This window comes from Streptomyces sp. NPDC033845, assembly GCF_055576225.1.
On record NZ_JBVIRI010000002.1, the window covers coordinates 227,963 to 285,633 of the forward strand.

General features: G+C 74.1%; 46 protein-coding genes and 1 pseudogene (2 of these 47 running past the window's edge). 22 read left to right on the forward strand and 25 right to left on the reverse strand.

Features of this window, described 5'->3' with window-relative positions; all coding sequences use genetic code 11:
- The 12 genes from ACZ50K_RS05115 to ACZ50K_RS05170 all read right to left on the reverse strand — a co-directional run.
- On the reverse strand, window positions 1-295 hold the 5' portion of the coding sequence (locus ACZ50K_RS05115; RefSeq protein ID WP_468897657.1) for an SDR family oxidoreductase. 548 nt of this gene lie to the left of the window's left edge; only the first 295 of its 843 coding nucleotides appear in the window; it begins with the start codon at window positions 293-295; its stop codon lies off the left edge, out of view.
- 45 nt (window positions 296-340) lie between these two features.
- Window positions 341-895 carry a flavin reductase family protein gene (locus tag ACZ50K_RS05120; protein ID WP_468897659.1) on the reverse strand — a complete coding sequence of 185 codons (555 nt, stop codon included), beginning with the start codon at window positions 893-895 and terminating at the stop codon, window positions 341-343.
- Window positions 892-1,380, reverse strand: coding sequence for a type II toxin-antitoxin system RatA family toxin (locus tag ACZ50K_RS05125; protein WP_468897661.1), 489 nt, complete (start codon window positions 1,378-1,380; stop codon window positions 892-894). The genes ACZ50K_RS05120 and ACZ50K_RS05125 overlap by 4 nt, the downstream gene beginning before the upstream one ends.
- 1 nt (window position 1,381) lies before the next feature.
- A complete protein-coding gene (locus ACZ50K_RS05130) occupies window positions 1,382-2,665 on the reverse strand; it encodes an aspartate aminotransferase family protein (protein ID WP_468897663.1) in 1,284 nt (427 codons plus the stop codon).
- A complete protein-coding gene (locus tag ACZ50K_RS05135; protein ID WP_468897665.1) occupies window positions 2,662-3,738 on the reverse strand; it encodes an SDR family oxidoreductase in 1,077 nt (358 codons plus the stop codon). Before ACZ50K_RS05135 ends, ACZ50K_RS05130 begins: the two co-directional genes overlap by 4 nt.
- Window positions 3,739-3,806: 68 nt before the next feature.
- A complete protein-coding gene (locus ACZ50K_RS05140; RefSeq protein ID WP_468897668.1) occupies window positions 3,807-4,940 on the reverse strand; it encodes an acyl-CoA dehydrogenase family protein in 1,134 nt (377 codons plus the stop codon).
- Between the two features lie 280 nt (window positions 4,941-5,220).
- Entirely contained in the window at window positions 5,221-7,524 is a 2,304-nt protein-coding gene (locus tag ACZ50K_RS05145; RefSeq protein ID WP_468897670.1) for an MMPL family transporter, read from the reverse strand.
- Between the two features lie 138 nt (window positions 7,525-7,662).
- The gene (locus ACZ50K_RS05150; RefSeq protein WP_468897672.1) at window positions 7,663-9,069 is read right to left on the reverse strand and encodes a sensor histidine kinase; all 1,407 of its coding nucleotides are present in this window, start codon (window positions 9,067-9,069) and stop codon (window positions 7,663-7,665) included.
- Window positions 9,070-9,123: 54 nt separating this feature from the next.
- Window positions 9,124-9,819: a response regulator transcription factor gene (locus tag ACZ50K_RS05155; RefSeq protein WP_468897675.1), complete on the reverse strand. Its 696-nt coding sequence runs from the start codon at window positions 9,817-9,819 to the stop codon at window positions 9,124-9,126.
- Between the two features lie 313 nt (window positions 9,820-10,132).
- Complete coding sequence (locus tag ACZ50K_RS05160) at window positions 10,133-11,020, reverse strand: DUF4436 family protein (RefSeq protein WP_468897677.1); 888 nt, start codon at window positions 11,018-11,020, stop codon at window positions 10,133-10,135.
- A 104-nt stretch (window positions 11,021-11,124) separates the two neighbouring features.
- The gene (locus ACZ50K_RS05165) at window positions 11,125-12,285 is read right to left on the reverse strand and encodes an agmatine deiminase family protein (protein WP_468897679.1); all 1,161 of its coding nucleotides are present in this window, start codon (window positions 12,283-12,285) and stop codon (window positions 11,125-11,127) included.
- A gap of 176 nt (window positions 12,286-12,461) precedes the next feature.
- Window positions 12,462-13,064, reverse strand: coding sequence for a TetR/AcrR family transcriptional regulator (locus ACZ50K_RS05170; RefSeq protein ID WP_468897681.1), 603 nt, complete (start codon window positions 13,062-13,064; stop codon window positions 12,462-12,464).
- A 121-nt stretch (window positions 13,065-13,185) separates the two neighbouring features.
- Between ACZ50K_RS05170 and ACZ50K_RS05175 the strand changes: the two genes are divergently transcribed.
- From ACZ50K_RS05175 to ACZ50K_RS05210, 8 genes are all read left to right on the forward strand, one after another.
- A complete protein-coding gene (locus ACZ50K_RS05175) occupies window positions 13,186-14,772 on the forward strand; it encodes a serine/threonine-protein kinase (protein ID WP_468897683.1) in 1,587 nt (528 codons plus the stop codon).
- 68 nt (window positions 14,773-14,840) lie between these two features.
- Window positions 14,841-15,422 carry a TetR/AcrR family transcriptional regulator gene (locus tag ACZ50K_RS05180; RefSeq protein WP_468897685.1) on the forward strand — a complete coding sequence of 194 codons (582 nt, stop codon included), beginning with the start codon at window positions 14,841-14,843 and terminating at the stop codon, window positions 15,420-15,422.
- Window positions 15,423-15,658: 236 nt separating this feature from the next.
- Complete coding sequence (locus tag ACZ50K_RS05185) at window positions 15,659-16,702, forward strand: agmatine deiminase family protein (RefSeq protein WP_468897687.1); 1,044 nt, start codon at window positions 15,659-15,661, stop codon at window positions 16,700-16,702.
- Window positions 16,703-16,788: 86 nt separating this feature from the next.
- Window positions 16,789-18,456 carry an ABC transporter substrate-binding protein gene (locus tag ACZ50K_RS05190; RefSeq protein WP_468897689.1) on the forward strand — a complete coding sequence of 556 codons (1,668 nt, stop codon included), beginning with the start codon at window positions 16,789-16,791 and terminating at the stop codon, window positions 18,454-18,456.
- Window positions 18,453-19,412 (forward strand): ABC transporter permease, encoded by a 960-nt coding sequence (locus ACZ50K_RS05195; protein ID WP_468897691.1) that lies wholly within the window; start codon window positions 18,453-18,455, stop codon window positions 19,410-19,412. Before ACZ50K_RS05190 ends, ACZ50K_RS05195 begins: the two co-directional genes overlap by 4 nt.
- On the forward strand, window positions 19,409-20,269 hold the full coding sequence (locus ACZ50K_RS05200; protein ID WP_468897693.1) for an ABC transporter permease: 861 nt from the start codon (window positions 19,409-19,411) through the stop codon (window positions 20,267-20,269). The genes ACZ50K_RS05195 and ACZ50K_RS05200 overlap by 4 nt, the downstream gene beginning before the upstream one ends.
- Window positions 20,266-21,270 carry an ABC transporter ATP-binding protein gene (locus tag ACZ50K_RS05205; RefSeq protein WP_468897695.1) on the forward strand — a complete coding sequence of 335 codons (1,005 nt, stop codon included), beginning with the start codon at window positions 20,266-20,268 and terminating at the stop codon, window positions 21,268-21,270. The genes ACZ50K_RS05200 and ACZ50K_RS05205 overlap by 4 nt, the downstream gene beginning before the upstream one ends.
- Entirely contained in the window at window positions 21,254-22,087 is an 834-nt protein-coding gene (locus tag ACZ50K_RS05210) for an ABC transporter ATP-binding protein (protein ID WP_468897697.1), read from the forward strand. The genes ACZ50K_RS05205 and ACZ50K_RS05210 overlap by 17 nt, the downstream gene beginning before the upstream one ends.
- A 29-nt stretch (window positions 22,088-22,116) precedes the next feature.
- On the opposite strand, the gene ACZ50K_RS05215 is transcribed toward ACZ50K_RS05210, so the two are convergent.
- Window positions 22,117-22,764, reverse strand: coding sequence for a TetR/AcrR family transcriptional regulator (locus ACZ50K_RS05215; protein ID WP_468897699.1), 648 nt, complete (start codon window positions 22,762-22,764; stop codon window positions 22,117-22,119).
- A gap of 158 nt (window positions 22,765-22,922) precedes the next feature.
- On the opposite strand from ACZ50K_RS05215, the gene ACZ50K_RS05220 reads away from it, so the two are divergent.
- A complete protein-coding gene (locus ACZ50K_RS05220) occupies window positions 22,923-24,077 on the forward strand; it encodes an agmatine deiminase family protein (protein WP_468897701.1) in 1,155 nt (384 codons plus the stop codon).
- Window positions 24,078-24,122: 45 nt separating this feature from the next.
- On the opposite strand, the gene ACZ50K_RS05225 is transcribed toward ACZ50K_RS05220, so the two are convergent.
- Window positions 24,123-28,001, reverse strand: coding sequence for an nSTAND1 domain-containing NTPase (locus tag ACZ50K_RS05225; protein WP_468897703.1), 3,879 nt, complete (start codon window positions 27,999-28,001; stop codon window positions 24,123-24,125).
- Between the two features lie 203 nt (window positions 28,002-28,204).
- Between ACZ50K_RS05225 and ACZ50K_RS05230 the strand changes: the two genes are divergently transcribed.
- Both ACZ50K_RS05230 and ACZ50K_RS05235 read left to right on the forward strand, forming a co-directional pair.
- Entirely contained in the window at window positions 28,205-31,576 is a 3,372-nt protein-coding gene (locus ACZ50K_RS05230) for a S8 family peptidase (protein ID WP_468897705.1), read from the forward strand.
- Window positions 31,577-31,674: 98 nt separating this feature from the next.
- Window positions 31,675-32,109, forward strand: coding sequence for a VOC family protein (locus ACZ50K_RS05235; protein WP_468897707.1), 435 nt, complete (start codon window positions 31,675-31,677; stop codon window positions 32,107-32,109).
- A gap of 58 nt (window positions 32,110-32,167) precedes the next feature.
- Here ACZ50K_RS05235 and ACZ50K_RS05240 read toward each other — a convergent pair whose 3' ends face one another.
- Window positions 32,168-33,211 carry a LacI family DNA-binding transcriptional regulator gene (locus ACZ50K_RS05240; protein WP_468897709.1) on the reverse strand — a complete coding sequence of 348 codons (1,044 nt, stop codon included), beginning with the start codon at window positions 33,209-33,211 and terminating at the stop codon, window positions 32,168-32,170.
- Between the two features lie 147 nt (window positions 33,212-33,358).
- On the opposite strand from ACZ50K_RS05240, the gene ACZ50K_RS05245 reads away from it, so the two are divergent.
- Window positions 33,359-35,149 (forward strand): glycoside hydrolase family 35 protein, encoded by a 1,791-nt coding sequence (locus tag ACZ50K_RS05245; RefSeq protein ID WP_468897711.1) that lies wholly within the window; start codon window positions 33,359-33,361, stop codon window positions 35,147-35,149.
- Window positions 35,150-35,212: 63 nt separating this feature from the next.
- Window positions 35,213-37,705, forward strand: a complete 2,493-nt coding sequence (locus tag ACZ50K_RS05250) for an RICIN domain-containing protein (RefSeq protein WP_468897713.1) — start codon at window positions 35,213-35,215, stop codon at window positions 37,703-37,705.
- Between the two features lie 2 nt (window positions 37,706-37,707).
- On the opposite strand, the gene ACZ50K_RS05255 is transcribed toward ACZ50K_RS05250, so the two are convergent.
- Window positions 37,708-38,502: a DeoR/GlpR family DNA-binding transcription regulator gene (locus ACZ50K_RS05255; protein ID WP_468897714.1), complete on the reverse strand. Its 795-nt coding sequence runs from the start codon at window positions 38,500-38,502 to the stop codon at window positions 37,708-37,710.
- A 69-nt stretch (window positions 38,503-38,571) separates the two neighbouring features.
- On the opposite strand from ACZ50K_RS05255, the gene galT reads away from it, so the two are divergent.
- The 6 genes from galT to ACZ50K_RS05285 all read left to right on the forward strand — a co-directional run bounded on the left by galT (window position 38,572) and on the right by ACZ50K_RS05285 (window position 44,336).
- Entirely contained in the window at window positions 38,572-39,603 is a 1,032-nt protein-coding gene (galT, locus tag ACZ50K_RS05260) for a galactose-1-phosphate uridylyltransferase (protein WP_468897716.1), read from the forward strand.
- A complete protein-coding gene (galK, locus tag ACZ50K_RS05265) occupies window positions 39,600-40,781 on the forward strand; it encodes a galactokinase (RefSeq protein ID WP_468897718.1) in 1,182 nt (393 codons plus the stop codon). The genes galT and galK overlap by 4 nt, the downstream gene beginning before the upstream one ends.
- Window positions 40,782-41,011: 230 nt before the next feature.
- The gene (locus tag ACZ50K_RS05270; protein ID WP_468897720.1) at window positions 41,012-42,310 is read left to right on the forward strand and encodes an ArsB/NhaD family transporter; all 1,299 of its coding nucleotides are present in this window, start codon (window positions 41,012-41,014) and stop codon (window positions 42,308-42,310) included.
- 22 nt (window positions 42,311-42,332) lie between these two features.
- Complete coding sequence (locus ACZ50K_RS05275) at window positions 42,333-42,611, forward strand: hypothetical protein (RefSeq protein ID WP_468897722.1); 279 nt, start codon at window positions 42,333-42,335, stop codon at window positions 42,609-42,611.
- A gap of 34 nt (window positions 42,612-42,645) precedes the next feature.
- Window positions 42,646-43,614 carry a sensor histidine kinase gene (locus tag ACZ50K_RS05280; protein WP_468898464.1) on the forward strand — a complete coding sequence of 323 codons (969 nt, stop codon included), beginning with the start codon at window positions 42,646-42,648 and terminating at the stop codon, window positions 43,612-43,614.
- Window positions 43,611-44,336 (forward strand): response regulator transcription factor, encoded by a 726-nt coding sequence (locus ACZ50K_RS05285; RefSeq protein WP_468897724.1) that lies wholly within the window; start codon window positions 43,611-43,613, stop codon window positions 44,334-44,336. The genes ACZ50K_RS05280 and ACZ50K_RS05285 overlap by 4 nt, the downstream gene beginning before the upstream one ends.
- Before the next feature lie 30 nt (window positions 44,337-44,366).
- Here ACZ50K_RS05285 and ACZ50K_RS05290 read toward each other — a convergent pair whose 3' ends face one another.
- Both ACZ50K_RS05290 and ACZ50K_RS05295 read right to left on the reverse strand, forming a co-directional pair.
- Window positions 44,367-44,774: an FKBP-type peptidyl-prolyl cis-trans isomerase gene (locus tag ACZ50K_RS05290; protein ID WP_468897726.1), complete on the reverse strand. Its 408-nt coding sequence runs from the start codon at window positions 44,772-44,774 to the stop codon at window positions 44,367-44,369.
- Window positions 44,775-44,839: 65 nt separating this feature from the next.
- Window positions 44,840-44,995 carry a hypothetical protein gene (locus tag ACZ50K_RS05295; protein WP_468897728.1) on the reverse strand — a complete coding sequence of 52 codons (156 nt, stop codon included), beginning with the start codon at window positions 44,993-44,995 and terminating at the stop codon, window positions 44,840-44,842.
- 56 nt (window positions 44,996-45,051) lie between these two features.
- On the opposite strand from ACZ50K_RS05295, the gene ACZ50K_RS05300 reads away from it, so the two are divergent.
- From ACZ50K_RS05300 to ACZ50K_RS05310, 3 genes are read left to right on the forward strand one after another with little or no spacing between them, the layout of a single operon-like run.
- On the forward strand, window positions 45,052-45,315 hold the full coding sequence (locus ACZ50K_RS05300; protein WP_468897730.1) for a hypothetical protein: 264 nt from the start codon (window positions 45,052-45,054) through the stop codon (window positions 45,313-45,315).
- A 4-nt stretch (window positions 45,316-45,319) separates the two neighbouring features.
- Window positions 45,320-45,949 carry a hypothetical protein gene (locus tag ACZ50K_RS05305; protein WP_468897732.1) on the forward strand — a complete coding sequence of 210 codons (630 nt, stop codon included), beginning with the start codon at window positions 45,320-45,322 and terminating at the stop codon, window positions 45,947-45,949.
- A complete protein-coding gene (locus tag ACZ50K_RS05310; protein WP_468897734.1) occupies window positions 45,903-47,810 on the forward strand; it encodes an APC family permease in 1,908 nt (635 codons plus the stop codon). The genes ACZ50K_RS05305 and ACZ50K_RS05310 overlap by 47 nt, the downstream gene beginning before the upstream one ends.
- On the opposite strand, the gene ACZ50K_RS05315 is transcribed toward ACZ50K_RS05310, so the two are convergent.
- From ACZ50K_RS05315 to ACZ50K_RS05345, 7 genes and pseudogenes are all read right to left on the reverse strand, one after another.
- A complete protein-coding gene (locus ACZ50K_RS05315; protein ID WP_468897736.1) occupies window positions 47,789-48,739 on the reverse strand; it encodes an endo alpha-1,4 polygalactosaminidase in 951 nt (316 codons plus the stop codon). The two genes, ACZ50K_RS05310 and ACZ50K_RS05315, sit on opposite strands and share 22 nt — an antisense overlap.
- A 196-nt stretch (window positions 48,740-48,935) precedes the next feature.
- Window positions 48,936-50,264, reverse strand: coding sequence for a sensor histidine kinase (locus tag ACZ50K_RS05320; protein ID WP_468897738.1), 1,329 nt, complete (start codon window positions 50,262-50,264; stop codon window positions 48,936-48,938).
- Complete coding sequence (locus ACZ50K_RS05325; protein WP_468898465.1) at window positions 50,261-50,980, reverse strand: response regulator transcription factor; 720 nt, start codon at window positions 50,978-50,980, stop codon at window positions 50,261-50,263. The genes ACZ50K_RS05320 and ACZ50K_RS05325 overlap by 4 nt, the downstream gene beginning before the upstream one ends.
- Before the next feature lie 99 nt (window positions 50,981-51,079).
- Complete coding sequence (gene exaC, locus ACZ50K_RS05330) at window positions 51,080-52,603, reverse strand: acetaldehyde dehydrogenase ExaC (protein WP_468897740.1); 1,524 nt, start codon at window positions 52,601-52,603, stop codon at window positions 51,080-51,082.
- A gap of 300 nt (window positions 52,604-52,903) precedes the next feature.
- A pseudogene (locus ACZ50K_RS05335) lies at window positions 52,904-54,142 on the reverse strand (helix-turn-helix domain-containing protein); the annotation flags it as partial.
- Window positions 54,143-54,675: 533 nt separating this feature from the next.
- On the reverse strand, window positions 54,676-56,043 hold the full coding sequence (locus tag ACZ50K_RS05340) for an SWIM zinc finger family protein (protein ID WP_468897742.1): 1,368 nt from the start codon (window positions 56,041-56,043) through the stop codon (window positions 54,676-54,678).
- Window positions 56,040-57,671, reverse strand: partial view of a DEAD/DEAH box helicase gene (locus ACZ50K_RS05345; protein ID WP_468897744.1) — the 3' portion only. The gene runs 1,512 nt beyond the window's last position; only the last 1,632 of its 3,144 coding nucleotides appear in the window; its start codon lies beyond the right edge, outside the window — the gene reads right to left on this strand; it ends in the stop codon at window positions 56,040-56,042. The genes ACZ50K_RS05340 and ACZ50K_RS05345 overlap by 4 nt, the downstream gene beginning before the upstream one ends.

Below are 57,671 nucleotides of genomic sequence, written 5' to 3' on the forward strand. Positions count from 1 at the left end.
ACTCCTTCTCGAAGGGTCCGACGATCATCTCGCCGGCGTTGTTGACGAAGATGTCGATCGCCCCGAGGTCGGCCTCGACCGCGTTCCAGAAGGCCTGGACGCTGGCCGGGTCGGTGACGTCCAGCGGGTAGGCGGTGGCGCCGATGTCGGCGGCCACCTTGGCCGCGAGGTCGTGGTTGCGGGCGCCGATGGCGACCTTGGCCCCCGCGGCGATGAACTGCTCGGCGGTGGCGCGGCCGATGCCTCGGCTGCCGCCGGTGATGGCAACGATCTTGTTGTTGATGTCCCTGGGCACTGGGGAAGCCTCCAGAAGAGTCGCGGTCCGCTCGGGGCGGCGGGGTCAGGCGAGGATGCGGAAGGTGCGGTTGTGCCAGAGCAGCGGGTGACCGCCGCCCAGGCCGAGCCGGCGGACCTCGGCGGTGAGGATCGTGTGGTCCCCGCCGGGGTAGGCGGCCTGGACGGTGCAGGTCAGCCAGGCCAGCGCCTCGTCGAGGACGGGCAGACCGTCCACCAGGCGGTGCGGGCTGGCGTCGAACCGGGCCGGCTGGTCGAGGTCCGGGTCGGCGAACCGCCGGGCGAGATGGGCCTGGTCCTCGCGCAGCACGTTCACGGCCAGCACCCCGGTGGAGCGGATACGGGCCAGGGTGCGGCTGCTGTTGGCGGCGCAGGCCATGATCAGCGGCGGGTCCAGGGACAGCGAGCAGACGGCGCTGGCCGTCATGCCCGCCGGCCCGGTGCCGTCGGCCCCGACGGTGGTCAGCACGGTGACACCGGAGGGGAGTTGGGCGAGGACGTCCTTGAACTCCCCGGCCGTCACCGGGCCGGGCGCGGCGGCGGGCCCGGTGACGGGGGCCGGCCGCGCGTAGGCGGTGGCCGTGCGGAGCGCTCCGGTCACGGCGCGTCCGCTGCGACGCCGACCGGCTCCGCCTCGGGGGTGGTCAGGGTGATGTGCTCGCCCAGCAGGCCCCGCAGGATCAGGCCGATCGCCTCCACCAGGGCCTCGCAGGCGATCGGGTCGATGATCGCGGACAGGCTGGGCATCCCGAGGTCGAAACGGGCGTGGAACCGGACGGTGGCGGTGCCGTCCTCGTGCCCGTGCACGGTCCAGGCGCCGTCGAACCGGTCGAAGTCGCCCTCGGTCTGGACGAAGTCGATGGTCAGCCGTTCGGCGTCCACCCGGTCGCGCTCCGACCAGCACAGGATGCCGTTGCGGAAGTTCACCGACCAGTCGGAGTCCAGGGTGTCGCCGCCGGTGTCGGTGACGTTCACCTCGCGGACCGCGTCGGTGTACTTCGGGTAGGAGGCGAAGTCCCGCAGTCGGGCGAAGACCTCGGGTGCGGTGGTGTCGGGTACCAGGGCTTCGAGAGTCACCTCGGGCATGTCAGCGTGTCCCCTTCGTGGAGGCGTCGGACCGGGCCGTTCTGGCGGCCGCGGCGGTGAAGACGTCGGTGATCAGGTCCAGATCGGCGGCGGTGAGCACCGCGGGCGGGGTCAGCCGGACCACCCGTTGGGAGTTGAGGGAGTGGTTGACGAGCAGCCCCGACTCGATGAGGTCCATCACCAGGGCCCCGGCGGCCCCCTCGTCGCGCATCTCGATGCCGATCAGCAGACCGCGGCCGCGGATGTCGACCACGGTGTCGCCGAGCAGCGGCGCCAGCGCCGACCGGAGCCGGACGAGCAGTTCCCCGCCCAGTTCGCGGGCCCGCTCCACCAGGCCCTCCTCGGCGATCGCGGTGACCGCCGCGGCGGCCGCCGCCATCGCCACCGGGGAGGCCGCGAAGGTGGAGGTGTGCAGGAACGGGTCCTTGTCGAACGGGGCGTACGCCTCCGGGGTGGCGACCGCGGCGGCCACCGGGATCACCCCGCCGCTGAGGTTCTTGCCCACCAGCAGCACGTCCGGCCGCAGCCCCTCGGCGTCGGCCCCCCACCAGCTGCCCAGCCGGCCCAGACCGGTCTGGATCTCGTCCAGGACGAACATCGCCCCGTACTCGGCGCAGAGTTCCTGCACCTGGGTGAGATAGCCGTGCGGGGGCAGGACGGCGCCGCCCTCGCCCTGCACGGGTTCGAGGATCACACAGGCCGGTTCGCCCTCGGCGAGGGCCCGCTTCATGGCGTCGGCATCGCCGTAGGGCACGTGTTCGGCCGGCAGCAGCGGCCGGAACGGGTCCTGGTAGAGCGGCTTGGCGGTCACCGCCAGCGCCCCGGTGGTCTTGCCGTGGTAGCCGCCGACCGCGGAGATCAGCCGGGACCGGCCGTGCGCGCGGGCCAGCTTGATCGCCGTCTCGGTGGCCTCGGCCCCCGAGTTGACGAAGTGGACCCGCTCCAGACCGGGCGGGGCGACCGCGGCGAGCGCCGCCGCGGCCTTCGCGGCGACCGGCTCCAGCAGCAGCCGGGTGGCCATCGGGTGCCGGTGGATCTGCTCGATGACGGCCTCCACCACCCGGGGGTGGCGGTGGCCGAGGATGAACACCCCGTACCCGCCGCAGTCCAGGTACTCCTTGCCGTCCGCGTCCCACACCCGGCTGCCCTCGGAGGAGACCTCCATGGCCGCGCCGGTCAGCGAGGCCAGCCGGGCCCGCCCCTTGCTGAGGTGGCTGCGGTAGATGCCCAGGACTTCGGCGGCCGAGGGGTGCGGAGCCGCGTGGTGGGGAGGGCGCCCGCTCATGCCGGCACCTGCTCGCCCGCGAAGACCGGCTCCGGCCGCGTGCGGACCATGCCCTTGGCGCGGGCCATGTAGGCCACCGAGGTCCGCAGCGCGGCCTCCAGGTCCGTGGTGCCCGGGGCCTTGGGGATCCCGGTGATCCGGCCCAGGCTGGAGGGGAAGACATGGCCGTGGGCGAACAGCGCGGTCATGGCGAGCATGTCGTCGAACCGGCGGCGCGCCCTGGGGTGCAGGTTCGCGATGAACACCGGGCGGATCAGCCGGTCCACCATCTCCGGACCGACCATCCGGGGCCGGGTCGGGGCCAGTCCGAGGTCGTCCGCGGTGTCGCCGACGATCTGCAGCACCCGCTCGGTGCTCGGCGCGGCGGCCCCGGCGGTGACCCAGACCTCGCCCTCCCGCCGGCCCTGCCGGATCAGGCCGGCGATGGTCTCGGCGACCAGGTCCTGCGGGACGAAGTCGACGGGGGAGGCGGCGGGCACCGGCACCAGCGGGAGCAGTCCGCGCAGCAGCCCGTGGATGATCCCGTGCATGCCCTGGAACGCGGAGATCGCGCCGGTCACCGAGTCGCCGATCACCACCGAGGGGCGGATGATCACCGAGGGGACCCCGGAGGAGCGGACGACCTCCTCGCCGGCCCGCTTGGAGTCCAGGTAGTCCTCCGGACGGGCGGTGGCGTCCCCGTGGTCCTGACCGAGCTGGGCCCGGGTCAGGTCGGTGCGGTCCACGAAGGCCGTGGACACGTGGTGGAGCACCGCGTCCGCGTCCTCCGCCAGCCGCGTCATCTGGCGGGTGCCGGCCTCGTTGAGGGCGTGGGTGGCCTCGGGGCCGCTGGAGAAGCCGGTGACGGCGGCGCAGTGGACGATCACGTCGACCCGGGCGGCGAGCCGCCGGTAGTCGTCCGCGTCCAGGCCGAGCCGGGGAGCGGTCAGGTCCCCGGTCAGCTGCTCGTCGGCACCGGCGACCGGGTTGCGGTGGATCAGGGCGATGGTGTGGGAGTCGGCGAGCCTGGGAAGCAGCGCGCTGCCGACGACCCCGGACGCACCGGTGATGAGGACGGTGGGATGGCTGGGCACGATCGAGCACCTCACGGACAGGTCAGCGGACGTACAGGAGTCGAAGCCGGGGGACCGGGCCGCCTCCCCTAGGGAATGCGCAGGGGGGAGTGCCCGGAGTAGAACTCGGTGATCGGGGCGGCCATCCGGGAGCGCGACGGCGGGTGGAACGCCAGGGCGCGGCAGGCGGAGTTGAGGTAGCCGACCTCGCCGGAACCGATGAAGGCCATGCCGCCCAGGGCCTCCACGCACAGGTCCAGGACCCGGGCGATGGCGTCCTGCGCGGAGTAGCGGCAGAGCAGGGACCGGGACAGGGTGTCCTCGGTGACCCCGCGGGTGGACACCTCGGCGGCCAGCCCCTCCAGGGCCAGGGCCGCGGACTCGACGAGGGTGACCGCCTGGGCGGAGACCTGGGCCTCGGTGCGCGGGTTGGCGAGGACCCGCTCGACCAGCCCGGAGGCGGCCCCCAGGTAGCTGGCGGTCATCAGGGCCTCGAACCAGACGAAGCCGACGGTCTGCAGCTGGTCGAGACGGCCGTCGGCGGTGACGTCGGTGCGCACCAGCAGCTCGGCCGGGACCTCGACGTCGTTGAGGACGACCTCTTCGCTCTCCGCGCCGGCCAGCACCGGGCTCCCCCAGAACGGCCGGACCGAAACCCCGGGGGCGTCGGCGGGGACCAGGGCGAAGGCCAGCTGGTCCACCCCGTCGGGGCCGGGCAGCGGCAGCGAGGCGGTCAGCAGGTCCATGGAGTGGGCCAGGCTGCACGGCTTCTTCGAGCCGCTCAGGAACACCTTGTCGCCCTCGGTGCGGGCGGTCAGGGCCGGGTTGAGGATGCCCTGGCCGGTGCGGCCCTCGGCGAAGCCGGAGGCGAGCAGCAGGTTGTCCTTGGCGATGGCGGCGAGCAGCAGCCATTCCATGCCGCTGCTGGTGGCGGCGGTCTCCACCAGGGAGGCCACGGAGAAGTGGTGCATGGTGGTGGCCACGGCCAGCGAAGGGGACCGGGAGCCGAGGGCCCGCTGCACCCGCAGGGCGGTCAGCAGGTCGGCGCCGAGGCCGCCGTGCTCGGCGGGGACGAGCAGGCCGGGGCCGCCCGCTCCGCGGAACAGCTTGACCCCGAGGCCGCCGGAGGCCTCCAGATCGGCCAGGGCCACCGAGGCCAGCTCCTGGTCCAGGCCGGGCAGCAATTCCTCGACGACGGTACGTTCACGCTGCAAGAACCGCATGGACCGGGTTCCCCCCACTCGGAAGTTCGACGCATGTCTGGTCTTGTCGCTCGGGGTGTCCCACGGTGGTCTGCTGCGGGATCCCCAACGGCACGGCCCACGCTATGAGCCGGCGATGCAGCGTCCGTACAGCGGACTTCCAGGTTCCGCTCATGTGTTCGGCATGGTCTCTTGTGATGCGCCCTGTACCTCCCGGAACGCCCGCGGGGGCTGCCGGAACGCGCGCGGGGCGCGGGCCGAGTCGGCCCGCGCCCCGCAGGGGTCCCTCCGTACCGCCGGCTCAGTCGTGCAGGCCGATCTTCTGGTGCAGCCGGGCGAGCGGCTTGGGCGCCCACCAGTTGGCCCGGCCGGCCAGCCGCATGAACGCCGGCACCAGCACGCCGCGGACCAGGGTGGCGTCCACGATCACGGCGAGCGCCAGCCCGATGCCCAGGAGCTTGAGCGGGGTCAGCGAGGAGGTGGCGAAGGACAGCAGCACCGAGGCGATCAGCACGGCCGCCGCGGTGACCAGCCGGCCGGTCCGCTCCAGGCCCCAGGCCACGGCGGAGACGTTGTCGCCGGTGCGGTGGTACTCCTCCTTGATCCGGGACAGCAGGAACACCTCGTAGTCCATGGACAGGCCGAAGGCCACGCAGAACATCAGGATCGGTGTGTCGATGTCCAGCATCCCGGTCACCGTGAAGTCGCCGACCAGCCAGCGCAGGTTGCCGTCCTGGAAGATGTAGACCATCGCGCCGAAGGTGGCGGTGAGGCTGAGCAGGTTCAGCACGATGGCCTTGACCGGGATCAGCAGACTGCCCGTGAACAGGAACAGCAGCACGATCGTCGACAGGGCGATGATGCCGAGCGCCCACGGCAGGTCCTCGCCGATGGTCTCCTTGGAGTCCACCAGCAGCGCGGCCTGCCCGCCGACGAGCACCGTGTCCGGGGCCGGCTGGGCGCGCAGGGTGTGCACCAGGTCCATCCCGCGTTCCGAGTAGGGCTCGGTGTCGGACACCACCGACAGCCAGGTGCCCTGGCCGGCCTTGAACCGCTCGGAGGCCGGGCCCGGCGGCGCGACCAGGGCCCCCTCGCTGTAGGAGCCGGTGAGGGCGTCCACCCGGGTGATCCCGGGCACGGTGGACAGCTGCTGGGCGTACGCGGTCACCTTCCCGGCCTCGGAGGCCGCGTCGATCTCGGGCAGCACCACGTTCAGCGGGGAGCCCTCCCGGTTGTCGAACTCGTCGCGGAGCACCTGGGCGCCCTGGTAGGCGGGGGAGCTGGCCGACAGTACCCGGTCGTCGCTGTCCCCGAAGGAGGCCCGCAGGAACGGCAGGCCCAGCGCGACCAGCACCGCCGCCACGGTCAGCGCGAACGGCAGCGGACGCCGCATGACCGCCATGGCGAGCCTGTGCCAGAACCCCGCGGTGTCGGTGCGGGCGGCGGCCGGGGCGGCGTTGCGGCGGAACAGCTTGCGGACGTTGAGGGAGTCGATGCGGTGGCCCAGTACGGCCAGCAGCGCGGGCAGTACGACCACCGAGCCGAGGGCGGCCAGGATCACCACGGCGATCCCGGAGTAGGCGAAGGACCGCAGGTGGTACATGGGGAACACCAGCATCGCCGACAGCGACACGGCGACCGTCAGGGCAGAGAACAGCACGGTGCGGCCCGAGGTGCGCACCGATTCGGCGATCGCCTCGTGGACGGTGCGGCCCCGGGCGAGTTCCTCGCGGTAGCGGGTGACGATGAACAGGCTGTAGTCGATGGCGAGTCCGAGGCCCAGCGCGGTGGTGATGTTGACCGCGAACACCGACACCTGGACCACCATGTCCAGCAGCCGCAGGATGACGAAGGACCCGATCACGGCGAAGATGCCGACCGCGAGGGGGGCGCTGGCGGCCACCACACTGCCGAACACCAGCAGCAGGATGATCAGCACCAGCGGGCCGGACAGCAGTTCCGCCCGGTTGAGGTCCTCCTCGCTGAGCCGCTCGATCTCCATGCGCACGGCGGTCACACCGGTCGCGGTGATCTTCAACGGGCCCTGTTCGCCGACCACTTCGGGGACGATCCGGGCCGCCTCCTTGCGGATCTGGTCCTCGTCCCCGGCGAGCCGCACCATGATGAGGCCGGTGCGGCCGTTCTTGGAGCGGAGGGTGGAGGCCTTGTCCAGCGTCCAGTACGAGGCCGCCTGCACCACGCCCGGCTCCTTGGCGAGGCGCTCGGTCAGCGCGGTCGCCGCGCCGCTGACCTCGGGGCTGTCGACGCTGCTGCCTGCGGTGGCGACGAAGACCAGATGCGGGGAGCCGCTCTCGAAGCGGGTGTTGAGGAGTTCGTCGGCCCTGGCCGACTCCGAGGCGGGGACGGTGATGCCGCCCTCCGACAGCCGGCTCTCCACATCGGAGCCGAAGGGCACCGCGAGCGCCAGCGCCACCAGGGTGACCAGCAGCACCAGGATCCGGCGCCGGGCGAGCCAGTGGCCCAGCCGTGCCATTCCCTTCGGGGGGACCGGGGGTGCCGCCGACTCCGTCGACGGCGTACCGGTGCGGGCGGCGAACCCGGCGGACCGGGTGGATTCAGCGGACTCGGTGGACTGGGAACCCACGTGTCCTCCTTGGAAGTGAGATGAGGGGAGCTGCGGGCGGGTTCGCCCCGCACGGCGGTACCGGGCGTCAGCGTAGGAAGACCCGTTGCAGCGGTCCGGCAGGGCCGATGCAGGGGAGATGCAAAACTGGACCCAAGATCACCCCCCGGTCCTCGGAAGGGCCTCGGCGGTGCGATGGCTCCAGGCCGGCAGCCGCACCTCGGCGTGCAGGCCGCCGCCGGCGGCCTCCTGGAGCAGGACATGGCCGTTGTTCACCCGGGCCAGACTGGCGGCTATGGCCAGCCCCAGCCCGGATCCGTCACCGGCGGCGGCATTGGCCCCGCGCCAGAACCGGTCGCAGGCCCGGGCCCGCTCGGCGGCGTCCATACCGGGGCCGGAGTCGATGCACTGCACCGCCACCATGGATCCGTCCTCGATCAGCCGCACCCGGACCGTGGTGCCGGCCGGGGCCATCCGGAGCGCGTTGTCGAGGAACACGTCGAGGATCTGGTCGACGGTGCCGGCGACCGCCGAGGCCACCAGCACCCCCTCGCCCGCGATGGTCACCGCGATGTCCCGCGGTTCCGCCACCAGCCGCCAGGACGCCACCCGCTCCTCGGCCACCGCCAGCACGTCCACGCTCTTGGCGCACTGGGTGCCGGACTCGGCACGGGCCAGCAGCAGCAGCGCGTTGAGGATCCCGGTCATCCGGTCCACCTCGCCCAGCGCCTGGTCCAGTCCGCGGCTGCCGCCCGGCCGGATGTGCGGTTCCAGGTTCTCCAGCCGCAGCCGGAGCGCCACCAGCGGGGACCTCAGCTGGTGGGAGGCGTCCGAGACGAAGGAGTTCTGCACCGTCACCTGGTGCTGCACCTGCTCCGCCAGGTGGTTGAAGGTCTCGGCGAGCACCCGCAGGTCCGGCGGCCCGAGATGGACCGGCACCCGCGCGGTGTGGTCACCGGCGGCGAACCGCCGGGCCGCGGACTCCAGATAGCGGACCGGCCGGAGTATCCAGCGGGCCAGCGGTTCGGCCAGGAACCCGCTGAGCGCCAGGGCCAGCGCGCCGATCACGGCGACCACCGCCCAGATGGTCCACTGCTCCAGCTCCAGATCGTCCAGGGCGGAGCACACCACGACCACACCGACCACACTGCGCCGGTCGACCACCGGCACGGCCACGATCAGCTCGTCGGTCTCCTTTGACACCCGCTGGTCGGAGGAGTCGGTGAACTGGCCGTCGAGCGCGGCCCGCACCGCCTCGTGCCGGACCAGTTCCTCGGTGGACAGCCGGCACAGCGCCCCCTCCACCGACCGGCCGTCGGCGTCGTAGACATGGGCGCGGGCCCCGGTGCCGTCCTGGTAGTCGGCCAACCGCTGCCGCAAATCGCCGTGTTCACCCCCGGCGAGGGAGCGGACCGCGACCGGGGCGAGCTCGCGCGCCTCGTTCACCCGGGTGTGCGCGAGCTCCCGTAACGCCCCGTCGCTGCGCTGCAGGGCCAGCGGAGGCCCCAGGACGGCCACCACCGCGACCGGTAAGGCAACCAGAGCGGCCACCAGATGACGCCGCACGCCTCGATCCCCCTTCACTGCCGTTCACTGCTGCCCGGTGCCGGTCCGCACAGGTCACTGCTGGTCAGGCAGTACCAGGCGGAAGCCCACGCCCCGCACGGACTGGATCCACTCCCGGCCGCCGAGCTTGGTCCGCAGTGATCCGATGTGCACGTCCAGCGTGCGGGTGGAACCGTGCCAGTTGGGGTCCCAGACCTCGTTGATCAGGTCCTCCCGGCCGCACACCGCGCCGGCGTCCGCCAACAACGCCGCCAACAGGTCGAACTCACGGCGCGTCAGATGGAGCGGCAGTCCGTCCATGGCCACCTGGCGGGTCCGCATGTCCACCGACAGCGGACCGAACGCGCAGACCTCGCCCGGCCCCCCGGCCGCGCCGGCGGTCCGCGGCGGGGCGGATCCGTGCACCCGGCGGGCGACGGCCGCCATCCGGGCCAGCAACTCGGCCATGCTGTACGGCTTGACGAGGTAGTCGTCCGCCCCGGTCTGCAGGACGAGGACCCGGTCGAGCTCCTCGGCCCGGGCCGTCACGGCGATGATCGGCACGGTCGAGGTCTCCCGGACCCGGCGGCAGACCTCCTGTCCGTCGAGGTCGGGCAGCCCCAGGTCGAGCAGGACGAAGTCGGTGGAGGGGGCGGCCTTGAGGGCCTCCGCCCCACTGCCGACCCAGTCGACCTCGTGCCCGAACCGTTGTAACGCCTCGGTCAGTGCTTCAGCGATCCTTGTGTCATCTTCCACCACGAGTACCTGCATCTCCGGCCCCCCAGTCGCGGCGGCGCCATTCCCCTGACGACCCGCTCACACAGCGGATGCTACCCATGTGATCGCCACGGAAGGGCAAAACCGGCCGGTAATGAGGAGCAATTCTCGAACGCGATCCTCATTTTGTCGTAGCTGGTGAACGGCAGTCCACTGACATGCGTCCGGAAGGCGGCCGGCGGCCCCCGCGCCGCCACGCGGCCCGACCTGGGGAGTCGTTCCGACGGGGTGCTCCGGGGGCCCGGCGGCCGCCTCCGGAACGTCAACGGCCGCTTATACCACGGGGAATCGGATTCCGGTCAGCCGCTCATCCCTCCGGGGGGCCGGTGCGCGGCTCCGCCCGCGAGTCCACCCGCATCCCCATGACCACCACGGTGACCAAGCAGAACGCGATCAGCGTCTCCGCCCACAGGAAGGCGAGGTAGTCGAGCAGCGAACCGATCGGCGGGGTGCCGGGAGCGGTGTTCCGGAAGGCCGCGAGGGCGAACAGGGTGGCGGCCATCCACCCCAGGGCCGGCCAGGTCAGCCCCTTGCGCCGGGTGACCAGGAACCACCCGGCGATCAGCACCGACAGCGCCAGCGCCCACATCGCGATCATCATGAAGACCGCGAACACCAGCACGCTGTTCGACCGGGCCAGCCCGATGTCCAGGAAGGCCGTCCCGTCCTCCTCCGCCGAGGCCTCCACCGACGCGGCGAAGAGCACGTCGTTGTTGGAGAGCCGCACCTGGACCGGCACCTGCTCCCCGCCCATCAGCGCACCGAACTCGATGTCCGCCCCGTAGCCGTCGAAGGGGTAGTCGGTGAGGGAACCGCCGGTCAGCGCGACCGGCAGGTCCGCCGAGGAGATGCGCTGATGGGCCTGGAAGGTCAGATCGCCCCGGGTGGCGGTGGAGGTCTGGAGCACCAGATCCCCGGCGGGGGACACCCCGCCCGCCTCGCCCAGGGTCCCCCTGGGCGTGACCTGGACGCGCAGCACCAGCTCCCGGGCGGCCGCGTCCACCCGCTGGATCTTCGCGTCCACGTCCACCCGGTCCGGAACCGCCCGGCCCGCCGTGTACACGGTGTCCAGGGCCTGGCGCTCCCCGAACTGGAGCCACGCCCCCACGGAGACCGCCGCCACGATGGCGAGCAGGACCAGCCCCGGCAGCAGCGGGAGGCGGCGCGCGGGGGACAGGCGTCTGGGCTGGGACACGGTGGCTCCGGTGGTGCGGGGTGCGTCGTACGCGGTGCTCGGTAGGTGCTGCCCGGTACGTGCGGCCGGTCGGGCGGGTCGGGCGGGCGGGTCGGGCGGGCCGGTCAGGCGGCGGGCTTGCCCGGCTGGTCGTGGGTCGAGCAGTGGATGCCGCCGCCGCCCGAGGCGATCGTGTCGATGGCGACCGGCACGATGTCCCGCTTGGGGAAGTGCTCCTGGAGGATGCCGCGGGCCCGGTCGTCGGCCTTGCGGTCGCCGAACCGGGGCATGAACACGGAGTCGTTGGCGATGTAGAAGTTGGCGTAGGTGGACACGAAGTCGTCGCCCTCGCCGGTGATCCGGTTCAGGTCCGGCTGCGGCAGGTCGATCACCTCGAACCGCCGGCCCCGGGCGTCCGTGGCCTTGCTCAGCACCGACTTGGCCTGGTCCGCGGAGCGCGACCAGGAGTCCGGCGGGGTGCTGGGGTGCGCGCGGTCCAGCAGCACCACGCCCGGCGCGGTGAACCGGACCAGGCTGTCCACGTGCGCGTCGGTGATGTCCTCGCCGCGGACCCCGGCGAGCCAGATCACCTTCTGCACGCCCAGGGAGGTCTTGAGCTCCGCCTCGATGACGTCCCGGTTCTTGCCCCGGTTGCGGTTGTCGTTGACGATCGAGCTCTCGGTGATCATCAGGGTGCCCTCGCCGTCCGGCTCGAAGGAGCCGCCCTCCGCGACCAGCGGGGCCCGCTCCCGGGGGATGCCGTACTTCGGGAGCAGCGTGCGGCCGACCGCCGCGTCGTTGCGGTGGTCCTTCTGCTTGTTGCCCCAGCCGTTGAAGTTGAAGTCGACCCCGAGGACCTTGCCGCCCTGCTCGACGAAGACCGGGACGGTGTCACGGGCCCACAGGTCGTCGACGGGCAGCGGGATCACCTCCACCTGGTTGCCGCAGGCCCGTTGCGCGGCGGCCACCTGCTCCGGCCGGGCCATCATCACGACCGCCTCGTACTCGCCGACGGCCCGGGCGATCCGGGCGATGTCCTCGCGGACGTAGCGCAGGTCCTCGCCCCATACGGAGGTCAGGGCCGGCCAGGACATGAAGGTGCGGGTGTGGCTCTCCCACTCGGCACCGAGGCGCCGCTCGGCGGCGCGGCGGGGGGAACCGCTGCCGGTGGCCGCGGCCACCTGGGCGCCGGAGGCGGGGCCGCAGGCCGACGCGCCGGCGACGGCGGCACCGATCCCGGCGATGGTGCGAAGGACGGTCCGGCGGTTGGGGGGCAGGAAGGACACGGGAACTCCGATCGTGGGCCGGCCGGTGCGGTGCATCCGGCCGGGGCGGGCGCGAGGGTGTGCGTAGGGGACGAATCGGGCCCTACGGACAAGAGTGCGCGCTCCGCGCCGCGAACGGCCGATACGCGCGGGAAGCGGTACGGCCACGTGTCGTCACTGTGGCACTGACTGGAATTTCAGTCAAACGATCGATCGGCGGAACCGAGGCATCCGATTTCCACTCCGACCGCCTCCCGCAGCAGGTCGCGGGCGTGCTCCACCGGCAGCAGTCCGCTCAGCCAGCGCATGGAGAGCCCCTCCAGCAGGGCGGTCAGCCGTTCCGCGGCCGCCCCGACCTCCCCGGCCGGCGCCTTTGGGCACACGGCGGCCAGCCGGTCCGCCACCTCCGCCGCCCAGACGGCGGCCGCGGCGGCGAGGTCCTCCCGCAGCTCCGGGTCGAAGACCGAGTGGGCCCGCAGCTCACCCCAGGCCGTGCTGTTCTCCCGGACCTCGGGGAGCTCCTGGAACTCCAGCAGCAGGGTCCGCTCCAGCAGCGCCCGGGGCTCCTCGGGCCCGTCGGCGGTCCGGCCCCCGGCGAGGGCGGTGTAGCGGTCCGCCCGGTCCCCGATGAACGCCAGGGCCTGGCGCAGGATGCCCGGCCGGTCCTTGAAGTGGTAGTAGACCAGGGCGGTGGACACCCCGGCCTCGGCCGCCAGGTCCGCCACCCGCAGCCCCCGCACGCCACGGCGCGCGATGACCCGTGCGGCGCCCTGGAGGATCTCTCTCCTGCGGTCGGCCACGCTCCGGCCCTTCCTTCCTGGTGTCCCGGCCCGGCGGACTGTCGACGGGTCCGGTGCACCTCGCATTGTCACACATTGACTGAAAATTTAGTTAGGGGCACGATGCGGGGAGGTCATCCGCATGGTCGAAAGAGCCACCGCCATGTCCGAACAGCTCTCCGTCGCCCCGTCCGCCCCGTCCGCCCCGACGGCGCTGTCCGCCGAGGACCCGTACGAGATCGGTGGCTACCGGCTGCACGCCCGGCTGGGTTCCGGCGGGATGGGGGTGGTCTACCTGGCGTACACGCCCGGCGGCCGCCCGATCGCCCTGAAGGCCGTCCGCCGGGAGTTCGCCGCGGATCCGGAGTTCCGCGAGCGGTTCGCCCAGGAGGTGGCCAGCGCCCGCCGGATCCACGGACTGTTCACGGCCCAGGTCGTCGACTTCGGCATCGACGAGCGGACCCCCTGGCTGGCCACGGCCTACGTCCCGGGACCCTCGCTGCACGAGGTGGTGCGCGAGCACGGCCCGCTGCCGGCCCGTACCGTGCTGCTGCTGGCCGGGATAGCCGAGGCGCTCCAGGCCATCCACGGCGCGGGCGTGGTGCACCGGGACCTCAAGCCGGCCAACGTGCTGATCGCGGGGGACGGCCCCCGGGTCATCGACTTCGGTATCGCGCGGGCCGCCGACGCGGCCGCCCTCACCGGCACCGGCCTGCGGATCGGCACCGCCGCCTTCATGGCGCCCGAGCAGGCACTGGGGCACCGGGCCGGCCCGGCCGCCGACGTCTTCGCGCTCGGGGCGCTGGCCGGGTACGTGGCGGGCGGGGTGGCGCCCTTCGGGAACGGCCCGGAGTCCGGCACCCTCTACCGGGTCGTCCACGAGCACCCCGACCTCGGCCGGATACCCCCCGAACTGCATCCGCTGGTGTCCTGGTGCCTGGCCAAGACCCCGGAGGACCGCCCGACGACCGCACAGCTGATCGACTTCGTCCGGTCCCACCCCGCGGTCGGCCCCCGCCCGGACTTCACCGACGGCTGGCTCCCCCACCACATCCACACCGACCTCACCCCGGCAGCCGCCCCGGGCCCCGTGTCGCCGCATCCCCCGACGGCCCCGCACACCGCCCCGGCCCCGGCCGGTACGGGCAGACCCGGTGCCGGGCCCGCGCCGGTCCCGACGCCCCCCGGCCGCGCGGATCCGGCGGCCGGGGGCGGTCGCCGGTCGGCGGGGCGTCGGGGGCGCCGCCGGGTCGGGGCGGTCCTGGTGCCGGCCCTTCTGCTGGCCTCCGGCGCCGGGGCCGCCTACTACCTGTCCGGCCCCGAAGGGGACGCGGCCGGCCCGGCCGGCGCCACCGGCTACCTGCCCGGCTACCGCGCGGCCGGGCTGACCGCCCCGGACTCCGGCTACGAGTTCGACCTGAAGGCCGGCAAGGTGGTGCCGGCCGAGACCGCGTCCTGGTACCTGGCCCGCGAGGGCGAGGCCTTCCTGCCGTCCGAGGAGTCGGACGCCCACGTGGCGGGCTCGGCGGAGCTCACCCCGGCCGGCTGTGTCCGCGGCATCGAGACCGCCCCGGTCTCCTCGCTCCCGTTCGAGGAGCTGGCCGGGGAGCGGCCGTTCTGCGTCCGCAGCCCGGACGGCGCCGAGATCGCCGTGGTCCGGCTGGTGGACGAGGGCGCGGACGGGTCCGTCACGGTGTCCGTGGACCACTACCGCCGCCCGGCGGGCTGACCGTGGCCGCCCCACCGGCCCGGGAGCCGCGTACGGCACCCCCCGAACGCCCCGGTAGGGTGCGGGGCATGGCCTCTCGCAGCACTCAGATCCTCGAAGCGGCCGCCCGGGTCATCGCCCGGCGCGGGGTCCGCGGGCTGCGCGTGGAGGAACTCGCGGCCGAGGCCGGCGTCTCCACCGCCCTGATCTACTACCACTTCAAGGACCGCACCGGGGTCCTGCGCCAGACCCTGGAGTTCATCAACGACCGCGCGGAGCGCTACACCACCGACCGGGATCCGGACGAGCCGCCGCTCACCCCCCGTCAGGAGCTGGAGGAGACCCTGCTGCTGGAGCTCCAGGACACCGTGGAGGTGCGGGAGAACAGCTCCGCCTGGGGCGAGCTGAGGGCCAGCGCCGTCTTCGACGAGGTGCTGCGCGAGGACCTGGCCCGGGCCACCCTGGTGTGGGTCCAGGAGGTCGCCGCCCTGCTCGGCCAGGTGCGTCCGATGGCCCCGGCCTCCTCGCTGGCCGCCGCGGCCGAGCGGCTCACCGCGCTGCTGGAGGGCCTGTCCATGCGCTGGCTCAGCGGGGGCATCGAGATCGGGCACGCGCGGGAGCTGATGCGCGGGGCCGTGGACGCCGAGCTGGCCGGACTCCGGCAGCGCTGACCCCTCCCGTCACGTCCTCCCGGGGGACGGGACCTTTCGCTGTCCCATCTATTGACTGAATTTTCAGTCAATGCCAGAGTGGGAAACGAGCCGCCGACGATGCCTTGCCTCCGGCCCTCGAACTCTTCGACTTCTTCGACTTCCTGGATTTTCTGGACTTCCTTGATCTCGCCGCTCTTGACTGAATTTTCAGTTCAGTGGCAGACTCCGCCGACCCATAGGAAATGAGACATCTGATGGCTGAACACCGTATGCCCGCGGAGTGGTCCGAGCACCAGGGCACCCTGATGGCCTGGCCCACCCGGGAGGACCTCTGGGGGAGCGTGCTGGCCGAGGTGAAGGAGGAGTACGCCAACGTCGCCCGCGCCATCGCCGCCTTCGAACCGGTCACCATGGTCGCCCCGCCCGGCCACGGCGAGGACGCCCGCGCCCACTGCGCCGAAGGCGCCCTCGACGGCGCCGGGATCACCGTCGTCGAGCTGCCCCTCGACGACTCCTGGTTCCGCGACTCCGCCCCGCTCTTCGTCCTCGACGGCGACGGCAACCGGTCCGGCGTCGACTTCCGCTTCAACGCCTGGGGCGGCAAGCACCACCCCTTCGACTCCGACGACCGGGTCAGCGCCCTGCTGCTGGAGCACCTCGGCGTGGACCGGATCGCCTCCGACATGATCCTCGAAGGCGGAGCGATCACCGTGGACGGCGAAGGCACCCTGATCACCACCGAGCAGTGCCTGCTCCACCCCAACCGCAACCCCGGCATGGACCGCGCGGAGATCGAGGCCGAGCTCAAGGCCCGCCTCGGGGTCACCAAGGTCATCTGGCTGCCCTACGGCGGCCTCCTCGACACCGAGACCGACGGCCATGTCGACGGGGTCTGCGCCTTCGCCGCACCCGGCACGGTCGTCGTCTCCCTGCCCGCTGACCCGGCCCACCCCGACCACGCCCGGATGCGCGCCAACCGCGCCGTACTGGAAGCCGTCACCGACGCCCGCGGCCGCCGACTGGAGATCATCGACCTGCCGCAGACCGCCTTCGCGGACATCGCCGGCGGCGAGGTCGAGGTCTCCTACCTCAACTACTACGTGGCCAACGGCGGGGTGGTCGTCCCGGTCGCCGGAGTCCCCCAGGACGAGGAGGCCCTCGCCGTCATCGCCTCCGCCTACCCCGGCCGCAAGGTCGTCGGCGTCCGGGCCCCCGCCATCGCCTTCGGCGGCGGCGGGGTCCACTGCATCACCCAGCAGGTCCCCGCCGCGCCCACCGGCGGCACCGCCACCGGCTGACCCGGGCACCGGCCGTTCCCGGCGGACCGCCCCGGCGGTCCGCCCGCTCCTCCCCCCGCATCCCTCACGGAACAGAGAGCGCGACGATGACCCCCTCCCCGCACCGCGCGAGCAGACGCCCCGGACGCCGGACCGGCCGCCGCACCGCGGCCCTCGGCACCGCCGTCCTGACCTCCTTCGCCCTCCTCGCGGCCTGCTCCGGACCGCCGAAGTCGGACGCCGGCGGCGTCACCGACGTCCAGCTCTCCGCCTCCACGCCCCCGGCCCGCGGCGAGATCGACTCCTTCAGCTGGGCCGTCTACGCGGAACCGCCCACCCTCGACTACACGGTGGCGTTCGACTACCCGCAGAACACCGTGCTGTCCAACGTGTGCGAGAGCCTGATGCGCTGGACCCCCCAGCTCACCACCGAACCGGGCCTCGCCCGGCAGGCCACCAACCCCGACCCCACCACCTGGGTCTACGACCTGCGCCCCGGGGTCCGCTTCCACGACGGCAACGAGATGACCGCCGACGACGTGGTCTTCAGCCTCGGCCGCCAGCGGGACCCCGACAACGCCGCCGCCTGGGCCCAGGTCTTCCAGAACGTCACCGCCATCCGCAAGACCGGCCCGCTCCAGGTCACCGTCAAGCTGAAGAAGCCCGACTCCCAGTTCCCCCAGTACATGGCCACCGCCGCCGGGGTCGTGGCCTCCAAGGCGGGCGTCGAGGCGGCCGGCAAGGACTACGGCACCACCGGCGGGCTCGCCTGCACCGGCCCCTTCGCCCTCGGCACCTGGAACAAGGGCCAGTCCATCGAACTCGACCGCTTCGACGGCTACTGGGGCACCAGGGCGAAGGCGAAGAAGGCCGTCTTCCGCATCCTCACCGACCCCTCCGCCCGCACCAACGCCATGCTCAGCGGAGAGGTCGACGGCGGCTATCTGATCCCCACCGAGAGCTACGCCCGACTGCGCGGCAGCGGCAGCGGCACCCTCTACTTCGGCGAGGGCCTCAGCACCGTCAACGTCAACATCACCAACATGAAGGGCCCCCTCGGCGACGTCCGGGTCCGCCAGGCCCTCTCGCTGGCGCTGGACCGCACCGGATTCGTCAAGGCAGGCCTCGGCGGCGCCGGCACCGTCACCAACTCCCTCACCACCCGGGCCGCCTGGGCCGCCGCCCCCGAGGGCACCCTGAAGAAGGCCTTCGGCGGACTGCCCCCCACCGGCCAGGACCTCGCCAAGGCCAAGGCCCTCGTCGAAGCGGCCGGAGCCACCGGCAAGACCCTCACCGTGGCCACCAGCTCCATCGGCCAGGACGTCTCCCTGCTCGCCACCGCCGTGCAGGCCGCCGGCACCGGGATCGGCCTGGACATCAAGCTGAAGACCATCGCCCCCAACGCCTTCACCGCCCTGTTCACCGACCCCCGGGCACGCGAGGGCATCGACATGTTCCCGCTGACCTACTACGACTCCATCACCGACCCGCTCGACCTGCTCGCCAACTTCAGGACCGGCGCCTATCTGAACTTCGCCGGCTACAGCGACCCCGGCTACGACCGGCTCGTCGAACAGGCCGGATCCGTCTACCCGGTGGCCGAACGGCTGGAGATCGAGGCGCAGCTCCAGCGCCACGCGGCCGAGAAGCTGCTGTGGATACCCGTCGCCGAATGGCCGACCGCCATGTTCCTCGGCAAGCGGATCACCGGCGCCCCCACCACCATCTCGTACATGTACCACCCGTGGGCCGCGGACGTGGGGGCCGCCCAGTGAGCTTCCTCCGATTCGCCGTCCGACGGCTGGCGGAGATGGCCGCGACCCTCCTCGCCGCCTCGTTCGTGGTCTTCGGCGCCATGTACCTGGCACCCGGCAGCCCGGCGAGCTTCCTGCTCGCCGGCCGGTCGGCCTCCCCGGAGGCCCTCGCCTCCATCAACGCCCAGTACCACCTGGACGAACCCTTCCTGCTGCGCTACTTCCGCTGGCTCGGGGACATGCTGCACGGCGACTTCGGCCGCTCGATCACCTACCGCACCGACGTCTCCCGGCTCCTCGCCGACCGGCTGCCCGTCACCCTGCTGCTGATCACCATGGCCCTGCTCGTGGTGACGGCCGCCGGCCTCTTCCTCGGCCGGCTCGCCGCCGTCCGCGGCGGGGCCACCGACTCCGCCGTCCTGGTCACCACCACCTTCGCCGTCGGCACCCCGTCCTTCGTCGCCGCCGTGCTCCTCCAGGGCCTGTTCGCCGTCCAGCTCGGCTGGTTCCCCAGCAGCGGGGCCGGCGAGGGGTTCACCGACATGCTCCGGCACCTCACCCTCCCCGCCGTCGCCCTGGCGCTCTACCTGATCGGCATGCTCGCCCGGGTCACCCGCTCCGCCATGCTCGAAGCGCTCGACAGCGAACACGTCACCGTCGCCCGCAGCCGCGGGGTCCCCGAACGCCAGGTCATCCGCCGCCACGTGTTCCGCAACTCCCTCGGCACCGTCCTCACCACCGGCGGACTGATCGTCTCCACCCTCCTGGTGTGCACCATCCTGGTCGAGACCGCCTTCAGCATCGGCGGCATCGGCCAGCTCCTCGAACTCTCCACCACCACCAAGGACTTCCCCACCGTCCAGGCGATCTCCCTGATCATCGTCGCCCTCTTCATGACCGTGAACCTGGTCGTCGACCTGCTGCTCCCGGTGGTCGACCCCCGGATCACCCTCGGAACCAGGGGAGCCGCCGCATGAGCGCCGTCCTCACCCGCCGCCCCGGCCTCGCCAAGGTCCGCGCCACCGGCTCCCGCTCCCCGCTGCACCTGGTCTGCCTGGTGCTCGCCGCGGCCGTGGTCCTCGCCGCCCTGCTGGCACCCTGGCTGGCCCCGCACGACCCCAACGCCGTCGACCTCGGCAACGCCCTCGCCGGACCCTCCGCCGCCCACCCCCTCGGCGTGGACACCGCCGGCCGCGACACCCTCTCCCGACTGCTGCTCGGCGCCCGCACCTCCCTGCTCGGACCGCTCGGCGTCGTCGTCTTCTCCACCCTCGCCGGCATCGCCATCGGCACCGCCGCCGCCTGGAAGGGCGGCTGGATCGACTCCGTCCTCTCCCGGAGCACGGAACTGGTCTTCGCCTTCCCCGGGATGCTGCTGGCCATCCTGATCATCTCCGTCTACGGCGAGGGCCTGCTCGCCCCCGTCCTCGCCCTGGCCGTCGCCTACCTGCCCTACGTCAGCCGGCTCACCCGCTCTCTGGTCCTGGCCGAACGCGCCCGCCCCTACGTCAGCGCCTACCAGGTCCAGGGCCACTCCGCCCTCCAGATCTGCCTGCGCCACATCCTCCCCAACATCGCCCCCGTCGTCCTCGCCCAGTCCACCATCAACTTCGGCTACGCCCTGATGGACCTCGCCGGACTGTCCTTCCTCGGCCTCGGGGTCCCCGCCCTCACCCCCGACTGGGGCCGCATGGTCTTCGACGGACAGACCGCCATCCAGCACGGCTACCCGCTGTCCGCGGTCCTGCCCAGCCTGTTCATCGTGCTCACCGTGGTCGCGTTCAACGTGGTGGGCGAGCGGTGGGCCGACCGCGTCGCCAGGAGAGACCGATGAACCCCACCCCACCGGTGCCCACCCTCGACATCCGCGGACTGCGGGTCACCCTGCCCGGCACCGCCCGGCCCGTGCTCGACGGGATCGACCTCACCGTCGCCCCCCGGGAGACCGTCGCCCTCGTCGGCGAGTCCGGCTCCGGCAAGAGCATCACCTCCCGCAGCGCACTCGCCCTGCTGCCGCCCGGCGCCGCCACCGAGGGCTCCGTCCTCGTCGGCGGCGAGGACGTCCTCGCCATGGACCCGGCCCGGCTGCGCACCGTACGCGCCGGCCGGGCCGCCATGGTCTTCCAGGACCCCCGCGCCGCCGTCAACCCGCTGCGCCGCATCGGCGACTTCCTCACCGAGAGCGTCACCCTCACCGGGGCCGTGACCCGGCCGGAGGCCGCCCACCGCGCCCTCGAACTCCTCGGGGCCGTCGGCCTGGACGGATCCGTGCTGCGCAAGTACCCGGGCCAGGTCTCCGGCGGAATGCTGCAACGGGTGGTGATCGCCGCCGCCCTGATGGGCGACCCCGCCCTGCTGCTCGCCGACGAACCCACCACCGCCCTGGACGTCACCAGCCAGGCCGAGGTGATCGCCCTGCTGGCCGGGCTCCGCGAACGCTTCGGCACCGGCCTGCTGTTCGTCACCCACGACCTGGACCTCGCCGCCGCCATCAGCGACCGGGTGTACGTCATGTACGCCGGCCGGATCGCCGAGAGCGGCCCCGCCGAAGCCCTCTTCGCCCGCCCCCGGCACCCCTACACCGCCGCCCTCCTCGCCTCCACCCCGAGGATGGACGGCCCCCGGGGCAGACTCGCCGCCATCGAGGGCCAGCCCCCCGACCTGCGGGAACCGCTGCCCGGCTGCGCGTTCGCCGCCCGCTGCCCGCTCGCCACCGAGGTCTGCGACCAGCGGGCCCCGCTGCCCGCCGCGGCCCCCGGCCGGCCGGACCACCGGGCCGCCTGCCACCACAGCGACCGGCTCGAAGGGAGCACCGCCGATGTCCTCGGTATCTGAGAACGTGCTGGAGGTCCGGGGCCTGCGCCGCAGCTACGGAGCCGTCCGCGCGGCCGACGACGTGTCCTTCACCCTCCCCGAGGGCGGCTCGCTCGGCATCGTCGGCGAATCCGGCTCGGGCAAGACCACCACCGCCCGGATCGTCGTCGGCCTGGAACAGGCCGACGGGGGACAGGTGCTGCTCCGCGGCCGGGACCGCACCGGCCGGGCCCGCGGCCGGGACCGCACCGGCCGGGCCCGCGGCCGGGCCGCCCGGCTGGCCCGGGCCCGCGAGATCCAGATGGTCTTCCAGGACCCCTACCTCTCCCTCGACCCGCGCACCAGCGTCGAGGCGGCCCTCCGCGAGACCCTGGCCCTGCACTTCCCCGGACGGGACCACACGGCACGGATCCGTGAACTCCTCGACCAGGTGGGGCTGGGCACCCGGGCCGCCGACGCCCTGCCCCGCCGGCTCTCCGGCGGCCAGCGCCAGCGGGTGGCCATCGCCCGCGCCCTCGCGGTGGAACCGGCCGTCCTGGTCCTCGACGAGGCGGTCGCCGCCCTGGACGTCTCGGTCCAGGCCCAGATCCTCAACCTGCTGGCCGACGTCCGGGAACAGACCGGGATCGGCTACCTGTTCATCACCCACGACCTCGGGGTGGTGCGCTGCGTCACCGACGAGATCGTGGTGATGCGGCACGGCGCCGTGGTCGAGCGGGGTGCCACCCGGGAGGTGCTCGCCGCCCCCCGGCACCCCTACACCCGGCTGCTGCTGGAGTCGGTGCCCCGGCCCGGCTGGGACCCGGCGGCCATCGCCGCCGCCCGGCGGGCCCTCTAGGCCGGGGCGGGTGTCCGCGGGGCGGCTGGTCAGCTGCCCGCGGCGAGGGTCCGCAGCAGGGTGCGCAGCACCGGCCCGGGGTCGACCTCGGAGCCCAGCGACTCGGCGGCCGCCAGTCCGTCCACGGCGGCGGCCACGGCCTCGCCCAGCAGCAGGGGTTCGACGCCCCCGCCCCGCTCCTCGGCGAGCACCCGGAACAGGGCGACGAAGCAGCCGCGCCAGCGCCGGTACTCCGCCTCCAGGGCCTCCCGGACCCGTGCGTCGTTCAGGGCGTGCCAGTGCAGCGCCGAGTGGAGGCGGGAGAGTTCGGCGCCCTCGGGCCGGCCCAGCAGTTCGGCCACCCGGTCCGCCCGTTCCCCGTACGAGCCCGGGCCGGCGACCGCCTCCTCCAGGGGGTGGATCCACTCCGGGCGGATGTCCGCGATCACGGCCAGCACCAGATCGGTGCGGTCCTGGAAGTGGTAGTGGCACATCCCGTGCGAAACCCCGCTGAGCGCCGCCACGTTGCGGGTGGTGAACCGCTCGCTCATACCGCCCGCGAGCAGGGTCCGCGCGGCGGCGATCAGCCGTGCCCGGGTCTGTTCGCCCTTGGCCGAGGTCCGGGTCCGTCCGGCGGGGGCGGGCGGTGCGGTCGGGGCGGCGGACTGGTCCGGGGAGTGCGGTGCGGAAGCGGCCATGGCGTCACTCTAACCAGCTTGCGGCGTCCCACCTGCGGGTTCGGTGGATCCACCGGAATGCCCTCGTCCAAACTATTGACCGAGCGCTTGGCCAGTTTTAGCTTTCCGGTCAACCCCGTTCGTCAGACGGGGAGTTGCGGTACCGAAGGAGACCCCTCATGAACGATCACGCAGCGAACCCGAGCTCCGGGGGCATGGGCCGGCGCCGGTTCATGGCGGCGGCGGGACTCACCGCCGCCGGCGCCGCCCTCGCGGCGGCCGAAGGCCGGGCCCGGGCCCTGTCCGTCCCGTCCGCGGCGGCGGCCGGCACCTTCCGGGTGCCGATCGAGGACGTACGGCACACCCGCACCTGGATGGCCTGGCCGGACAGCAGCTCCATCTGGGGCAACACCCTCAGCGGGGTCCAGAACGACATCGCCCTGATCGCCCGGACCATCGCCAAGTACGAGCCGGTGTACATGTGCGCCAACTCGGGCAGTGCCGCCAAGGCCCGCTCCCTGTGCGGTTCCACCGTCACCGTCATCAGCACCATCCCGGTGGACGACTGCTGGATGCGGGACACCGGCCCGGTGTTCCGCACCGACGGGGCCGGCGGGATGGACGCGGTCGGTCTCAACTTCAACGGCTGGGGCCGCAAGCAGGCCTACGCCAAGGACACCCTGGTGGCCGGCCGGATCGCCTCCTACCTGGGCGTGCCCTTCACCTCCGCGGCCCTGGTGGGGGAGGGCGGCGCGGTCGAGCAGGACGGCGCCGGCACCCTGATGGCCACCCGCAGCAGCCTGGTGAACCGCAACCGCAACCCCAACAAGACCCAGGCCCAGATCGAGGCGGCGCTCTGCGCGGCCTACGGGGCCTCCAAGGTGATCTGGTTCGACGGGGTGGTGGGCCAGGACATCACCGACGACCACGTGGACGCCACCTCCCGCTTCCTCGCCCCCGGCAAGGCCCTGGTCCAGATGCCGCTGGCCTCGGACAACGACGTGTACGCCAAGGACGCGCGCCAGCAGTTCCAGATCCTGTCCGCGTCGACCACGGCGGGCGGGGCCCGGATGGCGGTGGAGAAGCTCCAGGGGCCCGACTACGACCGGATCCGCTCCACCAATCCGGACTTCCTCGCCTCCTACGCCAACTACTACGTCTGCAACGGCGCCGTCATCAGCGGCCAGTTCGGCGACACCGCGGCCGACTCGGCGGCGCGGGCCACCCTGACCCGGCTGTTCCCGGGCCGGGTCGTCGAGCGCCTGAACATCGACCGGCTCGGCGCGGGCGGCGGCGGCATCCACTGCGTCACCCAGCAGCAGCCGGTGCCGTAGGCCGTCGCGGGCACGGCGGGAGCCGGGCCCGAGCGGGGCCCGGTCTCAGCAGACCTTCCGGTACGGGACGTCCGGGAGGTGCTCCCGCCACTCGGCGCGGGTCGGCCCGCCCCCGGCCCGCCCGCACACGGCGGCGGTCAGCGGCCCGGCGGCCACCGGATGGGACTGGATCCCGCTGTGCTCGCCCGCGCTGTGCAGGGTCCGCCCGTCCGGGGTGAAGGCCACCGCGACGATGGCGTCGCCCGGGGTCGGCAGCGGGGACCCCAGCGGCTGCCCCGAGGCCACGTCCCAGAGCTGGAGGGTGCCGCCGCCGCCCGCCACCGCCAGCGTCCGCCCGTCGGGGGAGAAGGCCAGCGCCCGGACGGCCTCCACCGTGCCCCGGCGGGCCGCGCCCTGGCCGCCGAGCAGGGCCCCGCGCCGGCGGCCGACCTCCCCGTCCCACAGGGTCACCCCGCCCGCGCCGTCGCCGACCGCCAGCGTCCCGCCGTCCGGGCTGAAGGCCAGCACCCCGCCGGCCTCCATGTGGAGCCCGCGCGGGGTGATCCGGCCGGAGGGCAGGGCGAAGGAGCGGGTGGGGGTGACGAGCAGCCGGCCGTCTGGGCGGGCCACCGGGGAGCCGGGACGCGACAGGAAGGAGCCGAACACCGTGAAGTGCTCCTCGGACTGGGTCTCCGGCCGGACCCGGTGCCGGCCGGCCATGTCCCGGACGTCGACGGTGTCCATCCCGAACCGCTGGACGAGCAGCGACCGCCCGTCCCCGGTGAAGGCCAGCCCGGTCATCGGCAGCCGCGCCGAATAGGGCGGCCGGGGGTCCAGCAGCGGACGGGCCGGGGCGTCGGCCCGCAGGTCCCACAGGGTCAGCCCGCGGAACTCCGGCCGTTCCTCGTCCCCGTACAGACTGGTCCGGCCGTGCACCAGGGTCCGGCCGTCGGGGCTCAGCGCGAACAGGGTGTGGCACTCCTGGGCGGCCGGCGGGAGGCCGCCCTCCGAGCAGCGGACGGCGGGGGTGCGGGCGGTCAGGCGCCCGTCCGGCACCCGGAAGGCCTCGAAACGGGTGCCGCCGTCCCGGTGCCGGTCCACCACCAGGGTCCGGCCGTCCCGGCTGAACGCGCCCCGGGAGGCGGGCTCCCGGCTCCAGTCCGGGTCCGTCGCCCGCCCGTAGGACACCGTGCGCACCACGCTGTCGGAGCGGTGCCGCTCGGTCACGTAGCGGATCACCCCGGCCGCCGGGTCGATCCTGAGCTGGGTGGCGGTCTCGTTGGCCAGCGGGAACCGGAAGACCGGCTCCGCGGGCGCGGCCAGCCGCCACAGGAGGACCTCCCGGCCGTCCGCCGCCACCACGAACCGCCCGTCGGGGCTGGGCATGGCGTCGGTCAGGCCCGGATGCCGGATCGTGGTGCCGGCCCGCCCGGTCGCCGGGTCCCAGAAGCGCAGCCCGGCCGGGGTCCGGGTCATCAGCGTCCGGCCGTCCCCGCCGAACCGGACCGACTCCGCGGCGCAGGCCCCGGGCGGGGCGGCCGGCAGCCGCAGGCGCCGGGACACGTCCCAGACCTGCAGCGGTACCTCCGCCGCCCGGGCCGCGGGCTGCTCGGCCCCTTCGGCGCAGAGCGCCAGCAGCCGGCCGTCCGGGCTCACCGCCCAGCGCGGGTCGCGTTTCACCGGCCGCTCCAGCAGCGTCCGGCCGGTGGACACCTCCCGGAGCGCCAGCGAGCCCCGCCCGTCCGCCTCCAACCGGACGTCCACCAGGGCCCGGCCGTCGGGCGCGTAACCGTAGACCGCGCGGTCCGTCCGCCGCGCGGGCCCGGCCGGCCGCCCCGAGACCAGGTCCCACTCCCGGACGGACGGCCGGGCCTCCCCCAGCGGGGAGGACAGCACCGCCCGCCGTCCGTCCGGGCTGATCCCGCCGACCCGCCGGTCGAAGGAGTACGGCACCGGGGGCCCGGCCGGCCGCCGCCCGGCGACGTCCCAGGCCCGCACCCCGGACTCGCCGACCGTGACGACGGTCCGGCCGTCCTCGCTCAGCCGGACCGGGGCCGTCCCCGAGCGTGTCGAACCGTCCCCGTCCGGCACGTCGAAGGTGTCCGACTCCGGCTGGGCGAACGCCCCGAGCAGCGCCGAACGCGTCTGGGTGGTCCGGGTGAGCGTCCAGGCGGCCACGCTCAGCCGCATCGCCAGGACCGGATCGGAGGCCCGGAGCCCCTGCGCCAGCGAGGCCACCCGGCGGGCGGCCGCCTCCTCGCGCTGCTGGCGCCCCTCCAGCCGCTGCTGCCGGCTGTCCCGGCCCTGCTGCCAGGCCGCCGTCGCGGCCACCGTGGTGAGGACGACGAGCAGCGCCACCGCCGAGACCACCGCCCGGCGGGCCCACCGGGACCGGCTCCGGGCCGCACTGCTGGCCATCAGGAACTCCCGCTCCGGAGCGGTCAGCTCGCGCCGCTCCCGGGCGGTGGCGAAGGCGTGCTCGGCCTCGGCCAGCTCGCCGCCGCGCAGCAGGGCCCCGCGCTCCCGCCGCCGGAGCCGCCAGTTGTCGGCCGCCTGGGTCAGCCTCCGGTGCCGGCGCAGCCGTTCGCGGTCCTCGTCGATCCAGCCGCGCAGCCTCGGCCAGGCGGTGATCAGCGCCTCGTGGGCCAGGTCGACGGTGTCCCGGTCCAGGGTGACGAGCCGGGCCCGGGCCAGCCGGTCCAGCATCGTGCGCGCGTCGCCGTCCCCCTCCGTGCCGTCCCGGCCGTCCGCCCCTTCCGGCCGGTCCGCCCGGGCGCGGACCACCTCGGCCCGGCCGACCGGGCGGCGGGTGTCCGGGGCCCCGTCGCCCGGGGTGACCAGGCCGAGCAGGATCCGGCGGGCCGCCTCCGCCTGGGCCGGGGTCAGATCGGCGTACAGGTCCTCGGCGGTCTGCGCGATGGCCCCGTGCAGCCCGCCGGCCGCCCGGTGCCCCTCCAGGGTCAGGGTGCGGCCCCGGCGACGGCGCCAGGTCTCCAGCAGGGCGTGCGAGAGCAGCGGCAGGCTGCCGGGTTCGCCCCGCACCTCCTCCACCAGCCGGGCGGTCAGCTCCCGTTCCACGAGCAGTCCGGCGGCGGCCGCCGGCTTCACGATCGCCCCGCGCAGCTCCGCGGCGGTCAGCGGGCCCACCGGCAGGGCGGCCTCCGCCACGGCCTCGGCCAGCCCGGGGTGGGCCAGACAGCGGGCGTAGAAGTCGGCGCGCACCCCGAGCACCACCCGCAGCCCGCTGTCCGCCCGGCGGGCCGCCAGCAGGGCGGTCAGGAACTCCTCCCGCTCCCGGGCGTCGGCGCAGAGCGTGAACAGCTCCTCGAACTGGTCCACCACCAGCCAGGTCTCGCCGTCCCCGGCGGCCGGGACGAGCAGCTTCCCGTGCCGGCGCATCGGATGCTCGCCCGGGGTGAGGACCCGCAGGGCGGCGGCCCGGGGCAGCGGGTCCCAGGACCGGCGCAGCCGGGGGATCAGACCGGCCCGCAGCAGCGAGGACTTGCCGCTGCCGGAGGGCCCGAAGACCACGGTGAAGCGGTGCGCCGCGACCAGGGCGGTCAACTCCTCGGTGAGCCGGTCGCGTCCGAAGAACACCGCCTCGTCCTCCGGCTCGAAGCGGGCCATACCGCGGTAGGGGGAGTCGCCCACGGTCCCGGAGAAGGCGGCGAGTTCCCCGAGGTGCTCCGCCTCGGCGGCCGTCCAGAGCCGCTCCCACTCCGCGGGGTCGGCGCCGCAGGCGGTCGCGTAGGCCAGGGCCACCGCCAGGGTGGGCAGCCGTTCCCCGGCCGCGGCCTGGGAGAGCGCGGTCACCGAGTACCCGGCCCGCCGGGCCAGTTCCCGGTACGGCGGGGCACCCGCCTCGCGGCGCAGACGGCGCAGCCCGCAGGCGAACCGCGGCACCGGACCGGCCTGCGGATCGAGCTCCTTCTCCGGCCTTCCCACGGCGCCCCCGTTCAGTGGATCAAGGTCCTCTCCATGCTGGGAACGTACCTCCCTCCGTCACAAGAGCCTCACCAGCCACATGCGAAACGGTTGTTCAGAGGCATGGAACAGGGCTGCTGAACAACCCGCCGACCGGTGGACTGCCGGAGGAAGACGCCGAGCCGACCCGGCCCGGCGCCCATCCCGTCACCAGGAGCAGAGAGTTGTACGGAGCACCACGCAGGACCCCGCGCACCGCCCGCGGCCGAACGGCGGCCCTCGCCCTCGCCACCGCCGTGGCCGCCCTCACCACCGGCCTCGCCGCCCCCGCCGCCGCCACCCCCACCGGCCCCGCGGCCCCGCCCGCCGGCCCCGCCGCAACGGGACGGGCCGCCGGACCGCCGACCGAGGTCACCCTGATCACCGGGGACCGGGTGAGCGTGGACGGCCGCGGCGGGGCCGTCCGGGTCGAGCACGGCCCGGGCCGGGAGCGGATACCGGTGTGGATCCGTGTCCAGGGCGGCCGCACCCACGCGGTGCCCGCCGACGCGGAACGCCTGATCGCCACGGGCCGGCTCGACCCGCGGCTGTTCGACCTGACCGAACTGACCCGCCCCGAGACCCTCGCCGCACAGCGCGGCGGCCCCAAGGTCATCGTCCAGTACACCGGGCCCGCCGCGGCCGCCCGCTCCGAGGTCCGGGCCGCCGGCGGCGGCACCGTCCGCAAGGCCTTCCGGACCCTCAACGCGGAATCCGTCCAGACCCCCGCCGAGGACGCCGGCGCGCTGTGGTCCGCGCTCACCGACACCCGGCCGGCGGCCCGGACCGCCGCACCCGCCCCCGGCATCGGCCGGGTCTGGCTCGACGGCGGCCGCCGGGCGAGCCTGGACCGGAGCGTCCCCCGGACCGGCGCCCCGCAGGCCTGGGCGGCCGGCTACGACGGCACCGGCGTCACGATCGCCGTCCTGGACACCGGGATCGACGAGACCCACCCCGACCTGGCCGGCCGGGTGGCCGCCGAACGCAACTTCAGCTCCGCGCCCGACGCCGAGGACCGGCAGGGCCACGGCACCCATGTCGCCTCCATCGCCGCCGGCACCGGAGCCCGGTCCGGCGGCAGCCACCGGGGCGTCGCCCCGGGCGCCCGACTGATCAGCGGCAAGGTCCTCGACGACAACGGCTTCGGCAGCGACTCCGAAGTGCTCGCCGGCATCGAATGGGCGGTCGCCGAGGGCGCCGACGTGGTGAACCTCAGCCTCGGCGGCACCGACACCCCCGGACTGGACCCGCTGGAGGAGGCCGTCAACCGGCTCTCCGCCGAGAAGGGGGTCCTCTTCGCCGTCGCGGCCGGAAACTCCGGCCCGGACGCCTCCACCGTGGAGTCCCCGGGCAGCGCCGAGGCCGCCCTCACCGTCGGCGCCGTCGACGACTCCGGCGCCCTGGCCCCCTTCTCCAGCCGCGGCCCCCGGGTCGGCGACGGCGGAGTCAAGCCCGATGTCAGCGCCCCCGGCGTGGACATCACGGCGGCGGCCGCACCGAACAGCTTCCTCTCGGAGATCCACGGCCAGGACCCCGAGGGCTATCTGACGATCTCCGGCACCTCGATGGCCACCCCGCACGTCGCCGGCGCCGCCGCGATCCTCAAGCAGCGCAACCCGAAGTGGGGCTCCGCCGAACTCAAGGGCGCCCTGGTCGGCTCGGCCGAGGAAGGGCCGTTCGGGGTCCTCGCCGGCGGCAGCGGCCGCGTCCGGGTCGACGCGGCCCTGGAACAGACCGTGTTCCCCCAGCAGTCCGGCCTGGACTTCGGTGTCGCACGCTGGCCGCACGCCGACGACCCGGTGCAGACGCGGAAGCTCACCTACCGCAACAGCGGCGACCGGCCCGTCACCCTCGCCCTCACCCTCGACGCCCGCGACCCGCAGGGCAGGCCCGCGCCCGCCGGGTTCTTCGCCCTCGGCACCGACCGGGTGACCGTCCCGGCCGGCGGCACCGCCTCCGTGGACCTGTCCGCGGACACCCGGCCCGGCGGCACCGTCGACGGCCTCTACACCGTCCAGGTGCTCGCCGCCGGTGACGGCCAGCGCGTCCGCACCCCGGCGTCCGTGGACCGCGAGGTCGAGTCGTACGAGGTGGAGTTCGCCCACACCGGCCGGGACGGCGGGCCCGCCGCGACCTACTACACCAGCGTCACCGGCTCCGTCCCCGGCCTCTTCGGGAAGCGGGAGACCCTCTCGGAGACCTCGGCCTCCCCCCGGCTCCGGCTGCCGAAGGGCACCTACTACCTGGAGTCCCACATCGACGACGGCACCACCGGGGTCACCGACTGGCTGGTCCAGCCGGTCCTGGAGGTCACCGGCCCGCAGACCGTCGCCTTCGACGCCCGCGCGGCCAAGCCGGTGGACATCACCGTGCCCGACCCCGCCGCGACCGTCGAGGACGCCTTCGCGGTCTTCACCTACGAGCAGGGCGAGTTCGGCTCCTCCAGCGCCGTCGTCCTCAACTCCTTCGGCACCCTGCGCACCGCCCACGTCGGCCCGCCCGTCGCCTCCGGGCTCGCCCAGCTGTGGTCGGGCTCCTGGACCAACGGCACCGAGGACTACCGGGTGACGGTCGGCGGCCGCGCCACCCGCTTCCCCACCGGCTACACCCGGCACCTGGGCACCGGCGACCTGGCCGCCGTACGCGTGGGCCTCGGCGCCTCCGCCGAGGGCAAGACCGGGTTCCTCTTCCCCTCCGCCACCCTCCCCGACGCACCCGTCCCGTTCTTCTCGCCCGCCGCGCCCGGCCGCCGGCTGCCCACCGAACGCACCCTGCACCTGTCCACCCTCGACGGGGCACGCTGGGAGATGGGCTTCCAGCAGTCCCGTCCGGGCACCGACGGAGGCTGGGACACCGAGACCGGCTTCGCCCCCGAAGAGCCCAAGGAGTACCGGGGCGGGCAGAGCTACCACGAGGTCTTCAACACGGCCGTGTTCGGCCCCCGCCTCGACACCCGCTACGGGCTCACCCGCACCGGCGACGAGATCACCGGCGACATCCCCTTCCACACCGACGGCCGCGGCCACGCCGGGCGCTCCCTGCTCGCCTCCGCGCGCACCACGCTCCACCGGGACGGACTGAAGGTCTCCGAGACCGCCGCCCCGCCCGGCGCCACCCCGCTCAAGGTCCCGGCCGGCGAAGCCCGCTACCGGCTCACCACCTCCCTCACCCGTGACCCCGCGGTCGCCGCCTCCTCCACCCGGATCGACGCGAGCTGGGAGTTCCGGTCCGCCACCACGGCGGCCGCGACCCGGCTGCCCCTGTCCACCGTCCGTTTCGGCGCCGACGTGGCCCTCGACGGCACCGCCCCGGCCCGCCTGCTCCGCCCGGTACCGCTGACCGTGCAGGGCGCCGCGGCCGGCGGGAACCTCAAGTCCTTCGCCGTGTACGCCTCGTACGACGACGGAAGGACCTGGAAGGCGCTCCCCGTGCAGCACGGCCGGGCCCTGGTGCGCAACCCCGACCCGGGCCGGGGCATCTCCTTCCGCGCCCTGGTCGTGGACCGGCAGGGCAACCGCTCCTCGCTCACCGTGCACCAGGCCTACCGCGGCAAGTGAGGCCCTGACCGGCCGCACCCGCTGCCCCCGCCCCCCCGCCCGGTCGCCCGGCGGAAAATGCCGCGACCGGGCGGGGGAGCCCTTGTTAGGGTGCGCCGATGTCCACGATCAAGCAGTTCCAGGTCACCTTCGACTGTGCCGACCCCGAGCGCCTCGCCCGATTCTGGTGCGAGGTGCTCGGCTATGTCGTCTCACCGGTGCCCGAGGGGTTCGACACCTGGGACGACTACCACCGCTCCCTGCCGGCGGACCACGAGGTGAAGTGGTTCTCCTGCGTCGATCCCTCCGGCGCCGGCCCCCGGCTGCTCTTCCAGCGCGTTCCCGAGGGCAAGGTGGTCAAGAACCGGGTGCACCTCTGCGTCCGGGCGGGCACCGGGCTGGTCGGCGAGGAGCGCCTCGCCGTGCTGCGGGCCGACTGCGAGCGGCTGTCCGCGCTCGGCGCCGTCCATGTGCGCACCATGCTGGCGGACGGCGTCAACGAGTCCTGCATCGTGATGCAGGACATCGAGGGCAACGAGTTCTGCCTGGACTGAGCGGCGCGCCGGTCCCGCCGGTCCGGCGGCACCGGCCGACCCGCCGGTGCCGGACCCGTCAGCGGCCGTCCCGGGGCGCGGCCGCCGTGCTGGCGCGCACCACGAGACGGGGTTCGACCGGGGCCGGTTCGGGAAGGGCGTCGCCCGGTGCCTCGATCCGGCGCAGCAGATGGGCCACGGCCAGCGCGCCCATGTGCCGGAACGGCTGGGCGACGGTGGTGAGGGAGGGCGAGCAGTACTCGGCGAGCTCGATGTCGTCGAAACCGACGACCGAGATGTCCTCCGGCACCCGCAGTCCGGTCTCGTGCAGGGCCCGGATCACCCCGAAGGCCATCTCGTCGCTGGCCACGAACACGGCGGTGACATCGGGGATCCGGGCCAGCACCAGCCCGTTGCGGTAGCCGGAGCCCGGTGACCAGTCGCCTTCCAGCGGTGGCGGCACGGCCCGGCCCGCCTCCTCCAGGGCGGACCGCCAGCCCGCGCGGCGGTCCGCCGCCTCCAGCCACTGGGCGGGACCGGCGATGTGCCAGACCGTGGCGTGCCCGAGGTCCAGCAGGTGCCGGGTGGCGATCCGGGCGGCCTCCGACTGGTCGATGGCCAGCACCTCGGTCGCCTCGGTGCGGGAGCCGTCGATGGTGACCGTGGGCGTGGAACGGGTGAGCTGCTCGATCCGGCCGCTGCTGTGGATCAGGGGCACCGAGAGGATGACCCCCTCCACGGCCTGGTCGGCGAGCCGGGACAGGGCGCCCTCGATGGCGAAGGTGTCCAGCGAGGTGGTGGTGGCGGTGCTGACCGCGTAGCCGGCCTCGCGGGCGGCGCCCTCGATCCCCGAGGTGACGGCGGCCCGGGAGTAGGAGCCGGTCTGGAGGGTCACCACGCCGATGGTCCGGCTGCGGCCCGAGGACAGCATCCGGGCCGCGTTGTTGCGCCGGTAGCCGAGCTGCTCGACCGCGGCCAGCACCTTGGCCCGGGTCGCCTCCTGCACATGGGGGTGTCCGGCGAGGGCGCGGGAGACGGTCTGCGCGGACACCCCGGCGACCCGGGCCACGTCCGCCATGCCCGGCGGCCGTGCCCCGTCCCCGGTGCCGCCCTGCCTCGCCATGGTTCCCCCTCGTGCCGTCCGGGCCGATCCGGGCCCGTCCGGGCCGATCCGGCGATGGTACCGCCAGCCTTGCACGCTCTCTTGGCATCGATAACAGTCTCTGCCATAGTTTCGGCCACCAGCCATTCGGGGAGCGTGGTCAGCAGAATGTCATCGCTAACATCAGCGCTCAGCTGGGACGAGCGCGGCTTCTTGCGCCACGGACGGCCGCACCGGGTGCTGTCCGGCGCCCTGCACTACTTCCGGGTCCACCCCGACCAGTGGGCGGACCGCCTCCGGCGCGTCGCCGCCCTCGGCCTCAACACCGTGGACACCTACGTGCCGTGGAACTTCCACGAGCCCGCCCGCGGCCGCTTCCGCTTCGACGGCCGGCACGACCTGCCCCGGTTCCTCCGGCTCGCCCGGCAGGCCGGACTGGACGCCGTGGTCCGCCCCGGCCCCTACATCTGCGCCGAGTGGGACAACGGCGGACTGCCCGCCTGGCTGACCGGCCGCCCCGGCATGCGGCCGCGCAGCAGCCACCCGGAGTTCCTCGCCGAGGTCGACCGCTGGTTCGACGTCCTGGTCCCGCTCCTCGCCGCCCGGCAGACGGCCCACGGCGGTCCCGTGGTCGCCGTGCAGATCGAGAACGAGTACGGCAGCTACGGCGACGACCACACCTACCTCCGCCACCTGCGCGACGGACTCGTCGCGCGCGGGATATCCGAGCTGCTGTTCACCGCCGACGGCCCCACCCCCCTGATGCTCGACGGCGGCACCCTGCCCGGCGAACTCGCGGCCGCGACCTTCGGCTCGCGCCCCGAGGAGGCCGCCGCCCTGCTGGACGAACGCCGCCCCGGGGAACCCTTCCTGTGCGCCGAGTTCTGGAACGGCTGGTTCGACCACTGGGGCGAGAAGCACCACGTACGGGCCGCGGACAGCGCCGCCCAGGACGTCGGCGCCCTCCTCGACCGGGGCGGCTCCCTCAGCCTCTACATGGCCCACGGCGGCACCAACTTCGGCCTGTGGGCCGGCGCCAACCACAACGGCACCGCCTACCAGCCCACCGTCACCAGCTACGACTCCGACGCCCCGATCGCCGAACACGGCGCGCTCACCCCCAAGTTCCACGCCCTGCGGGAGAGACTCGCGCCCTACCGCACGGGCCCGGTCCCCGACCCGCCGAGCGACCCGCCCCTGCTGCCGCCCACCACCCTCCCCGTCCGGCGGGGATCCGGGCTGCTGGACGCGCTGACGGCGGTCTCCACACCACTGCACGCGGCCAACCCGCCCACCTTCGAGGAGCTCGGACAGGCCTCCGGCCTGGTCCTCTACACCGCCCACCCGGTCGTCCCGCCGGGCACCCACCAGCTGCGGATCACCGGACTCCACGACCGCGCCCAGGTGTTCGCCGACGGCACCCTCCTCACCGTCCTGGACCGCCCGGACGCCTCCTGCCCCCTCACCGGCACCGGCGCGCCCGTCCGCGTCGACCTGCTCGTCGAGAACCAGGGCCGGATCAACTACGGCCCGCTGCTCGGCCAGGGCAAGGGGATCCTGGGCGGGGTGCGCGTGGACCGGCGGCTCGTGCACGGCTGGACCGTGCACCCGCTGCCCCTCGACGAGTGGACCCCGCGGGACCTCGCGCGCGCCACCGGGGCGGCCGCACCGGCCGGGGGCCGAGGCATGGCCACCGCACGGCTGCGGCTCGACGAACCGGCCGACACCTTCCTCGCCCTGCCCGGCTTCGGCAAGGGCTTCGTCTGGGTCAACGGCACCCTGCTCGGACGCCATTGGGACATCGGACCGCAGACCACCCTCTACCTCCCGGGCCCGCTGCTGCGCCCCGGGGACAACCTGCTGACCTTCCTGGAACTCGACCGCTTCGGCGACCGGGTCGACCTGCTCGGGGCCCCCGACCTGGGGCCCTGCGAGGAATACGTCGAGACCTTCGACTGAGGCACCGCACGCCCCACCCGTCACCGGGGCCGCGGATCCGGCCCCTCCGATCAGGGAGTACCCGTGACCACAGTCCGCAGCAGGCTCGCCGGGGCGCTCACCGCCGCCGCGCTGGCCGCCACCGCCGCCGTCACCGGCTCACCGGGGACCCCCGCGGCCGCGGCCGCCGTCCCGTCCGAGACCGGATACACCGTCACGGTCGGCGCCAAGGGCTCCTGGACGCACCCGGACGACACCCCGGCCGGCCCGTACATCGACAAGGACGGCACCTTCTACTTCCAGCAGTCCCACGCCCTCTACGGCGCCTCCGACCCGCGCAAGTGGAACTTCTTCACCGGCACGGACATGGACACCGCCACCCGCTCCGCCGCCCTCAGCGAGGCCGTCAACCCCGCCGACTCCCGGGACCGCAACAACGACACCACCTGGCGCTGCAACAACAGCCCGACCGGGGTGGAATCGACCCCGGCACCCGCCGGCTCCGGCTACGCCCACCGCAACTACTGCGACCTCGCCGGGGTGTGGGTGGACCCCGACACCGGCGACTGGTACGGCCTGGTGCACAACGAGTTCACCCCCCAGCCCTTCGGCGACGGGGTCCACTACGACGGCATCGACTACGCCGTCTCCCGGGACCAGGGCCGGACCTGGACCATCAGGGACCACGTGATCACCTCGCCGTTCAGCACCGCCCGCGGCGACACCGCCGCCTTCCCGCAGCAGACGTACCACTACGGAACAGGTGACCAGCGGCTGTTCGTCGACACCGGCTCCGGCTACTTCTACGCCTTCTACGGCTCCCGCGTCGTCAACAAGGGCGGCGGCTGGGCCGCCTTCCACGGCCATGTCGCGCGCTCGCCGATCTCCGCGAAGATGGCGCCCGGCTCCTGGCGCAAGTGGTACGACGGCGCCTGGTCCGAACCCGGCGTCGGCGGCCGGGAGAGCAACATGGTCCCGGTGGGCCCGGGCGGCGGCACCGGCTACACCCCGCCCTCGAAGGAGTACGACCCGGCCGTCAGCGGCTCCGTCGGCCAGCAGGTCGCCGCCGGACTGATGCCCCCGACCTCCCCGCTGTTCGTCATGGACATCACCTACAACGCCCACCTCGGCCTCTACATCGGCCAGCCCCAGGCCGTCGACCAGAGCGGCGACGCCCCGCAGGAGATCTACGCCACCGAGGACCTCACCACCCAGAAGTGGTTCCGGCTCGGCGACACCGGAAGCCACCGGAACGCCTCCTGGTACCGCTGGTTCCTGGACGCCGGGAACCGGACCGGATCGATGGTCGTCGGCCGCGACTTCCGCTCCTACTGCTCCTTCGGCTGTTCCGGCGGCACCAGCGGCGAGTACGTCGCCCTGAGCATCGGCACCACCCGGCCGGCCGCCCCGGTCGACACCTCCAAGGCGTACCGGATCGCCTCGGCGAACGGCCGGGCGCTGGCCCAGGTCCCCGGCGGCTCCGCCACCACCTCGGTCACCGCACCCACCGGATCCGGGCACGACACCTGGCTGTTCACCTCCAACGGGGACGGCTCCCACCGCATCGCCAACTCCGCCACCGGCGGGCTGCTGGGCGTGGCCGCGACCACCACGGCCACCCGCGCCTGGGGCACCAGGCCGACCGTCACCGCCGCCCCGGCGGGCGGGCCGACCGTCGGCCAGCAGTGGTTCGTGATCCGGGGCACCTCGCCCGCGACCGGCGCGCCCACCGGCACCTACCAGCTCGTCAACCGCTACAGCGGCCTGGTCCTCGGACTGTCCGCCGAGACCGCCCGGCTCGCCGAGACCACCCCCGCCCGCAGCTGGGCCGACACCACCGGCAACCCGGTGGGGGGCGGCCGTACGGCCGGGGAGCAGACCCTCACCCTGACCGCGACCGGCGAGGCCCCCGAGACGGTGGCGGTGGCCGACCCGGGCCGCCGGAACTCCACCGTCGGGAAGGCGGTCTCCGTCCAGCTGACGGCCACCGACTCGGCCGGGAAGCCGCTCACCTTCACCGCCGCCGGACTGCCCGCCGGACTGGGCATCGCCCCCGGCGGTCTGGTCAGCGGCACCCCCACCACCCCCGGCCACTCCACGGTGACCGTCACCGCGAGCTCGGGCACGGCCTCCGGCACGGTCACCTTCGACTGGGGGGTCACGGCCGACTTCACCGGGCCCCGGACCCTGACCGCCGGGGGCAGGGCGCTGGACAACCCCGGCCACAGCACCACCCCCGGAACCCAGCTGATCACCTGGACGCCCAACGGCGGCGCCAACCAGCGGTGGAACCTCACCCGGCAGACCGACGGCAGCTACGAACTGCGGAACGCCGAGTCGGGACTGTGCGCCGACGTGGAGGGCGGGACCGGCACCACCGGATCGAAGATCATCCAGTGGAGCTGCACGGGCGGCGCCAACCAGCGCTGGACCGTGCTCCGGCAGCCCGACGGCACCCACACCGTGGGCTCGGCGGCGAGCGGACTGCTGCTCACCACGGCCTCCTCCGGCAACGGCGCCAAGGTCACCCAGCAGGCCGACACCGGCGGCCCGCTCCAGCGGTGGACCATCGGCTGAGGCTACTCCGGCTCCGCGACGAGGAGTTCGCCGACGGCGGCCGACAGCACCTCGCGGGCCGCCGCCGGCATCCCGGAGTCGGTGACGAAGCAGTCCACACGGTCCAGGGGGGCGAAGCCGCTGAGCGCGACCGTGCCCCACTTGCCGTGGTCGGCGACCACCGCCACCCGGCGGGCCGCCGCGATCAGGGCCCGATTGGTCTGCGCCTCGGCCAGGTTGGGCGTGGTCAGCCCCGCCTCCTCGGTGACCCCGTGCGCGCCCAGGACCAGCAGGTCCACATGGAGGGAGGAGACCACCAGGTCGGCCAGCGGGCCGACCAGCGCGGCGGACGGGGTGGGGGAGCCGCCGGTGAGCAGCAGGGCGGGGGCGGCGGCCTCCCCGCGGTCCCGGGCCGCGGACCGCAGGAGTTCGGCGACCGGGAGGGAGTTGGTGAGCACGGTCAGCCGGGGGACCTCCAGCAGCCTGGCCGCGACCGCGCAGGCGGTGGTGCCGGCCGCGACGGCCACCACGCTGCCCGGCTCGACCAGGGCGGCCGCCTTCGCCGCGATCGCCTCCTTGGCGGCCCGGGCCAGCGGGACCTTCGCCTCGAACCCGGGTTCGGCCACGCGGGTGCCGGGGGCGGCGACGGCACCGCCGTACACCTTCTCCAGCAGTCCGCGCGCGGCCAGCGCGTCCAGGTCCCGGCGGACCGTCATATCGGAGACCGCGAGCCGTTCCACCAGTTCCGCGACCCGCACCGCACCGTCGCGGCGCACCGTCTCCAGGATGAACGCGCGTCGCTGCTGGGCCAGATGCATGCCCCAACCTAACATGATGGACCTGTTTGACTCTGGTGGATGGTGACGGATCTTGTTTAGTCTTGTGGGATGAAGAAGAGCGTCACGCAACTCGCCGACGGTCGTGAGCTGATCTACTACGACTCCGACGGAAGTCCCGCACGGGAGTGCCCCCCGGACCTCCGGCCGCTCGCCCCCGTCGACAGCAGCCCCGGGCTCCGCCGCGACGAGGCCACCGGTGACTGGGTCACCATCGCCTCCCACCGGCAGGCGCGCACCTACCACCCGCCCGCCGACGAGTGCCCGCTCTGCCCCTCCCGGGACGGCCGGTCCGGCGAGATCCCGGCCCCCGACTACCAGGTCGCCGTGTTCGAGAACCGCTTCCCCTCCCTCGCCGGGGAGGCCGGCCGGTGCGAGGTGGTCTGCTTCACCCCCGAGCACACCGGCGGATTCGCCGACCTCACCCCGGAGCGGGCCCGGCTCGTCCTCGACGCCTGGACCGACCGCACCGAGCGGCTCTCCGCCCGCCCCGGGGTGGAGCAGGTGTACTGCTTCGAGAACCGGGGCGCCGAGATCGGCGTCACCCTGGCCCACCCGCACGGCCAGATCTACGCGTTCACCACCGTGCCGCCCCGCACCGCCAAGATGACCGCGGCGGCCGCCGCCCACCGCACCGCCACCGGACGCAACCTGTTCGAGGACCTGCTGGCCCGGGCCCGCGCCGAGGACGACCGGGTGGTGCTGCGCGGCGAGCACTGGACCGCCTTCGTGCCCTACGCCGCCCGCTGGCCCTACGAGGCACACCTCTACCCGCACCGCAGGGTCCCCGACCTGACCCGGCTGTCCGAACCCGAACGCGCCGAGTTCCCCGGCCTCTACCTCGACCTGCTCCGCCGCTTCGACCGGCTCTTCGACTGCCCCGAACCCACCCCCTACATCTCCGCCTGGCACCAGGCCCCCGCCCACGGCGGCGACGAACTCGCCCTGCACCTGGAGCTGTTCACCAGCAGACGGACCGCCGACCGGCTCAAGCACCCGGCCGGCACCGAATCCGGGGTGGAGGCCTTCATCAACGACATCGCCCCGGAGACCGCCGCACAGCGCCTGCGGGAGGCGGCATGACCGCGCCCCCGGCCGACCCGGCCGCCCGCACCCCGGCCACCGACCCCGCCCGCACCTTCGGCGAGCTCTACGGCGGCCGCCCCGACGGCCTCTGGGCCGCCCCCGGACGCGTCAACATCATCGGCGAACACACCGACTACAACGACGGCTTCGCCCTGCCCATCGCCCTCGACCGCACCACCCGGGTGGCCGCCCGCCGCCGGGAGGACGGAATCCTCCGGCTGCACAGCGCCCAGGGCGGCGACCGGACCACCGAACTGCGCACCGCCGAGCTCACCCCGGGCACCGTCCCCGGCTGGGCCCGCTACCCGGCCGGTGTGGTCTGGGCCCTCGCCGAGGCCGGCCACCCGGTGGGCGGCGCCGACCTGCACATCGACAGCACCGTGCCCACCGGCGCCGGCCTCTCCTCCTCCGCCGCCCTCGAATGCGCGGTCGCCACCGCCTACGACGACCTCCACGGACTGGGCCTGCCCGCCCCCGAACTCGCCCGGATCGCCCAACGCGCCGAGAACGCCTTCGCCGGGGTCCCCTGCGGGATCCTCGACCAGATGGCCTCCATGTGCTGCACCGCGGGCGCCGCCCTCCACCTCGACAGCCGCACCACCGGACACCACCAGGTGCCCTTCGACCCCGCCTCCCACGGGCTGACCCTGCTGGTCATCGACACCCGGGTCCGGCACGACCTCGCCGACGGCGCGTACGCCGCCCGCCGCGCCGGCTGCGAACGGGCCGCCCGCCTGCTGGGACTGCCCGCCCTCCGGGACCTGCCCGCCGACCGGCTGTCCGAGGCCCTCGGCGCGCTCCCGGCCGAACTCGCCCCCCTGGTCCGCCACGTGGTCACCGAGAACGCCCGCGTCACCGAGACGGTCACCCATCTCACCGCCGGCCGGATCCCCGCCCTCGGACCGCTCCTGACGGCGGGCCACACCTCCCTGCGCGAGGACTACCGCATCTCCTGCCCGGAGACCGACCTCGCCGTGGAGACCGCGGTGGCGGCCGGCGCCCTCGGCGCCCGGATGACCGGCGGCGGCTTCGGCGGATCCGTCATCGCCCTCACCCCCGCCCGGCTGGCCCGGACCGTCACCGAAGCCGTCGCCACCGCCTTCGCCCGCGCCGGCCACCGCCCCCCGACCGCCTTCCCCACCACCCCGTCCGCGGGCGCCGGCCGGCTGCCCTGACCCGACCGCCCCGACCACCCCGCCCGGGGGAGGGGGAAATGGGTGCCGGCCCCGATGCGCCGGACCGGGCCACCGGAGGATGGTGGGGTTCCGGAGCACCTTCGGTTCGGGGCGGCCCTCACGGGGGCGCGGGTGCTCGCGGCAGCACCTGCGAACGGAGCCGCGCCCATGACGCCCCCGCCCCCGGACCGGAACACGCCCCGGCCCCCGCTCCCGCCCCGGCCCCCGCCGTGAACGCCACCGCCTGGGCGGCCGTCGCGGTGTTCGCCGTCGTCTACGTCCTGATCGCCACCGAGAAGGTCCACCGGGTCGCCGCGGCACTCGGCGGCGCGGTAGCCATGCTGCTCATCGGCGCGACCGACCCCGAACACGCCTTCTTCTCCGAAACCTCCGGCATCGACTGGAACGTCATCTTCCTGCTGCTGGGCATGATGCTGATCGTCTCCGTCCTCAAACGCACCGGCCTCTTCGAGTTCGCCGCGATCTGGGCCGCCAAACGCTCGCACGGCCGCCCCTACCGGCTGATGGTGCTCCTCATCCTCACCACCGCGTTCCTGTCCGCCTGGCTGGACAACGTCACCACCGTGATGCTGATCGCCCCCGTCACCATCGCGGTCTGCACCCGGCTCGGCGTCCCGGTCGTCCCCTATCTGATCGCCGAGGTGATGGCCTGCAACATCGGCGGCGCCGCCACCCTGATCGGCGACCCGCCCAACATCATGATCGGCTCCCGCGCCGGACTGTCCTTCAACGACTTCCTGCTCCACATGGCACCCATCACCACGGTCCTGGTCCTGGTGTTCGCGGTCCTGGCCCGCTGGCTGTTCCGCGGCTCCTTCACCTACGACCCCGAGCGCGCCGCCCGCGTCACGGCCCTGCGGGAACGGGACGCCATCACCGACCCCCGACTGCTGGCGGTCAGCGGCGTGGTCGTCGCGCTCGTGATGACCGGCTTCGTGCTGCACACCACCCTCCACCTGGAGCCCTCCGTCGTCGCCGTCTCCGGCGGGCTCGTCCTGCTCGCCGCCTCCCGCCTCGGTGCGCGCCGGGTCGCCGCCGACGTGGAGTGGGAGACCCTGGTGTTCTTCACCGGCCTGTTCGTCATGGTCGGCGCCATGGTCCGGACCGGAATCCTCACCGACCTCGGCCAGACGGCCGCCCGCGTCCTGGACGGCAACCTGTTCGGCGCCTCCATGGCCCTGCTCTTCGGATCGGTGGTGCCCTCCGCACTGATCGACAACATCCCGTTCGTCGCCTCCACCGGCCCGGTGGTCTCCGAGATCGTCGCCGCCTCCGGGGGAACCGAGCGGGCCCAGGTGCTCTGGTGGTCCTTCGCCCTCGGCGCCGACCTGGCCGGCAACGCCACGATCATCGCCTCCTCCGCCAACGTGGTCACCGTCGGCATCGCGGACCGGGCCGGACACCACATCTCCTTCTGGCAGTTCAGCCGGTACGGGCTGGTCGTCACCGCCGTCACCACCGTGCTGGCCGGGACCTACGTATGGCTGCGCTACTTCGCCCTGGCCTGACCGACGGAAGGAGGCGACGACCGTGACCCGCCCCCAGAACCCCACCGGCCGGGACAGCCCCCCTGCGCACCCCCGCCGGCGGGCCCGGGCGGCGCTGGCCCTGGCGCTGGCCCTGGCCGCCGTGTTCACCGGAGCGCTGCTGCCCCACGGCCTGCTGCTGGCCGCCGGCCTGATCGCCGCCGCCCTCGCGGTCGACCGCCTCGACACCCCCCGGCAGACCGGCCGCACCCGGCACACCGACCCCGGAGCCGTCCGCCATATGGGTGCGGGCACGGATGGACAGCGGCCCGCACCGGAGTGAGGATGGGGCCGGGACCGGAAAGGCGTGTGTGGCGTTGTCGTTGTACTGGCGGATCTTCCTGCTCAACGCCGGTGTGCTGACCGGCGCGGTGGCCCTGCTGCTGGGCCCGGTCACCGTCTCCACCCCGGTGCTGCTCGGTGAGGCGCTCGTGCTGCTCGCCGGCCTGGCCGCACTGCTGGTGGTCAACGCCGTCCTGCTCCGGGTCGGTCTCGCTCCGCTGGCCCGCCTCAACAAGGCCATGGCCACCGCCGACCTGCTCAGACCAGGGGCCCGCGCCACCGTCAGCGGCGGCGGAGAGGTCGCCGAACTCACCCAGACCTTCAACGCCATGCTCGACCGGCTCGAAGCCGAGCGGGCCACCAGCAGCGGCCGGGTGCTGACCGCGCTGGAGGGCGAACGCAAACGGATCGCCCAGGAACTCCACGACGAGATCGGCCAGACCCTCACCGCCGTCCTGCTCCAGCTCAAACACGCCGCCGACCGCACCCCCGAACCCGTACGCACCGACCTCCACCAGGCCCAGGAGACCACCCGCGCCAGCCTGGACGAGATCCGCCGCATCGCCCGCCGACTGCGCCCCGGGGTCCTGGAGGAACTCGGCCTGCACAGCGCCCTGCGCTCCCTGGCCGCCGAGTTCACCACCCCCCGGCTGGGCGTCACCACCCACATCACCCCCGGCCTGCCCCACCTCGACCCGTCCGCCGAACTCGTGGTCTACCGGGTGGCCCAGGAAGGCCTGACCAACGCCGCCCGCCACTCCGGCGCCACCCGTGTGGAGGTCCATCTCCGCCCCCTGCCGCGCGGCGGCGGGGGAGCCGGCGGAGTGGGGTTGCTGGTGCGCGACAACGGGCACGGTCTGCGGGAGGCGGCCGAAGGGGCGGGCATCCGGGGGATGCGCGAACGGGCCCTGCTGATCGGCGCCGAACTCCTCCTCGGGCCCGGCCCGAACGGCGGCACCCAGATCCGACTCGACGTCCCCGACCCCACGAGGCCCACCAGATGACCCGCCCCGCACCCGGCCCCGCCCCGGCCCCCGGTCCCGCCCCGGCCCCCGGTCCCGCACCGGCATCCGGCTCCCTACCGGCCCGCATCCTGCTCGCCGACGACCACACCCTCGTCCGCCGGGGCGTACGCCTCATCCTCGACGCCGAACCCGATCTGACCGTGGTCGCCGAGGCCGCCGACGGGGCCGAGGCCGTGGCCCGGGCCCGCGGCCATGACATCGACCTCGCCGTCCTCGACATCGCCATGCCCCGCCAGACCGGCCTCCAGGCCGCCCGCGAACTCGCCCGCATCCGCCCCGGGCTGCGCATCCTGATGCTGACCATGTACGACAACGAGCAGTACTTCTTCGAGGCGCTGCGCGCCGGAGCCTCCGGCTACGTCCTGAAGTCCGTGGCCGACCGCGACCTGGTCGAGGCCTGCCGCGCCGCACTGCGCGACGAACCCTTCATCTACCCGGGCGCGGAGACCACCCTGATCCGCACCTACCTCGACCGCGCCCGCACCGGCGACCCGCTGCCGGAGCGGCCCATCACCGAACGCGAGGAGGAGATCCTCAAACTCGTCGCCGAGGGCCACAGCTCCAAGGAGATCGCCGACATCCTGGTGATCAGCCCCAAGACCGTGGAACGGCACCGCGCCAACCTGCTCCAGAAGCTCGGCCTGCGCGACCGCCTGGAACTCACCCGCTACGCCATCCGGGCCGGCCTGATCGAACCGTAGCCCCGCCCCCGCCCCCGGCCCGGGTCCCGGTCAGCGGGAGCCGCTCCACCCGGCCGGGCCGGAGTACACGTCGAGCAGGTCCACCACGAAGACCAGGGTCGAACCGGCCGGGATCGCGGACGAGGGCGACCGGTTGCCGTAGCCGAGCCGCGGCGGGACCACGATCTCGCGCCGGCCGCCGACCCGCATGCCCCGCACCCCCCGGTCCCAGCCCTTGATGACCTTGCCGCCGCCGAGGGCGAACTTGTACGGCTCGCCGCGGTCCCAGGAGGCGTCGAACTCCTTCCCGGACCCGAAGGTCACCCCCACGTAGTGGACCCGGACCACCATGCCGGGTCCCACCTCCGGCCCGTCCCCGACCACCAGGTCCCGCACCGTCAGCTCGGTGGGCGGATCCCCCTCGGGCACCTCGACCACGGGCCTCACCGGTCCGCCCATCACGACCTCCTCATGGTCACGCCCGACCGGGCACCTCACAGCCCCCGCATCGTATCGACGGGCGGTCAGGCGCGGCCGGCCACGGCGTGCGGCCGCTGGATGTCCTCCGGATGGGCGGTGTGCCGGAGGGCCTCCTGGTAGGCGATGGTGCCCGCCGCGACGAGGCCGTTGATGCCCGACTCCAGGGTCCGCATGCCCTCGCGGTGGCCGGTCGCGACCATGTTTCTTCGTTCACCTCCAGGGTGGACCGAGGTGCGGAAACGCCCAGGGTGGCCGAATGGACCGCATCGTCGGGACAGCGCCCGCGGGGCATATCCCCTTCTGCGGACAGTCGACTGCCACGGAGACCGACCTGAAGAAGATCGCCGTCCTAAAGAGTTTCAACAGGGTCTTCGTCCCCCAGCGGACCTTTGACGGGCCGAAGGGGCCCGAGGGCGGCGGCATCGGTGTCGCCGACGGTGGCAACCTGCTCCCACAGCAGGCACTCGGCGACAAGCGCCACTTCGCCTCGCTCGCGGTGTTCCGGACCGGATCGAAGTAGGACCATGACCGAACGACCTGAGAACATCCCGGTCCACCGGCCCCGGCCGACCCGTTCCGCCGCCGTCGTCGCGGCCGCCGCGGTGGTCGCCGCGCTCACCCTGACCGCGTGCGGCGGCGGCGACAAGACCCCGGAGCGCACCTTCGACGTCGCCCCCTACGTCAGCAAGGGGCACGTGGTCGACTGCGGCACCTTCAAGGCCCAGGCCGACGCCCAGGCCGTGCTCCGGGCCGACGCCCTCGACCCGAACGGGCTCGACCCGGACGGCAACGGCATCGCCTGCCCGTCCCTTCCCGCTCCGAAGGACGAGGACCCGGTCCGGCGCGACTTCATGACCGACAAGGACGGAGCGCCGATCATCGAACCGATCAAGCCGTCGCCGACGTGGCGGCACCGTCAAGGACGCGTGAGGACTTGCGCGGTGGCCGTACGGACACCGTCAAGGACCGTTGCCGTCCACCGGCCGTCCTCCGAGGCTGTCCTCAGCTTGTCCGACGGAGGAACGGTGGGAGATGGCGATCGACACGGGGAAGACGGGAACCACGGGCGGCCGGGCCCGGGGCCGGGGCCGGGGCTTGGGCTTGGGCTTGGGGCGTGGCCCGGTCCGGGGCCGGGGCACGGAGGAGCCCCCTGATACCCGGGAGCGGCTCCCCGCCCCCGGGGACCGCCACCGGCTGACCGCCCTCCAGGGCCTGTCCGCCCTCTCGCTCGACGCGATGGCGTCCGTGGCGTACGGGCCCGAGGCGATCGTGCTCGTGCTGGCCGCGGCCGGGGCGTACGGCATGGGGTTCACCCTTCCCGTCACCCTGGCCATCGCCGCACTCCTCGCGGTGCTGGTCGCCTCGTACCGGCAGGTGATCGCCGCCTTCCCGGACGGCGGCGGCAGTTACGCCGTCGCCAGGCGGCACCTGGGCCGGCGCACCAGCCTGGTGGCCGCCGCCTCCCTGATCCTGGACTACGTCCTCAACGTGGCCGTCTCCGTCACCGCCGGAGTGGCGGCCCTGACCTCGGCCTTCCCCGGCCTGTACGGGGAGCGGGTGTGGATCTGCCTGGCCGTCCTCGTCCTGGTCACCGCGGTGAACCTGCGCGGGGTGGTGGACTCGGCCAAGGCCTTCCTCGTGCCCACCGCCGTGTTCGTCGGCTCGATCCTCACGATGGTCCTCGTCGGCCTCTTCCGGGACGGCCCCGTCAGCACCGCGTCCGCCGCCGGTCACCCCTCCGCCCTCGGCGAGGGCGCCACCGCCGTCGGGGCGCTCCTGCTGCTGAAGGCCTTCGCCGCCGGCTGCTCCGCCCTGACCGGCGTGGAGGCCGTCGCCAACGCCGTCCCCTCCTTCCGGGCCCCCGCCGCCCGCCGGGCCCAGCACACCGAGGTCGCCCTCGGCGCCCTGCTGGGGGTGATGCTGATCGGCCTGTCGATCCTCATCGGCCGGTTCCACCTCCAGCCGGTCGAGGGCGTCACCGTCCTCGCCCAGCTCGCGGACGCCTCCTTCGGCCACAACGCGGCCTTCTACACGGTCCAGTTCGCCACCATGGTGCTGCTCGCGCTCGCCGCCAACACCTCCTTCGGCGGCCTGCCCGTCCTGATGGCCCTGCTGGCCCGGGACAACCACCTCCCGCACGTGTTCGCCCTCAAGGCCGACCGCCAGGTCCACCGCCACGGAGTGGTCTGGCTGGCCCTCGTCTCCGCCCTCCTCCTGGTCCTCTCCGGAGGCGACACCAACACCCTCGTCCCGCTCTTCGCCATCGGCGTGTTCATCGGCTTCACCGTCTGCCAGATCGGCATGGTCCGCCACTGGCACGGCGAACGCCCGCGCGGCTGGCGGGCGAAGGCCGTGCTGAACGGGTTCGGCGCACTGCTGACGGGAGTCTCGGCGGTGGTGGTCACCGTCACCAAGTTCACCGAGGGGGCCTGGCTGATCGCCCTGGCGCTGCCGCTGATCGTCCTCGCCTTCGAGCGGATCCACCGCGCCTACGCCGAGATCGGCGAACGCCTGGAACTCGGCCGCATCCCGAACTCCCCGCGGCGCGCCCGCTCCGTGGTCGTCGTCCCGGTCTCCGGGCTCTCCCGCCTCACCGCCCAGGCCCTCACGGCCGCCCGCTCGCTCGGCGACGAGGTGCACGCCGTGACCGTCACCCACCCCACCCCCGAGGACCGGCTGATCGCCGAAGCCCTCAGGAGGGACTGGGAGTTGTGGAAGCCCGGAGTGGAGCTGACCGAGCTGTGCTCGGAGACCCGCTCGCTGGGCCGCCCCCTGTCGGTGTACGTCCGCGAGCTCGCGCGGGACCGCCCGGACGCCCAGGTGACCGTACTCGTCCCGGAGACCGAACCCGCTCGCCTCTGGCAGCGGATCCTCCAGAACCGGCGCGGCTCGGTCCTCGCCCACGCCGTCCGCAGGGACACCGACGCGGTCGTCTGCCGACTGCGCTTCCGCCTCACGGCCGACGGCCGCGGGGCGCCGTCAGGGCCCGGGGTTCAGCAGGCGCGGAAGCGGTAGGACCGGGAGGCGGGGGAGGTCACGTCCAGGTCGCGCTGGACGACGGACAGCTTGGACCCCCAGCCGGAACAGGCCTTCCGGTAGCCGGAGTCCTCGTATTCGATGACGAAGACGCGGTTCGCGTAGGCCTTCGCGAAGTCGCCGCACTCCTCGTACTGGCCGCACTCCTCGGCGACCGCGAAGTCGAAACCGATCTTCGCCCGGTCGGGGAGCAGCTCGGTGGTGTTCTTCTGGCCGATGGCGAGACCGGCGGCGTGCGCGCGGTCGGCGAGGAGCTTGGCGAAGGCGGCGTTGTTCGCCTTCGTCAGCCGACCGCCGGAGCGGGAGAAGGAGTCCAGGTTGTCCGGCTCCACGGCCTGGTAGCCGCTGCGGGCGCAGCCGGTGATCCAGTCGCCGACGACCTTGGCGAGCCGGGTGCGCTTGGCGGCCGTGGAGGTGTCGAGCAGGGCCTCGCCCCAGTCCTCGTCGAGGACCGGACGCCGGGAGGAGTCGCGGAGCACGAGGTCGGGGTGGTTCTTCTGCCACCAGCCCAGGGCGTCCGGCTGGGCCTGGAAGGCATTGATGTAGCAGACGTTGTACATCCCGGCGGCGGGCCGGGCGGAGCGGTCGCGGGAGACCGCGCGCACCCCCTTGGGCGGGGTGTAGGGGGAGCCGATCTGGTAGTCGAAGGCCAGGTTCGCCGCGGGCGGGCGCGGCGCGGCGGCCTTCGCGGGGGCGGCCTTCGCGGGGGCGGCCTGCCCGGTGGCGTTCTGCTCGGTGGCGCTCTGCCCGGAGGTGATCGGCCCGGAGGTGATCGGCCCGGACGTGGTCTGGCCGGCGGAGGCCTGGGACAGCAGCAGACCCGCTCCCACGGCCACGGCGACACCGGAGGCGGCTGCCGCCAGGGTGGCCTTGCGGCGCAGGAAGGGGGTGGTGGAATGCTTCGGCACACGTACTCCCGTGTGAGGTGCGATGAGGTGTTCGCATCCTCGGCGAGGCACCGTGAGGATTCGATGAGGAGCGGCCGGGGCCACCGACACCGCCCCGCCGATCAAGCCGTACGGGGGAGCGCGGCGGGCCGGGAGCGAGGGCGGAACCGGCGCCGCTCGGCGGGTCGCCCCTCCGGACGGCGGGACCGGCCGGACCTCAGACCGAGCCGCCCGCGTGGGAGGGGCCGGGCCCTCCGGGGCCCAGGGAGAGCCGGACCAGGGTGCCGCCGCCGGGCCGGAGGTCGGCCGAGAGCCCGCCACCGTGCGCGGCGGCGACCTCGCGGACCAGGGACAGACCGATGCCGGTGCCGCCGCCCGGCGAGCGGAAGCGTTCCGTCAGACCCGGCAGGTCGGCGGCCGCGATGCCGGGACCGCGATCGGCCACCGCCACCGTCGCGCCGCGGACCATGACGTGCACCTCCGCGATCCCCGCGGGGGTCGGGGTGCGGCCATGGCGCAGCGCGTTGTCCAGAAGATTGCGGACGGCGATCCGGACGAGCGCCGGATCGGCGGTGACCACGGAGGCGTCCAGGGAGGTGGTCACCAGATGCGGGCCCGCCGGCAGCTCCTCACAGGCCTGCTCGACCAGCTGGTCGAGCCGCAGCGGAACGGCCCGCAGCTCGGACCCGGCGGCCTGGAGCCGGCCGCGGGTGAGGACGTTCTCCACGACATCGGTCAGCCGCTCGGTGGCCCGGCGGATGCGCGGCAGGTGCGGGTCGAGCCCGCGCGGGTCGATGCCCGCGATGTCGACCGAGCTGCGCATGACCGCGACCGGGGTCCGCAGCTCATGGGCGGCGTCGGCGAGCACCCGCTCCTGCGCCTCCAGCGACTGCCACGCCGGGCGCAGACTGCGGCCCGACAGCAGATGCCCGGTCGCCCCGGCCAGCGCGGTCAGCAGACCGGCCCCGACGAGCACGGAAGCCGCCAGCCGGCGGTGCTCGGCCATCCACTGGGACGGGTCGCCCACCACCACGACCGCCCCCCGCACCTCCTGCGTCTCGTCGTGGTGGAACGGCCGGGCCAGCAGATAGACGGCCTCGCCCCCGGAGTCCCGCCCCTCCGTCCGCACCGTGTCGTCGCGCTCCATCGCCCTACGGGCCATCGCGGCCAGCCGGTCCTCGGCCACGACGGGGTCGGCCGGGCCCGGGGAGGTGAACACCGGCCGCAGCACCCCGCCGGCCCCCGCCTTCAGTACCAGTACCCGCGGGGTGCCGCGAGTGGCCTCGTCGTCGTGGAGGCCGTCGAGCTGGAGCCCGTCGTCCGTGTAGTAGATCAGCGAGGTGCTCACGGCGGCGCGCTGGTCCATCTCGTCGTACGCGGCGGCCCGCCAGGAACGCTCGTCGGTGCGGATCACCATCCAGGACAGCGCGCTGACCCCGGCCAGGGTGATCAGGGTGTAGGCCAGGGTGAGCCGGAACTGGAGCCGCCGCAGCCGTCGGCGGGCCGGCGACGCCCGCCGCCCGGCCCGCCGTATGGCCCCGCTCACCGGACCCCCGGCCCGCCGGCGCCCCCACTGTCCCCGGCGTGCCCCGTGTCCCCGGCATCGCCGGTGAGCAGGAACCCATGGCCCCGGACGGTGCGGATCAACGCCGGGGGACCGAGCTTCCGCCGCAGCCCGGCCATGACGGCGTCCACGACGTTCGAGACGGGATCGGCCATCTCGTCCCAGCAGTGCTCCACCAACGCACCCCGGGTGACCACCGTCTCCCGGTGGACCAGCAGGTACCGCAGGACGGCGTACTCCTTGTGGGTCAGGGTGAGCAGGATCCCGTCCCGCCGGACCTCCCGGCGGGCCGCGTCCAGCTCCAGACCGGCATGCCGCAGATACACGGGCAGCCGGTCCCCCGCCCGCCGGGCCAGGCTGCCGACCCGCATCACGAGCTCCTCCATGGCGAAGGGCTTGGGCAGGTAGTCGTCGGCCCCGGAGTGGAAGCCCGCGACCCGGTCGGCCACCGTGTGCAGCGCGGTCAGACAGAGCACGGGCGTCGTCCACCCCGAACGCCGCCGCAGCTCCAGCGCCGGGAGGGTGTCCCCGGAGGGCAGCATCCGGTCCAGCACCACACAGTCGTAGGCGTTCACATCGAGCAGGAACTCCGCCTCCGGCCAGTCCCGGGCACCGTCGACCGCATACCCGGCCGCCTTGAGCCCGGCCGCCACCACCTCACGGAGGTCGGGTTCGTCCTCGACCAGGAGTACGCGCATGTGCAGTCCGCCCTTGTTCGCGCCGAACGGGAGCACATCCTAAACAAGCCATGGCCATCACCTAACCCTCCGCCCGCCCCCCGGGGGGCCCCGGGCCCGCTAGAAGAACCCGAGCTTCTTGGGGGAGTAGGAGACCAGGAGGTTCTTGGTCTGCTGGTACTGGTCCAGCATCATCTTGTGGGTCTCGCGGCCGATGCCCGACTGCTTGTAGCCGCCGAACGCCGCGTGTGCCGGGTAGGCGTGGTAGCAGTTCGTCCAGACCCGGCCCGCCTGGATGGCGCGGCCGGCCCGGTACGCCGTGTTGATGTCGCGGGTCCACACGCCCGCGCCCAGGCCGTAGGCGGTGTCGTTCGCGATCCGGACGGCGTCGTCGAAGTCCTCGAAGGAGGTCACCGACACCACCGGGCCGAAGATCTCCTCCTGGAAGACCCGCATCCGGTTGTCCCCCTCGAAGATCGTCGGCTGGATGTAGAACCCGCCCGCCAGCTCCCCTTCCAACTCCTGCCGGCCGCCGCCCGTCAGGATCTTGGCACCCTCCTGCCGGCCGATCTCCAGATAGCCCAGGACCTTCTTCAGCTGCTCCGCCGAGGCCTGCGCGCCGATCATCGTGTCCGTGTCCAGCGGGTGCCCCGGGACGATCAGTTCGGTACGGGCCACCGCCGCCTCCAGGAAGTCCCCGTACCGGCCGTGTTCGATCAGCGCCCGCGACGGACAGGTGCACACCTCGCCCTGGTTCAGGGCGAACATGGTGAACCCCTCCAGGGCCTTGTCGCGCAGCTCGTCGTCCACCGACCAGATGTCGTCGAAGAACAGGTTCGGGCTCTTGCCGCCCAGCTCCAGGGAGACCGGCTTCAGGTTCTCCGCCGCGTACCCCATGATCAGCCGGCCGGTGGAGGTCTCGCCGGTGAACGCGATCTTCGCCACCCGCGGGCTGGAGGCCAGCGGCTTCCCCGCCTCCTCGCCGAAGCCGTTCACGATGTTCACCACCCCGGCCGGCAGCAGGTCCGCGACCAGCCCCAGCCAGAAGTGCACCGACACCGGGGTCTGCTCGGCCGGCTTCAGCACCACGGTGTTGCCCGCCGCCAGCGCCGGAGCCAGCTTCCACACCGCCATCAGCAGCGGGAAGTTCCACGGGATGATCGCCGCGACCACACCCAGCGGCTCGTGGAAGTGATAGGCCACCGTGTCGTCGTCGACCTGGCTCAGCGCCCCCTCCTGCGCCCGGAGCACCCCGGCGAAGTACCGGAACTGGTCGATGGCCAGCGGCACGTCGGCCGCCAGGGTCTCCCGCACCGGCTTGCCGTTCTCCCAGGTCTCGGCGACCGCCAGGGCCTGGAGGTTCTCCTCCATCCGGTCGGCGATCCGCAGCAGCACCGCCGAACGCTCGGCCGCCGGCGTACGCCCCCAGGCCGGGGCCGCCGCGTGCGCCGCGTCCAGCGCCCGCTCCACGTCCTCCGCCGTCCCGCGCGCCACCTCCGTGAACACCTCGCCGGTCACCGGGGACGGGTTCGCGAACCAGCCGCCCCGGACCGGGTCCACGTACTTCCCGCCGATGAAGTGGCCGTAGCGGGACTCGAACGACATCAGCGCGCCCTCGGCGCCCGGGCTTGCGAAACGGGCCATGACGGTGTCCTCCCCTTGCGGGCGGCCGCCCTCCGCCGGACGGCACTCGCAGGGAGGCTAGGGACGGACGGGTTGCGGATACGTTGCAGAGCGCGCGGAAGCCGACCCGGTTCCAGTACCGGTTCCGGAGGCGGGCCCGGTTCCAGAAGCGGGCCCCGCGCCGCTCGCCGGCCCAGGACGGGAAGCGGGCCCGCCGACGGGGCCCGGTCCCGGACCGGGAGCCGGCCCTGCACCTGGGCCAGGCACTGCGCCGGGACCCCGCCCCGCGCCGGGACGCCGCCCCGCGCCGGAACCCGGCCCCGCGCCCAGTTCGCAGTCCAGGGCGCGCACCCGGGCCAGGGCGGCCGGTCGGGCCCCCGGCGGCAGTGCCGCCGCCAGTGCCCGCCACACCTCGGGGTCGTCCCCGCCCCACGGCGCGCACACCCAGTCGGCCAGCAGCCCCACGTCCGCCCGGGCCAGCAGTGCGGCCCGCGCCTGCTCCTCGATCCGGCGGCGCAACCGGACCACACCCGGCGCGGTCGAGGCGGGCAGCAGTGGCCCCTGGTATCCGGCGAGCGCCGCCGAGGTGGCCCCGGCCGCCAGCAGCCTGCCCACCGCCGAGAAGTCCGCGCTCAGCGGGGCCGCCGTGCGGTACGGCCGCGACAGCAGGGCCCGCGGCCCCAGCAGCCCGCGCAGCCGGGACAGTTCGGCGCGCAGCGTCACCGGGGAGGCGGACTCGTCCTCGTACAGCGCCACCAGCAGTTCCTCCCCGGTCAGACCCCCGGGATGATGGGCGAGCAGCGCCATGATCTCGCTGTGCCGGCGGCCCAGCCGGTGCCGGCGCCCGCCGCACACCAGCAGTGCCTCGTCCCGGCCCAGCGCCTGCAGCGAGTCCGAGGGTGGCGCGGCCACCGGAGCCAGCAGCGCCAGTTGGGACTCCGCGGCCCGTGCCACCGCCTGCACGAGCGCCAGCGAGTGCGGATGCGCCAACCCGTCCCCGCCGGTGATGTCCACCGCGCCCAGCAGCCGGCCGCTCCGCGGATCGAACACCGGCGCCGCAGCACAGGTCCAGGGGTGCACCGGCCGGCTGAAGTGCTCGGCCCCGAAGACCTGCACGGGCCGGCCGACCGCCACCGCCGTCCCGGGGGCGTTGGTGCCCATCGCCGTCTCGGCCCAGCGGGCACCCGGTACGAAACCCAGCCCGGCCGCCCGGTCCAGCACATCGGGATCCCCCTCCACCCACAGCAGGCTGGCCCGGGCGTCGCAGACGGACAGCAGGTGCCCGCCATGGGCGGCGTACGCCCCGACCAGGTCCCGGATCAGCGGCATCACCGGGGCCAGCGGATGGTGCTCGCGATAGGCGTACAGCTCGGCCGGATCGGGAAGGTGCAGCGGCGCGCCGCCCTCCGGGTCCACCCGGGCACGGACGCAGCGCCGCCAGGATTCCGCGATCACCGACCGCACCGGGCCCTCCACCCGCCCGTCCCGGGCGAACACGGCGTGCGCCCGGCGCAACACCCGCCCGCGCTCCACCGGATCTTCCCCCGCCGGCAGCGCCACCCCGGGATCCCGGCCGAGCGGGTGGGCCGGGCCGGGCGGGCCGTCGGATCCGGCCCGCGGGGCGGTCGCCGTCCGGCGGCCCGTACCGGCCCGGGATTCTGTACGGCTCCGCATCTGTCGGCCCTCCCGCGGTCGCCCGTCGCGCGGACCGTTCTCCCCACCCCGGACCGGCTCAAACCCGCGGGCTCCCGGAGCGGCCCGGAACTCGCTGGCCGGGCCCGGCCGGAGCGTGTGAGAGTTCCGTCCATGGGCAACTCACGGGCCCGTCCCGTCCTGCGGGCCACCGAGGCCGCCCTGGCGATGAGCCTGTGCGACGGTCGCGCAGGTCCGGAACACGGCCGAGATCCTGCCGGGAGCCGACTTCTCGTACCTGCACGGGCGCACCGGTCCGGCCGGTGAGCACCTCCGCTTCGATCTGGAGGTCGAGGCCGCGGACGACGCCGCGCTGGAGCCGCACCTGCCACTGGACGTCTCGGCGCTGGACGCCCCGCCCTCGCACCCGCCTCGCCCGACCGACCCGCCCCACCCGACCGCTACGCCTCCGGGGCCGGCTCCGGGGCCAGCGAGGCCAGCGCCGTGCCCGGGTCGGAGGCGGGCGGGCCGGCCGGAGCCCAGCGGCCGGTCTCCTTGCGGAACGGCCACCAGCGGCCCTCCCGGCCGAGCCGCAGCTGACCCGCCCCGTGGGGCAGCGTCCAGCGCGCCCGCACCCGCCGCAACCCGGCCGGCGGCCCGGCCACCTGACCGTCCGTCTCCCCGGCCGCACCGGCATCCGCCCCGCCGCCTGCCCCGCCGTCCGTCTCCGGGGCCGGTTCCGAGCCCTGTTCCGTGCCCGCCGCCTCCGCCAGCGCGATCGCCGCCCGGGCCAGGGTCCGCCGGTCCGGGGACCAGTCCTCCTCCAGCGCCGCCAGCCCGGCCGGACCGCCGAACCGCCAAGCCCGTACGGCCAGTTCCAGCGCGGGCCGGTCCCGGCCCGAGGCCCGCGCCAGCCGGTCCCGGACCCGTACGTCCCCGGTCTCGGCGGCCAGGCGCACCGCGTCCTCGGCGAGCCCCGGCGCATCCGGCAGCGGTCGCTCCGCATGGTCCGGCAGCAGCGCCCCGGCCAGCAGCCGGTAAGCCTCCGCTGCCGCCGCCCCCGCCAGGAACTCCACCGCGTCCACGTCGAACCGGACCTCCGGATCGACCTCCGCCTCCAGCAGTGGTGGCTGCCCCGGCGCCGAGGGCAGTTCCGGCAGCCCGGGCAGCGGCGGCCGGATCCGGTCCGCGGTGAACGCCTCCGCCGCCGGGACCCCCTCGTCCGCCGGCCCGGAACCGGCCTTCCCCGTTCCGCCGGCCGCCGCCGCACTGCGCTCCGCCAGCTCGGCCAGCACCTCGCGCTCCGCCCGCCCGCGCAACAGCAGCAGCACGAACGGATCCCGGTCCAACAGCAGCGCCACCTGGTAGCAGAGCGCCGCCGTGTGCGGACAGTGGTCCCACTCCCCGCAGGCGCAGCTCGGATCGAGGTCCCCGATGCCCGGCAGCAGATCCACCCCGGCCGCCCCGGCGTCCTCCACCAGCTCCGGCGGCATCGACCGGTCCAGCAGCGCCGCGATATGGCCGGCCGTCCCGGCCGCCGTGTCCAGCACCCGGTCCCACTGGTCCTCGGTGAAGGTCTGCGCGAGCACGTCCGTCCGGTGCGCCGTCCCGTCGGGGTCCCGGACCACCGCGGTCAGCCGGCCCGGCCGCACCGACACGGCACCGACCGCACCGGCCCGGGCATAGCGGCGGCCCTGTCGCACCTGCTCCCCGTCCAGGGCGCTGTCCTCCAGGGCGGCCAGCCAGGCCCGCCCCCACCAGCTCCGGGCGAGACCGCGGCCGGAGGCGGGCGGCAGGGCCGGGAAGATCTTCTCGGGTCCGTTGGTCATCCTCGGCTCCTTCCGGCCGGGTCGGGCCGCCCGGCCGTCGCCGGTCCGCCGCCGCGCAGGGCGACCAGATCGGCCAGTTCGGCGTCGCTCAGCTCGGTCAGGGCCGCCTCGCCGCCCGTCAGCACGGCGTCGGCCAGGGCCCGTTTCCGCTCCAGCATCTCGGCGATGCGGTCCTCGACGGTGCCTTCGGCGATGATGCGGTGGACCTGGACGGGCTGGGTCTGTCCGATGCGGTAGGCGCGGTCGGTGGCCTGTTCCTCGACGGCCGGGTTCCACCAGCGGTCGTAGTGGATCACATGGCCGGCGCGGGTGAGGTTGAGGCCGGTGCCGGCGGCCTTGAGGGAGAGCAGGAAGACGGGGATCTCGCCGGCCTGGAAGCGGTCGACGAGTTCCTCGCGGCGGGGCACCGGGGTGCCGCCGTGGAGGAGCTGGGCGCCGATGCCCCGGTCGGTGAGGTGTTGTTCCAGCAGGCGGGCCATGGTGACGTACTGGGTGAAGACCAGCACCGCGCCGCCCTCGGCCAGGATGGTGTCCAACAGCTCGTCCAGCAGCTCCAGCTTCCCGGAGCGGCCGGCGGCCGGGCCGCCCGTGCCGTCCTTCAGGTACTGCGCCGGGTGGTTGCAGATCTGCTTCAGCGAGGTCAGCAGCTTCATCACCAGCCCGCGCCGCTCCATGCCGTCCGCCTCCGCGATCGCGGCGAGGGTCTCCCGGACCACGGCCTCGTACAGACCGGCCTGTTCGGGAGTGAGGGAGACGGGATGGTCGGTCTCGGTCTTCGGCGGCAGTTCCGGGGCGATGCCCGGGTCGGACTTCCTGCGGCGCAGCAGGAACGGCCGCACCAGCGCGGCCAGCCGGGCCGCCGCCTGCGGGTCCTGACGGCCCTCGACCGGCTCGGCATAGCGGGCCCGGAAGGCGGTGAGGGGGCCCAGGAGTCCGGGGGTGGTCCAGTCGAGGAGGGCCCACAGTTCGGAGAGGTTGTTCTCCACCGGGGTCCCGGTCAGGGCCACCCGGGCCGGGGCGGGCAGGGTCCGCAGGGCGCGGGCGGTGGCCGAGTGCGGGTTCTTCACATGCTGGGCCTCGTCCGCCACGACCATCCCCCACGCCTGCCCGGCCAGCACCGGGGCCGCGGCCCGCATCGTGCCGTACGTGGTCAGCACGAACCCGCCACCGCCCCCGCCGCCTTCCCCGTCCAGGCCCTCCAGCGTCCGCCCGCCACCGTGGAACCGGCGCACCGGCACCCCCGGCGCGAACCGCCCGATCTCCCGCTGCCAGTTCCCCAGCAGCGAGGCCGGACACACCACCAGCGTCGGCTCCGGCCGCGCCCGGTGCAGATGCAGCGCGATCAGCGTCACCGTCTTGCCCAAGCCCATGTCGTCCGCCAGACAGCCCCCCAGACCCAGCGAGGTCATCCGGTCCAGCCAGGCCAGACCGCGCAGCTGGTAGTCCCGCAGGGTCGCGGCGAGCCCCGGCGGCTGGACGAAGGGTGCCTCGGTGGCCGCCCGGCGGGCCTCCGGGGCCTCGGGGTCGGTGGAGATCCGGGCGCGCAGCCGCTCCAACGGCCCGACGGCGGTGACCGGTACGGCCCGGCCGTCCACCTGGGCGGTCCCGGTCAGTACGGAGGCCAGCGC

Bases quoted from the DNA above. Each gene is read 5' to 3' on its own strand.
- ACZ50K_RS05295 (WP_468897728.1), bottom strand. From the start codon at position 44,995: ATGGTCGCGACCGGCCACCGCGAGGGCATGCGGACCCTGGAGTCGGGC.
- ACZ50K_RS05205 (WP_468897695.1), top strand. From the start codon at position 20,266: ATGAACCCCACCCCACCGGTGCCCACCCTCGACATCCGCGGACTGCGG.
- ACZ50K_RS05235 (WP_468897707.1), top strand. From the start codon at position 31,675: ATGTCCACGATCAAGCAGTTCCAGGTCACCTTCGACTGTGCCGACCCC.
- ACZ50K_RS05140 (WP_468897668.1), bottom strand. From the start codon at position 4,940: ATGCGGTTCTTGCAGCGTGAACGTACCGTCGTCGAGGAATTGCTGCCC.
- ACZ50K_RS05190 (WP_468897689.1), top strand. From the start codon at position 16,789: ATGACCCCCTCCCCGCACCGCGCGAGCAGACGCCCCGGACGCCGGACC.
- ACZ50K_RS05185 (WP_468897687.1), top strand. From the start codon at position 15,659: ATGGCTGAACACCGTATGCCCGCGGAGTGGTCCGAGCACCAGGGCACC.
- ACZ50K_RS05220 (WP_468897701.1), top strand. From the start codon at position 22,923: ATGAACGATCACGCAGCGAACCCGAGCTCCGGGGGCATGGGCCGGCGC.
- ACZ50K_RS05240 (WP_468897709.1), bottom strand. From the start codon at position 33,211: ATGGCGAGGCAGGGCGGCACCGGGGACGGGGCACGGCCGCCGGGCATG.
- ACZ50K_RS05245 (WP_468897711.1), top strand. From the start codon at position 33,359: ATGTCATCGCTAACATCAGCGCTCAGCTGGGACGAGCGCGGCTTCTTG.
- ACZ50K_RS05215 (WP_468897699.1), bottom strand. From the start codon at position 22,764: ATGGCCGCTTCCGCACCGCACTCCCCGGACCAGTCCGCCGCCCCGACC.
- ACZ50K_RS05175 (WP_468897683.1), top strand. From the start codon at position 13,186: ATGGTCGAAAGAGCCACCGCCATGTCCGAACAGCTCTCCGTCGCCCCG.
- ACZ50K_RS05200 (WP_468897693.1), top strand. From the start codon at position 19,409: ATGAGCGCCGTCCTCACCCGCCGCCCCGGCCTCGCCAAGGTCCGCGCC.
- ACZ50K_RS05285 (WP_468897724.1), top strand. From the start codon at position 43,611: ATGACCCGCCCCGCACCCGGCCCCGCCCCGGCCCCCGGTCCCGCCCCG.
- ACZ50K_RS05155 (WP_468897675.1), bottom strand. From the start codon at position 9,819: ATGCAGGTACTCGTGGTGGAAGATGACACAAGGATCGCTGAAGCACTG.
- ACZ50K_RS05340 (WP_468897742.1), bottom strand. From the start codon at position 56,043: ATGACCAACGGACCCGAGAAGATCTTCCCGGCCCTGCCGCCCGCCTCC.
- ACZ50K_RS05125 (WP_468897661.1), bottom strand. From the start codon at position 1,380: ATGCCCGAGGTGACTCTCGAAGCCCTGGTACCCGACACCACCGCACCC.
- ACZ50K_RS05290 (WP_468897726.1), bottom strand. From the start codon at position 44,774: ATGGGCGGACCGGTGAGGCCCGTGGTCGAGGTGCCCGAGGGGGATCCG.
- ACZ50K_RS05255 (WP_468897714.1), bottom strand. From the start codon at position 38,502: ATGCATCTGGCCCAGCAGCGACGCGCGTTCATCCTGGAGACGGTGCGC.
- galK (WP_468897718.1), top strand. From the start codon at position 39,600: ATGACCGCGCCCCCGGCCGACCCGGCCGCCCGCACCCCGGCCACCGAC.
- ACZ50K_RS05130 (WP_468897663.1), bottom strand. From the start codon at position 2,665: ATGAGCGGGCGCCCTCCCCACCACGCGGCTCCGCACCCCTCGGCCGCC.
- ACZ50K_RS05325 (WP_468898465.1), bottom strand. From the start codon at position 50,980: ATGCGCGTACTCCTGGTCGAGGACGAACCCGACCTCCGTGAGGTGGTG.
- galT (WP_468897716.1), top strand. From the start codon at position 38,572: ATGAAGAAGAGCGTCACGCAACTCGCCGACGGTCGTGAGCTGATCTAC.
- ACZ50K_RS05210 (WP_468897697.1), top strand. From the start codon at position 21,254: ATGTCCTCGGTATCTGAGAACGTGCTGGAGGTCCGGGGCCTGCGCCGC.
- ACZ50K_RS05180 (WP_468897685.1), top strand. From the start codon at position 14,841: ATGGCCTCTCGCAGCACTCAGATCCTCGAAGCGGCCGCCCGGGTCATC.
- exaC (WP_468897740.1), bottom strand. From the start codon at position 52,603: ATGGCCCGTTTCGCAAGCCCGGGCGCCGAGGGCGCGCTGATGTCGTTC.
- ACZ50K_RS05300 (WP_468897730.1), top strand. From the start codon at position 45,052: ATGGACCGCATCGTCGGGACAGCGCCCGCGGGGCATATCCCCTTCTGC.
- ACZ50K_RS05305 (WP_468897732.1), top strand. From the start codon at position 45,320: ATGACCGAACGACCTGAGAACATCCCGGTCCACCGGCCCCGGCCGACC.